Below are 56,149 nucleotides of genomic sequence, written 5' to 3' on the forward strand. Positions count from 1 at the left end.
GTAAAGAACAGGGCGGCGAGCGTTAACCCCATCAGGCTTTTTTTCATTTATCACTCCTTGGTTAATGCGACGATTTCCCGAGCATACGCTTGAGGGTAACGTCTTTATCGATGAAATGGTGCTTCAGCGCGGCGAAAGCGTGGAGCACCGAGAGCAGCACTACGCTCCAGGCGAGCCAGAGATGAATATCGCCTGCCGTATCGGCTTGTTCGCCCGCGCCGCTGAAGATAGCCGGGATTTCAACAAGCCCAAACACGCTGATGGGTTTGCCTTCGGCGGTCGAAATCAGATAACCGCTCAGCAAAATCGCGAACAGCAACAGATAGAGCAGTACATGAACGGCGACGGCGCTCACACGCGTCAGGCGGGAATAAGAGGCGAGCGGGGGAGGCGGCGGCGAAACAAAGCGCCAGATAACCCGCATCAGTAAAAAGAGAAAAATAACGATGCCGATACTTTTGTGCAGTTCCGGGGCCCGGTGATACCAGACATCATAATAGCCAAGCGTCACCATCCACAGCCCAAGCGCAAACATGCCATAAACGGCAAGCGCCATTAGCCAGTGAAGCAGTACTGAGAAATGTCCATATTGCGACGGTGTGTTACGCCACTGCATTGTTACGCATCCGTTAATAAATAAGATGCAGCCACAGTGACCGTTGAAGGTTCCAAAAGCAAACCAAAAAAATCAACAATCTTATTCAGTAAATTTGATTGATAAGTTTGGGCTATTGAAAGACGGAATAACGGTAAAAAAGGTCTGGAATTGAGTTTGATAACAGTAAAATACGGTTATTTAGATATAATAAAAAGAAAATAGCGTCAGAATAATCATGTGTGTTGTCAGTTTTTGTAAGCCATGTGTCAGTTATTTTGAATAGTTAATGGCGCTAACTGGCGTAAATCCAGAACAGATCCAGCAGCGCCAACAGAGCAGAAAGCGCCAGATAAACCAGCAGATGTTCCCGAACATTGTTTACCAGAAAACGAATCAGCCGCTGCATACCTGTCCTTTTAACCAGTAGCACCTTATTTCAGCGTAACAAAAAGCGGCCCGCAGGCCGCTGCGTTTATTTGAAGCGCGACAGACTAAAAGGGGCGAGATCAAACTCAACAGGTTTATCAGCGGCAAACTGGCTCGCTATCTCGCCCAACACCGACGCGAATTTAAAGCCGTGACCGCTGAGGCCGGTCACTATCATCGCCTGCGGCAAATCAGGCAGAGTATCGACGATAAAATCTTCATCCGGGGAATTATCGTAGGTGCAGGACGCGCCATGCAGACAGCCGCCGATGCCAGGCAGATGCTGGCGCAGGAAAGGAAACGCCTCGGCGCCGTCGGTCGCCACTGCGCCGAAAGGTTTGCGCTCTTGCGCGGAATTGATCGGCTGACCGCCGTTGTGCTTGCCGATTTTCAGCGCGTTATCTTCCGCCGGGAAGCCGTAATACTGGTCGCCATTCGCCGTCTCGCCAGTAAAGGCGGGAAAGCGATTATTCACGCTGTAGCGCCCGTCAGCCTGATACCAGGCGAACACCTTGCGCACCGGCGTAATCGGCAGGTGTGGCACCAGACGCTTAACCCACGTACCAGCGCTAATCAGCACCTTGCGCCCTTCATATTCGCCATCCTCGGTAACCACACGCACTCCCTGCGCCTGAGGCTCTATTGCGGTGACCGCGCAGTTAAAGAGCTGGGCGCAGCCCGCTTCTTCAGCGAGGCGAATATAGTTAGCGATAGCGGCTTCGCTGTAGAGCACGCCGGAATTGGGTTCGAACAAGCCGATATAATCATCCGGCACGCGAAATTCCGGCCAGCGCGCCATGAGTTGGTCGGCATTGAAGGTCTCAAGCGGTAACTGCCAGCGCTGAGCGCTTTGCGCTACGTTGCGCAAAAATTCAGAATGGGCGGGGCCCAGGTTAATGACGCCGCTGCGCTGAAAAATACGCGCTTCGGTAAGGGACTGAAGCTCATCCCATAACGCCTGGGCGCGCAGTACCAGCGGGACATAGATTTCACCTTCGCCATAAGCGTGGCGGATAAGCCGTGTTTCGCCATGATGGCTGCCTTGCTGGTGCGGCGGATGACCACTGTCCGTCATCAGGACATTCAGCCCTGCCCGGGTGGCGTAATACCCTGCCGCTGCGCCAACCGAACCGCTGCCAATGATAATCAAGTCGTATTGCATGGAGGTGCTCCGCATAGGTTGTTACTTAGCAGAGTAATTAAGGCGGGAAAGTTGCACAAGACTAAAAATAATAATGGCGCTCCGAAGAGCGCCCGATGGTTATAAGGGAAGCATCAGACTAATGCTTGCGATAATCATTTTCCTGGTATTCGCTGGATTCAATTTTTGCAATGCCAGCTTCTAAAATGGAAATAAATTGTCTGGCTACATCGGTAGTTAGCCACAAGGTCTGGCCTATTTCCGTCTCTTCATGGTCAGACGGATTGGATGTCAAGTAATGCAGCCTTAGCATCATGGCATCGTAGCTGTCTACGGTGCTGATATCCCATCCAACAAGGGGATGTGTCTGAATAACTTCATTAATTTTTTCCATCATAACCCCCTTAATACGTGTTTAAAGACAACGGCTCATGAGGTTTCAATGCGTGTTTTATTGAAGCTGTCTAAGTATATCAATCAATATGCTAAAAAGAGGCAAAAATAAATACCCTGCAACACATTTTTTGAAATAATTGATTTATTTGAACAATAAAACGGCAAATTATTCAATAGCAGACGCGAAAAAGAAGGATCAATAAGGATATGCTGAAAAGCATTTTATTAATAATAGCAGAAATAAAAAAAGCCGGGCGGCGAAGCCCGGAAACGACACCATAAGAGAAATTTAGGTTAAGTCAGGGTTCGCTAAACCAATCCTCAGCGCTTTCCCAGGTTTCCTGAAGAATTTCGCTGACGCGATCTTTCGCTTCTTTGCCTGCGCCCAGTACCGAAAGATTATTGGTGGCGGCATAGCGCACCTGGACGCGGTTAGGAAAGTCGGGGAACTGTTGTTCAATTCGGCGGCTAAGCTCGCAGGCCAGGGCGTCGATAGCGCCAGGCGGCAGCGTTGTGGTTCTGGCGATAGTCACTTCTACACGCATAAACACCCCCTGTTAACGATACTGTATATTTATACAGATAATTGCGGTGGCTTGCAACAGGGGGCAATGTAAATGCTGCAGCTTATGCCTGGCGTTTTACGGACCAGCGCACTTTTTCACCGGCCAGGAACGGCACGATGCTATCGTCGCTAAGGCTGATGCTTTGCGGCATCTCTACCTCTTCACGCACCAGCTCAATAACCTCTTCGTTTACCGGCAGGCCGTAGAAGCGCGGGCCGTTGAGCGAACAGAACGCTTCAAAATGCGCCAGCGCATTCATCTCTTCAAACACCGTGGCGTAAGCGCCCAGGGCGGAAGGGGCGTTAAAACAGCCGGCGCAGCCGCAGCTGGCTTCTTTGCGATGGCGAGCGTGCGGTGCAGAGTCGGTACCCAAGAAAGCGCGCTCAAAGCCGCTCGCCACCAGTTCGCGCAGCGCCTGCTGGTGAACGCTGCGTTTAAGGATGGGCAGGCAATAGAGGTGAGGGCGCACGCCGCCAACCAGCATATGGTTGCGGTTGAACATCAAATGCTGCGGCGTAATGGTGGCGGCAAGAAGCTCATTGCCTTCACGCACATACTGGGCGGCGTCTTTGGTCGTGATATGCTCAAACACCACTTTCAGCCCTGGCAGGCGGCGGCGCAGCGGTTCCATTACCGTTTCGATAAAACGCGCTTCGCGATCGAAAATATCGATATCTGCGTGAGTGACTTCGCCATGCACCAGCAGCGGCATGCCCAGACGCTCCATACGCTCCAGTACGGGCATAATCGCGTCAATGCTGGTGACGCCGTGGCTTGAATTCGTGGTGGCGTTCGCCGGATAGAGCTTGGCGGCCGTAAATACCCCTTCCTCGAAGCCGCGCGCCAGCTCGTCGGCATCCAGCGTGTCGGTCAGGTAGCAGGTCATCAGCGGTTCAAACGTATGGCCTGCGGGGACGGCATCCAGAATACGCTGGCGATAAGCGACAGCCGCCGACACGGTAGTTACCGGAGGAGCCAGGTTCGGCATGACGATGGCGCGCGCATAGGTCTCGCTGGTATAAGGCAGAACGGTTTGCAACATCTCGCCATCGCGCAGATGGAGATGCCAGTCGTCAGGACGGCGGATGGTTAACACCTGGGGTTGTTCAGTCATGAAATGCTCCGGCTAGAAGGACAAAAATGGCTGGATTTGCGCCGGGCACTAAGGATAAGCGGAAACGTTTTCGTTTGCACCCTTTTCATGCTTCACGCCGGGGCCATCACCCCGGCGCGGAAACTCAGTCTATAAAGGGGATCACGATTTCACCCGGCTTCACTTCCAGCCCTTTGGCATAGCGTTTGGCCAGCTTTTCGCCTTCGCTGCCATCTTCGCTCAGCACATAAGCGGGGTGCTGATTGAAATAGCTGCGCAGCGACTGATTAAGGTAAGGAGTCAGGGTTTCCAGCAACGCCTGCATTTTTTGTGGTTGCACCGTCGCGTTAACCACCTCCATTTCCTGGAGATAAATCGCCCCCTTCTCTTTGTTAAAAACCGGCAGCGCTTTCAGCGTCAGCTTCATGTTCGCTTTTTGATTGCCGAAGAGGGAGGTCATATCCAGACTGGCATCGCCGGTCAGGGTGACTTTGTTTGGCTCTTCACGCCCAATCTGGCTTGCCAGGTTGCTCAGCACGATGTGGGCATCCGCCACGCCCGGCACGCCGATATCACGCGAGAAATTATTCCGTTTTTGCAGCGCCTGGTTAATTTCCTGCTCGGTAACCGTGTACTGGGTTAGCTGGTTACACCCTGCCAGCAGACCGCTGACAACCAGCGCGGCGGCGACAATAAAGCTCTTCATCTCATTCCTCGACATGTGCACAAAGTCCGTGTCAGGGGATCCTGACACAAAGCAGCATGTCGCGCCAGAGTAAGTGTCGCCAGCGGAAAAGGCTGAAAAAGCCGGTGGCGGCCACCGGCATAAGGATTAAATAGAGATTGAGGAGAGAAGGTTGACCTGGGTTTGTTTGGCCATATTGTCCCGGTAATCCGCCACGCGGGTCGGGTACTCTACGCCTGCCACCAGCGTCAGGTTACGCAGGAGCGGGAAGAGATGAATATCATCCTCTGAGAGCTCGCCATTGACGGCGTTAGGCTGCTTAATCAGCTTATCGAGATCGCGCAAATCATCGTTGATGTTCTTGATAAGCCCTGCCGAGTGGGCAAGATGCTCGTCGAAAGCGCCAATCGCCGCCTCTTTCTTTTTCACAAAGTAAGCCCGCGCCTGCGGGGTGGCGAATTCATCAAAAGGCGCTTTGGCGATGCGCGGCAGCAGCAGGCGGTTGACGTAGCCGTTTACTTTGCGAAGCCAGGTTTCAATGGCCGGATTACGCTTCCCGGTGAGCAGCGGTTTGCCGTCGAGCTTATCGACGTAGTAGACAATATCGAGGCTTTCCGGCAGATAGCGGCTGTCATCTTTTTGCAGAATCGGGGCCATCTTCTGACCAATCATCCGGGTGGGCGTTTCTTCATCATCGTTGAGCAGCACGTTCAGCTCAACCGGGATATTTTTCAGCCCAAATATCATGCGCGCTTTCACGCAAAACGGGCAGTGATCGTAAATATATAGCTTCACGTTTCTCCTCCTGTTATGGCGTCCGTGCCTTCAGTATGGAAGAGAAGCCAGGGCGGGGCAAATTAGCTGCCCGGTTCAAGCATGCTCGGCTCGAGGCGCTTCTGGCTGAACTGCCACCACAGAGCGAAGCATGTCGCCACGCCGATAACGCCAAGCATCACCCAGGGCAGCTCTGGCTGCTGAAACGTTTTGCCGGCGTCAAACAGCCAGCCGCCGCCCGCATAGCCGAGCGCGCCGCCAAAGGCGAGGCCAAGGCGGCTGAAGCCCATATAGCTGCCGCGGGCGCGGGAATCGGCGAGCGAAGCGCTGAGCGTCTCCCGTGCCGGCTCCGCGATAATCGAGCCGATGTAAAACAGACAAATCAGGGTAAATAGCTGCTGCAACGTGCCCACCAGGCCTATCGGCAGCAGGCTCAGTGTCATCAGCAGCAGGCCCGCCATCAGGCGGTGCTCCAGGCGAAAGCGCTTTTCGCTCCAGCGAGCGACAGGGTAGAGCAGGGTGAGCGACAGCGTCGCTTCGATGGCGTACATCCATTTCACGGCGGCGGGCGTGCCGGCGATGTCATTGACCATAATCGGCAACATAAGCATGACCTGCACCGCCAGCATGTAGTAGCCGGTAAGCGTCAGCACGTAAGTGACAAACCGCTTGTCGCGCAGCACGCGGCTCATCCCTTCGCGCATAGGGGTGCGAATGGTCGAAAGCTTCCAGTCCGGCAACAGCCAGGCGTTGAAACCGGCGCAAATCACAAACAGCAGCGCGCCTGCGCCGCAGACGAGGCGAAAATCATACTGCAGCAGCCAGCTGCCGAGCAGTGCGCCAATCACCGCGCCTGCGCTGTCCTGCATCATCAGCAGAGAAAAAAAGCGCCCGCGCTGGTGCGGACGCACCAGTTTTACCACCAGCGCCGAGCGCGGCGGGTCAAACAGGGTGCCGCCAAGGCCGGAGAGAATACAGGAGAGCCAGAGCATCCAGGGCTCCTGAGCGACCGCCATCGTCGCAAAACCCGCCGCACGCATCAGCATGCCGGTGACGATCATCGGCCGGGCGCCAAGACGGTCGGCTATCGCGCCGCCGAAGATCCCAAGCCCCTGCTGAATAAACTGACGCAGGCCGAGGGCGATACCGACCATCAGCGCGGCCCAGCCCAGTTGATCGACAAAGCGAATAGAAATCAGGGGAAAGACGACAAAAAAGCCCAGCACCACGAGCATGTTGTCAATCAGCAGGAAATATTTACCCAGGCTCCTTGCCTGCGACACGCTGGCCATTTCCCCTCCTGGGAAAACGCAAAGATAAACTTCTATTTTGCGGGCGCGTCTCAGACTTTCCTATATTCAAAACAACAATATTTTTTTATCGATCCAGATGTTTAATTGATGACGTTAATCGAAATAGCGCCGCGGGGTGCGGAAAATGGTATGTTGTTGTTTTCCCTGTTTTGTCTCGCACAGGTATAGTTAACTTACCGCGCATGAGACAGCGGCGTATCGCCGCTCGCGCCGTGTGGCTTATTGTGGACGAAGGAGTGGGTGATAAATGTTTGGCTACCGCAGTAACGTGCCGAAAGTACGATTAACGACCGATCGCCTGGTGGTGCGGCTGGTGCATGACCGTGACGCCTGGCGGCTCGCGGATTATTACGCTGAAAACCGCCAGTTTTTAAAACCCTGGGAGCCGGTGCGTGACGACAGCCACTGCTACCCCTCCGGCTGGCAGGCCCGCCTTGGCATGATCAACGAACTGCACAAGCAAGGCAGCGCTTTTTATTTCGCGCTGCTCGATCCGGATGAAAAAGCGATCCGCGGCGTGGCCAATTTTTCCAATGTGGTACGCGGCTCGTTTCACGCCTGCTATCTCGGGTATTCGCTGGGGGAAAAGTGGCAGGGCCAGGGGCTGATGTTTGAAGCGCTCACTTCCGCCATTCGTTACATGCAGCGCACCCAGCATATGCACCGCATTATGGCTAATTACATGCCGCACAATAAGCGCAGCGGCGATCTGCTCGCCCGCCTCGGCTTTGAAAAAGAGGGCTACGCCAAAGATTATCTGCTGATTGACGGCGTGTGGCGCGACCATGTGTTAACCGCGCTTACCGCCAGAGAATGGACCCCGGGTCGTTAAGGAGCAAAGATGAAACATCAGTTAAGCGCGGTGGAAGCTCGCGTCATCGGCAGCCTGCTGGAAAAGCAGGTCACCACGCCCGAGCAGTATCCGCTTTCGGTTAACGGCGTGGTCACCGCCTGCAACCAAAAAACCAACCGCGAGCCGGTAATGAACCTTTCAGAGCGCGAGGTGCAGGACGCGCTGGATGAGCTGGTCAAGCGTCATTATCTGCGCACTGTCAGCGGTTTTGGCAACCGCGTCACCAAATATGAGCAGCGCTTCTGTAATTCTGAATTCGGCGCGCTGAAGCTTTCGCCGCCGGAGGTGGCGCTGGTCGCCACGCTGATGCTGCGCGGACCACAAACGCCGGGCGAACTGCGCAGCCGGGTAGGGCGCATGTATGAGTTCGCCGACATGGCTGAAGTGGAAAGTGCGCTGGACGGGCTGGCGAACCGCGAAGACGGTCCCTTTGTCGCGCGTCTGCCGCGCGAGCCGGGCAAGCGTGAAAGCCGCTATATGCACCTTTTTAGCGGCGAAACGGAAACGCTGGCCGCGGCTGTAGAGGCGGTCAGCGCGCCTGCGGACGATCTGACGCAGCGCGTCGAGGCGCTGGAAGCGGAAGTGGCGGAGTTGAAATCCCGCCTCGAAGCGCTGCTGGGCCACCTGGGAGACTGATATGAGCAAACTTCGCATCGGCGTGGTAGGGCTTGGCGGCATTGCGCAAAAAGCGTGGCTGCCGGTGCTTTCTCACGCCACAGAGTGGCGGTTAACCGGCGCTTTTTCGCCGAATAAAGCGAAAGCGCTGCCCGTTTGCGAGGCGTATCGCCTGCCTTATGTCGACTCGCTGCAGGCGCTCGCCGCGCAGTGCGACGCCGTGTTCGTGCACAGCGCCACCAGCAGCCACTATCAGGTAGTGAGCGAATTGTTGAATGCGGGCGTGCATGTCTGCGTGGATAAGCCGCTCGCGGAAAATCTGGCGGACGCCGAACGGCTGGTGGCGCTGGCCGCCCGTAAGAAGCTGACGCTGATGGTGGGCTTCAACCGACGCTTCGCCCCACGCTATCAGGCGCTGAAAGCGCGCCTCACAGACGCCGCCTCGCTGCGTATGGATAAACACCGCGCCGACAGCGTCGGCCCGCATGATTTGCGCTTTACCTTGCTTGATGACTATCTGCATGTGGTGGATACCGCGCTGTGGCTGGCAGGCGGCGAGGGGACGCTTCAGAGCGGCGCGCTGATGGCCAATGAGCAGGGCGAAATGCTGTATGCTGAACATCACTTCGCCCGGGATCGTCTGCAAATCACCACCAGCATGCACCGGCGGGCCGGAAGCCAGCGCGAATGGGTGCAGGCGGTGACCGACGGCGGCCTTTATGAAGTCACCGATATGCGTGAATGGCGCGAAGAGCGCGGCGCAGGCGTCGTGACAAGCCCGGTGCCGGGCTGGCAGAGCACCCTGGAGCAGCGCGGGTTTGCCGGCTGCGCGCGTCACTTCATCGACTGCGTGACGAATCAGACTGTTCCGGAAACGGCAGGCGACCAGGCGCTGCTTGCCCAGCGGATCGTCGAGAAACTCTGGCGGGAGGCGATAAGCGAATAATCCCTCGTAACAACTGCCGGTAGTATTTCCCCGGCAGTTGAGTAGACTAAGCGCTTCGCTCAACGCCCCGACGCCTGCTTTGCAGGCGTTAGTGTTTGTGGACCACCAACCCGATGAATTTATTAAAATCGCTGGCCGCCGTCAGCTCAATGACCATGTTTTCCCGCGTGCTTGGCTTTGCGCGCGACGCCATTGTGGCGAGGGTGTTTGGCGCCGGTATGGCCACCGACGCCTTTTTTGTGGCGTTCAAGCTGCCTAACCTGTTGCGCCGTATTTTTGCCGAAGGGGCGTTTTCACAGGCCTTTGTGCCTATTCTCGCCGAGTACAAAAGCAAGCAGGGCGAAGACGCCACGCGGGTGTTTGTCGCTTACGTCAGCGGGTTGCTGACGCTGGCGCTGGCCATCGTGACCGTCGCAGGAATGCTGGCCGCCCCGTGGGTCATTCTGGTCACTGCGCCAGGTTTTGCTGATACGGCGGATAAATTCGCGCTGACTTCGCAGCTGCTGCGCATTACGTTTCCCTATATTTTGCTGATTTCGCTGGCCTCGCTTGCCGGCGCCATCCTTAACACCTGGAACCGCTTCTCGGTACCCGCCTTTGCGCCGACCTTCCTGAACGTCAGCATGATAGGCTTTGCGCTTTTCGCCGCGCCGTATTTTCACCCGCCGGTGCTGGCGCTGGCCTGGGCGGTCACCGTCGGCGGCGTGTTGCAACTGGTCTATCAGCTGCCGCATCTGAAGAAAATCGGCATGCTGGTGCTGCCGCGCATTAACCTGCGCGACGCGGGCGCGCGCCGCGTGCTGCGCCAGATGGGGCCAGCCATCCTCGGCGTCTCCGTCAGCCAGATCTCGCTTATTATCAATACGATTTTCGCTTCGTTTCTGGTTTCCGGCTCCGTCTCCTGGATGTATTACGCCGACCGTCTGATGGAGTTTCCGTCGGGCGTGCTCGGCGTGGCGCTCGGCACTATCCTGTTGCCTTCGCTGTCGAAAAGCTTCGCCAGCGGCAACCATGACGAATATAACCGCCTGATGGACTGGGGCCTGCGGCTTTGCTTTCTGCTGGCGCTGCCAAGCGCCGTGGCGCTGGGCATCCTTGCCAAACCGCTCACCGTTTCGCTGTTTCAGTACGGCAAATTCACCGCTTTTGACGCCGCCATGACCCAGCGGGCGCTGATCGCCTACTCTGTAGGGCTGATTGGGTTGATTGTGGTGAAAGTGCTGGCGCCAGGCTTCTATTCGCGTCAGGACATTAAGACGCCGGTGAAAATCGCCATCGTGACGCTGATTATGACGCAGTTGATGAACCTGGCGTTTATCGGCCCGCTGAAGCACGCCGGGCTTTCACTCTCGATAGGCCTTGCGGCCTGTCTGAACGCGTCGCTGCTTTACTGGCAGCTGCGCAAGCGCAGCATTTTCACGCCGCTGCCTGGCTGGGGCGCATTTTTGACGCGGCTGGTGATTGCCGTGCTCGTCATGTCCGCGGCGCTGCTCGGCATGATGCAGTTCATGCCGGACTGGGCGCTGGGCTCGATGCCCTGGCGCCTGCTGCGGTTGATGGCAGTGGTGGTAGCCGGGGTGGCGGCCTACTTCATCACGCTGGGGCTGCTGGGCTTCCGGGTGAGGGATTTCGCACGGCGCACGGCGTAAGGCGCGCCGACAGCGAATGACGCTTTCTTACCCGCGCTGCGCAGCGCGGGTAAGCGTCGCGGTTTTTTTTCGTCACCCCACAGTTTCGCCCAATAAAAAAGGCGCCTTTCAGGCGCCTTTCGTATTGATAAGCAACGTTAAATCGAAATCTTTTTGCCGCTGCGCTGGGCGCTGGCGGTCTGGCCGTTGGCGCCGTACAGGCCCGGTTCCTGATGTGGCTTCAGGATTGCCAGCGCCTGGCTATTGCGCGCCAGTTGCCCTTCAAGCAACCAGCCGTTGTGCTGATTAAGGTCGCGCAGGTGACGCGTTTTCTGCGTAATCGTCTGCCAGCGTTGAGCGTCAGCGTCAGCGTCATTGGCGGAAGCCTGCTGCAAGCGCCGCTGCTGCTCAAGATAGTCGAGCGTGGCGAGCAGGGAGCTTTTTTCTTCTGTAATACGCTGCAGCGCGCTGCCATTCACATAGCCCGCTGACAATTGCTGCTGTTCCGCGTCCATGACCTCTTTAAGGCTGGTCAGGACAACGGTCATTTGGTCTAACACTTCTGACAGACGACTCATATCGTTACTTACTCTGCAGGTAACTCCGCGCTTCCTGAATCAGCGCGTCAGCGATTTTGCCGGTGTCCATTTTCAGCTCGCCGTTACGGATAGCGGTTTTCAGCGCTTCCACGCGCTCTACGTTGATGTCGCTTGCGCCAGGCTGCGTCAGCGCCGCCTGCGCATCGCTTAAGGTTACGCTGGCGCTGTTAGCGGCAGTCGCTTTTTCGGTACGGGTTTTCTGTGGCGCGGCCTCGTTGGTTTCACGTGCCTGTACGGCGCTGATCGGTTTAGAAGGCGAAGTGCGTTCAATGCTGCTCATTGTTAAGTCCTCATTGAGGTGGCTCGCGGCGCAGAGCCTGTCATTTAGGTGTTGCTTATTTATCGGCAGTGGACAGCGAATCTTTATGAAGATTATAGACTAATCAGAATATTCCCATCAGAGCCGACCGTACCGCTCACCACCTGGCCCGAAGCCATACGCACCCGGGCATTCTGGGCAACCGCCGCATTGTTTAACGCCTGACCTTCACTGTTAATGCTAAAGCCTTCGCCTTGCGCGATAACCTGCACACGCTGGCCCGCTTTGATTCGCCATGCCTGGCGCACCATGGAAAGCAATACCGGTTGTCCTGGCGCGAGGTCGCGAAGCGTAACCGCATCCTGCGCCTGATTCAACTCCAGCATCGCCCGGGGAGGGAGTTGATCAAGGCGACCGCGCATTAAACGCACTGACGTGCTGTCGAGCCGACTGCCGCGCGCCACCGGCTGCGCCGCCACTACATACTCGCCTGTCGCCTGAACCAACACCTGCAAATACCGTTTATCGCCGCCGCAGCGCGCCTGCACGCTCAGGTTTCCCCACAGCCGCGCGTTGCCCGGCAGGCTGAACTGCGGCTGCTCGCAGGCAGGCCATAAATTGGCCGGGGTTTTAACCGTTACGCTGACGTCATCGCTTATCCCGGCAAGCCTTGCGGCGAAAAAGGGAATCAGCTGGGCTTCAAGCGTCCCGGCGAACAGGGGCGAGCTTAGCAACATTAGCGCTGCGCAGCAGAGTTTCAGGCGTTTCATGGCGCGTCTCCGTTAGCGGAATGGCGATGATTTTACCCGCACTCGTTTTCCTTCAAGGCAACAAATAGCGACGCATTTTGCGCTTATTCCAACGATAAGGGAGGGCGCTCACCCAGTAAGCTGTGCATCATCACCATGCTATGCGGAGGAATCATGCTCGACAAACTCGACGCCGCGCTGCGCTTTCAGCAAGAAGCGCTTAATTTGCGCGCCCAGCGTCAGGAGATTCTGGCCTCCAATATCGCCAACGCCGACACCCCAGGTTATCAGGCGCGGGATATTGATTTCGCCAGTGAACTCAAAAAAGTGATGGAGCGGGGCCGCACGGAAGGAAGTTCCATTGCACTGTCGATGACCTCCGCCCGTCATATCCCTGCCCAGACGAATACCGCGCCGAATGTTGATTTGCTCTACCGTATCCCCGATCAGCCCGCAATGGACGGCAACACCGTGGATATGGACCGCGAGCGCACGCAGTTTGCGGACAACAGCCTGAAATACCAGTCCGACCTGCAGGTGCTGGGCGGTCAAATCAAAAGCATGATGTCAGTGCTGCAATCGGGAGGATAACGGATGGCTTTGCTGAATATTTTTGATATCGCCGGCTCTGCGATGACCGCGCAGTCCAAGCGTCTGAACGTGGCGGCCAGTAACCTGGCAAACGCCGACAGCGTTACCGGACCGGATGGTCAACCGTATCGCGCGAAACAGGTCGTGTTTCAGGTTGATGCCCAGCCAGGCTCGCCGACAGGCGGCGTGAAGGTGACTAATGTCCTGGAAAGCCAGGCGCCGGACAAACTGGTCTATGAGCCAGGCAATCCGCTGGCGGACGCCAAGGGTTACGTGCGCATGCCCAATGTGGATGTGGTTGGCGAGATGGTGAACACCATGTCCGCCTCCCGCAGCTATCAGGCTAACGTGGAAGTGCTTAACGCCACGAAATCCCTGATGCTCAAAACGCTCACCCTCGGTCAATAAAGGAGAAGGGCATGTCGATTTCCGTAAACGTTAACGACCCGACTAACAGCGGCGTCAGCAGCGCGACCGGCACCAGCACCAGCAGCGCCAACGGTCTCTCCGGCAGCAGCGCCTCGGACCTGCAGAGCAGCTTCCTGACGCTGCTGGTCGCCCAGTTGAAAAACCAGGACCCGACCAACCCGCTGCAGAACAACGAGCTGACCACTCAGCTTGCGCAAATCAGCACCGTGAGCGGTATTGAAAAACTCAACACCACGCTCGGCGCCGTTTCCGGTCAGCTTAACAACAACCAGTCGCTGCAGGCGAGCACCCTTATCGGCCATGGCGTCATGGTTCCGGGCACTACCATTCTTGCCGGTAACCAAACCACTACGCCGTTTGGCGTAGAGCTGGCGCAGGCTGCCGATAAAGTGACCGCCACCATTACGGATAAGAGCGGCGTAGTCGTACGCACGATTGAACTCGGCGGGCTGAGCGCGGGCGTCCATACCTTTAGCTGGGACGGCAAGCTAAACGACGGCACTACCGCGCCGGATAACGCTTATAACGTCTCCATTTCCGCCAGCAGCAACGGCACGCAGCTGGTCGCCCAGCCGCTCAACTTTGCGCTGGTCAACGGCGTAACGAAGAGCGCCAACGGCAGCCTGCTGGATTTAGGTACTTACGGCACCACCACCCTCGACGAAGTCAGACAAATCATCTGATTCAACCATTATCAGGAGTAAGACATGGCGTTTTCTCAAGCGGTCAGCGGCCTGAATGCCGCGGCCACCAACCTGGACGTAATTGGCAACAACATTGCCAACTCCGCGACCTACGGTTTTAAATCGGGTTCTGTCTCCTTCGCCGACATGTTCGCAGGCTCAAAAGCGGGTCTCGGCGTGAAAGTGGCGGGCATTACCCAGGATTTCAGCGACGGTACGACCACCAATACCGGTCGCGCCCTGGACGTGGCTATCAGCCAGAACGGCTTCTTCCGTCTGGTAGACAGCAACGGTTCGGTCTATTACAGCCGTAACGGCCAGTTCAAGATGGACGAAAACCGTAACCTGGTGAACATGCAGGGCCTGCAGTTAACCGGCTACCCGGCAACCGGCACGCCGCCGACCATTCAGCAGGGCGCAAACCCGGTAGGACTGACCGTTCCGAACACCCTGATGGCGGCGAAAACCACCACCACGGCGGAAATGGTCGTTAACCTGAACTCCACCGACAAACTGCCGACCAAAACCCCGTTCGATCCGACTGATTCGGATACCTATAACAAAAAAGGTTCCGTTACCGTATTCGACAGCCAGGGTAACGCGCATGACATGAACGTCTTCTACGTGAAAACTGACGCCAACACCTGGGCCGTTTACACGCAGGACTCCAGCGTTAACACCCCGTGGGTTGCCAACACGCCGGCAAACACCTACATGAAGTTTGATGAGAACGGCACCCTGACCGGTCTTGCCGCGACTGCCGCTGACGCCGCCGCAGGCACCGTCACCAATCCGCCGTCTTTCAACGTCACCACTGGCCCCATCAACGGTGCGACGCCTGCGACTTTCGCGCTGAACTTCTTTGGTTCCATGCAGCAGAACACCGGCACCAGCAGCATCGTTTCCACCACCCAGAACGGCTATAAGCCGGGCGACCTGGTGAGCTACCAGATTAACGACGACGGCACCCTCGTCGGCACTTACTCTAACGAACAGCAGCAGCTGCTGGGTCAGATCGTGCTGGCGAACTTCGCGAACCCGGAAGGGCTGTCCTCGCAGGGCGATAACGTCTGGGCTTCTTCCAACGCCTCTGGCGTGGCGCTGCTCGGCACGGCGGGCACCGGCAACTTCGGCTCTCTGACCAACGGCGCGCTGGAAGCTTCCAACGTCGATCTGAGTAAAGAACTGGTCAATATGATCGTTGCGCAGCGTAACTACCAGTCCAACGCGCAGACAATCAAAACGCAGGATCAGATCCTCAACACGCTGGTTAACCTGCGCTAAGTGAGTGAAGGAAGGGCTTAATGGATCACGCAATCTATACCGCGATGGGCGCGGCAAGCCAGACGCTGAACCAACAGGCGGTAACGGCGAGCAACCTCGCCAACGCCTCTACGCCAGGCTTTCGCGCTCAGCTTAACGCGCTGCGCGCCGTGCCGGTGGAAGGGCTTTCGCTCAATACCCGAACGCTTGTGACGGCCTCGACGCCCGGCGCGAATATGAGCCAGGGCGAATTCAACTATACCTCGCGTCCGCTGGACGTGGCGGTGCAGCAGGATGGCTGGCTTGCCGTGCAGGCCGCTGACGGCAGCGAAGCCTATACCCGCAATGGCAACATCCAGGTTGGGCCGACGGGGCAGTTGACCATTCAGGGCAACCCGGTCATGGGCGAGGGCGGTCCGATTGCCGTGCCGGAAGGCTCGCAAATCACTATCGCGGCGGACGGCACGATTTCCGCGCTTAACCCCGGCGATCCGGCGAATACCGTGGCGCCCGTCGGCCGCCTGAAGCTGGTGAAAGCCGAAGCGCGTGACGTGGTGCGCGGCGATGACGGCCTGTTTCGCGTCAGCCCGCAGGCGCAGGCCCAGCGCGGCGCGGCGCTGCAGGCCGACGCTACGGTACGCGTGATGCCAGGCGTGCTGGAAGGCAGCAACGTCAAGCCGGTTGAAGCGATGACCGACATGATAGCCAACGCCCGCCGCTTCGAGATGCAGATGAAAGTCATCTCCAGCGTCAATGATAACGAACAGCGCGCTAACCAGCTGCTGTCAAACAGTTAAGAAACAGGACGCCACTATGATCAGTTCATTATGGATCGCCAAAACCGGTCTGGACGCCCAGCAAACCAATATGGACGTTATCGCCAACAACCTGGCGAACGTCAGCACCAATGGTTTTAAGCGCCAGCGCGCGGTTTTTGAAGATTTGCTCTACCAGACGATTCGCCAGCCCGGCGCGCAGTCTTCCGAGCAGACTACGCTGCCTTCCGGCCTGCAGATAGGCACCGGCGTACGCCCGGTGGCTACCGAGCGTCTGCACAGCCAGGGCAACCTTTCCCAGACTAACAACAGCAAAGATGTTGCAATTAAAGGCCAGGGCTTTTTCCAGGTGCTGTTACCGGACGGAACGTCGGCTTACACCCGCGATGGTTCTTTCCAGGTTGACCAGAACGGCCAGCTGGTGACGGCGGGGGGGTTCCAGGTTCAGCCTGCCATTACCATTCCGGCGAATACGCTGAGCATTACCATTGGTCGTGATGGCGTGGTGAGCGCCACTCAGCAGGGCCAGGCCAACCCGGTGCAGGTAGGCCAGCTCAACCTGACCACTTTTATGAACGACAGCGGTCTCGAGAGTATCGGTGAAAACCTTTATACCGAAACTCAGGCTTCCGGCGCGCCGAACGAGAGCACCCCGGGCCTTAACGGCGCCGGTCTGCTGTATCAGGGTTATGTTGAAACCTCTAACGTGAACGTGGCGGAAGAGCTGGTAAACATGATCCAGGTGCAGCGCGCTTACGAGATCAACAGTAAAGCGGTCTCCACGACCGACCAGATGCTGCAAAAACTGACGCAACTCTAAGGTCCCTTCGGCGCGGCGTAAGCCGCGCCGGATACCCGAACTCAAGATGAATGCCATGCAAAAAACCGGTGCGCCACTTTATCCTTACGCGATTGCGCTCGCGCTGACCCTTTCAGGCTGCGCCTGGGTGCCTTCCACCCCGTTGGTTCAGGGGGCTACCACCGCGCAGCCCGCGCCCGCGCCCGCGCCGGTGGTTAACGGGTCGATTTTCCAGTCCGTTCAGCCGATTAACTACGGCTACCAGCCGCTGTTTGAAGACCGTCGTCCGCGCAATATCGGCGACACGCTGACTATCCAGTTGCAGGAAAACGTCAGCGCCAGCAAAAGCTCGTCGGCGAATGCCAGCCGCGACGGCAAAACCAGCTTTGGTTTAGATACCGTTCCGCGCTACCTGCAAGGCCTGTTCGGCAATGCGCGCGCCGACGTCGACTCCTCAGGCTCTAACGCTTTTAACGGCAAAGGCGGCGCCAACGCCAGCAACACCTTCAGCGGCACGCTGACGGTCACGGTCGATCAGGTGCTGGCCAACGGCAACCTGCACGTGGTGGGCGAGAAACAGATAGCCATCAACCAGGGCACAGAATTTATCCGCTTCTCCGGTGTGGTCAACCCCCGCACCATTAGCGGCAACAACACCGTACCGTCCACGCAGGTGGCGGACGCAAGAATCGAATATGTCGGCAACGGCTATATCAACGAAGCGCAGAATATGGGCTGGCTGCAGCGCTTCTTCCTCAACTTATCGCCGATGTAACGAGGTGACACATGGTTAAATCCCTATTCGGGGTCATGCTTCTGCTGGTCGCGACGCTTGCGCAGGCAGACCGCATTCGTGACCTGACAAGCGTGCAGGGCGTGCGTGAAAACTCCCTGATTGGCTACGGCCTTGTAGTCGGCCTTGACGGGACGGGCGACCAGACGACCCAGACGCCGTTCACCACCCAGAGCTTAAACAACATGCTCTCCCAGCTCGGCATCACCGTGCCGGCGGGCACCAACATGCAGTTGAAAAACGTGGCGGCGGTAATGGTCACCGCAAGCTTCCCGGCTTTTGCGCGCCAGGGGCAGACCATCGATGTGGTGGTTTCCTCGATGGGCAACGCCAAAAGCCTGCGCGGCGGTACGCTGCTGATGACCCCGTTAAAAGGGGTTGATAACCAGGTTTATGCGCTGGCGCAGGGCAACATTCTGATCGGCGGCGCGAGCGCCTCCGCAGGCGGCAGCAGCGTGCAGGTCAACCAGGTCAACGGCGGGCGCATCACCAACGGCGCTATCATTGAGCGCGAGCTGCCAAGTCAGTTCGGTAATGGCAACACCATTAACCTGCAGCTTAATAATGAAGACTTCACCCTGGCGCAGCAGATCTCCGACACCATCAACCGCGCCCGCGGCTACGGCAGCGCCACTGCGCTGGATGCCCGTACCGTGCAGGTTCGCGTGCCGACGGGCGGCAGCTCGCAGGTCCGCATGCTGGCGGATATCCAGAACCTGGAAGTGAACGTGGCGGTGCAGGATGCGAAAGTCATTATCAACTCCCGCACCGGCTCGGTGGTGATGAATCGCGAAGTGATGCTCGATTCCTGCGCCGTAGCGCAGGGCAATCTTTCCGTCACGGTTAACCGTCAGGCGAACGTCAGCCAGCCGGATACGCCGTTTGGCGGCGGGCAGACCGTCGTGACGCCGCAGACGCAAATCGATATGCGCCAGAGCGGCGGGTCGCTGCAGACGGTGCGCGAGAGCGCGAGCCTCAACAATGTTGTACGGGCGCTTAATGCGCTGGGCGCGACGCCTATCGACCTGATGTCGATTCTCCAGTCGATGCAAAGCGCTGGCTGTCTGCGCGCCAAACTGGAAATCATCTAAGCGATATAACGGCCTTCGCCTCTGGGGTGAAGGCCGCAGTTTTATGTTCTTCCCGCCTGAGCGGCAGTAAAAGCGCGAGAGCGGGTTAACTTTTAAAGGACAGTCTCATGCTGAACGACACCCGACTGATGACCAGCGCGGCCTGGGACGCGCAGTCATTAAACGAACTAAAAGCCAAAGCGGGCCAGGATCCAAAAGCCAATATCAAAGATGTGGCCCGCCAGATGGAAGGGATGTTCGTGCAGATGATGCTAAAAAGCATGCGTGAAGCACTGCCGAAAGATGGGTTGTTCAGCAGCGACCAGACGCGGCTTTATACCAGCCTGTATGACCAACAGATTGCTCAACAGATGACGTCAGGCAAAGGACTTGGGCTTGCGGACATGATGGTGAAACAGATGGGCGGCGAGCAGCAGGCAAGCGCGCCGGACGAGGCCTCTGTGCAGACGGCGCCGATGAAGTTTGATATCGACACCGTAAATACGTACCGCAACCAGACGCTGACGCAAATCGTGCGCAGCGCCGTGCCGAAAGCGCCATCTAATGACGAGCCGCTCTCCGGCGACAGCAAAGACTTCCTCGCCCAGCTCGCGCTGCCTGCGCGTCTCGCCGCCGAGAAAAGCGGCATTCCCCATCACCTTATCCTCGCCCAGGCGGCGCTGGAGTCGGGCTGGGGCCAGCGTCAAATTCGCACCGAAAGCGGCGAGCCAAGCTTTAACCTTTTTGGCGTGAAAGCCACGTCGAGCTGGAAAGGGCCGGTGACGGAAATTACAACCACCGAGTATGAAAACGGCGAAGCGAAAAAGGTCAAAGCGAAGTTTCGCGTTTACAGCTCTTATCTCGAAGCGCTTTCCGATTATGTCGGGCTGCTGACCCGCAACCCGCGCTACGAAGCGGTGACCAATGCCGCGACGGCGGAGCAGGGCGCGCAGGCGTTGCAGAACGCCGGCTACGCGACCGATCCGAACTACGCGCGCAAGCTGACGTCGATGATTCAGCAGCTTAAATCGATGTCCGAGAAAGTGAGCAAAGCTTACAACAACGATTTGTCGACGCTTTTCTGAAAACGCTCAAGTTATGTCGCAGGCTGCCGATACTTCTCGACAGGACCCTGAGTCAGAATGTTCATAAGGAACCCCCATGTCCAGTAGCTTAATTAATAGCGCCATGAGTGGCCTTGGCGCAGCCCAGGCTGCGCTGAATACTGTCAGCAACAACATTTCCAGCTATAACGTGGCGGGATACACCCGTCAGAACACCATTTTAGCGTCGGCCAACAGTACGCTGGGTGCAGGGGGATATACTGGCAATGGCGTTTATGTCTCCGGTGTTCAGCGTGAGTACGATGCGTTTATTACTAATCAGTTGCGCAGTGCTGAAAACCAGGGAAGCGGATTAACGTCACGTTATGAGCAGATGTCAAAAATTGACAATATGTTCTCTGGCAGCACCAATACGGTTTCAACCTCTTTGCAGGGCTTTTTCACCAGCTTACAAACGCTGGTAAGCAACGCTGAGGACCCGGCTGCACGTCAAACTTTGCTGGGTAAAGCGGAAGGCCTCGTTAACCAGTTTAAAGTGGCAGATCAATATCTGCGCGATCAGAATAGCCAGGTTAATACAGCCGTTTCCTCAAGTGTAAGTCAGGTGAATAGCTACGCTAAACAGATAGCGAATCTGAACGATCAGATTTCTAAGCTGACCGCAGCGGGAGCAGGCGCTTCGCCAAATGCTTTACTTGACCAGCGCGATCAACTGGTTAGCGAACTCAATAAAGTCGTGGGCGTAGAAGTTAGCGTGCAGGATAGCGGCACTTATAACATTTCTATCGGTAACGGCTACTCACTGGTGCAGGGCAGCACTGCGAATCAACTTGCCGCCGTCTCTTCCAGCAACGATCCGTCTCGCGTTACGGTTGCTTATGTCGACAAAACCGCAGGCAACATTGAGATTCCAGAGAAATTACTTACCACAGGTACGCTGGGCGGCATGCTGACATTCCGTTCTCAGGATCTCGATCAGACGCGTAACTCTCTCAACCAACTGGCGCTCTCTTTTGCTGATGCGTTTAACAATCAGCATAAGAAAGGTGTTGATCCCAGCGGTGCAGATGGCGGTGATTTCTTTGAAATTGGTAGCCCTGCGGTACTGAGCAACAGTAAAAACAGCAAGACGCCAGGCGCTACGCTGACGGCTTCCATCACTGACGGCTCCCAGGTTCAGGCGACCGACTACAAGGTTGTATTTGATGGTAACGACTGGCAGGTAACGCGTCTGTCCGACAATACCACCGTAACCGCAACCCAGACGCCGGCTGGCGGTCCTTTTACGGGCCTTGAGTTTGATGGCCTGAAGGTTGATATCAGCGGCAGCGCGGCGACGAATGATACCTTTACGGTGAAACCGGTTGTTAACGCCATTGTGAATATGAGCGTCGCTATTAAAGATGAGTCAAAAATTGCTCTTGCAGGCGAGGCGGGCACGGGCGAAAGCGATAATCGTAACGGCCAGGCATTACTCAATCTGCAAAGCAGCAAAGCGGTGGGTGGCAATAAAACGTTTAACGACGCCTATGCCGCACTGGTCAGTGACGTGGGAAACAAGACCAACACACTGAAAATCACCAGCACAACGCAAAGCAATGTCGTCACGCAGCTTAGCAACCAGCAGCAATCTATTTCGGGGGTTAACCTCGATGAAGAATACGGTAACCTGCAGCGTTTCCAGCAATACTACCTGGCTAATGCGCAAGTGTTACAAACCGCTTCCACCCTGTTCGACGCTCTGCTGTCGATTCGCTAACGGAGTATAACGCGATGCGTATCAGCACCCAGATGATGTATCAGCAAAACATGCGCGGCATTACCGATAGCCAAAGCGCATGGCTTGGCTATGGCGAGCAGATGTCCACAGGCAAGCGTGTGAACAGGCCTTCCGACGATCCTATCGCCGCATCTCAGGCGGTAGTTGTCTCACAGGCGCAGGCGCAAAACAGTCAGTATGAGCTTTCGCGTACTTTCGCTACACAGAAAGTCTCGTTAGAAGAGAATATTCTGGGGCAGGTAACTACAGCAGTTCAGGGCGTACAGGAAAAGCTGGTTAATGCAGGTAACGGTACGCTAAGCAATGACGACCGCGCTTCACTGGCGACTGACCTGCAAGGGTTGCGGGATCAACTGCTAAATCTGGCAAACAGTACGGATGGCAATGGTCGCTATATTTTTGCAGGCTATAAAACCGAATCAGCGCCTTTTGTCGAGGGTGCAAGCGGTGTGACTTATGCTGGTGGGGAAGAGGCAATCACGCAAACTGTCGATACAGCGCGGAGCATGATCATCGGCCATACCGGGAAGCAAGTATTTCAAACCGTGACCAGCAACGCAGTAAAAGAGCCAGATGGTTCTGTACAGAGCGATATGTTTGCAACGCTTGATAAAGCAATTGCTGCGCTCAAAACACCTATTGAAGATGGTGACGATACGGCGCGTGAAGCCTTCACAGCGGCAATTGATAGCGCTAACCGCGGAATGCGAAATTCCTACAATAATGTGTTGACTGTGCGCGCTGAACTGGGAACGCAACTTACTGAACTGACGGCGCTTGATGCTTCAGGCGATGACCGAACACTGACGCTGACTCAACAAATGAGCGATCTGGTAAACGTTGACTATAACGCGGTTATCTCTTCGTACACCATGCAGCAGGCGGCGCTTCAGGCTTCCTATAAAACGTTCAGCGACATGCAGGGCATGTCGCTGTTCCAGTTGAATAAATAAAAATAAAAGTTTGGAGCATGTCATGAAACTGGGCATGCTTTATATGCCCGCTTCCGCACCCCGGAGCGGGCCTTTTTTTATCTTCAGCGCGTGGCCGCAGCGCTAAGCGGCGTGCGTTTTCCCGCAAGGCGAATCGCAAGGCTTATCAGGCTTACCACCGTGGCGAGCGCGACCACCGCAGGCCAGCCTGCAAGCGTATAGGCTTTACTGCCAAGTATTGAACCCAGCGCCATACCGATAAACACCACCGTAAAGAGCAGGGCGTTAAGGCGACCGCGTGCGGCGGGCTCCAGGCTATAAACCAGCGTCTGGTGCGCGACCAGCGTTGACTGCAATCCTAAATCAAAACCGATGGCGGCAATCGCAATAATGGCGAGCTGCATGCCAGGGCCAAAGAACGGCAGTGTAAACATCAGGGCGAAAGAGAGGCTTACCAGCGCGGCGCCAAGCTGCGTGACTCTTTGCGGACCGAAGCGGTCTGAAAGCGTGCCGGAGAGCGGAGCCGCCAGCGCGCCCGCCGCGCCCGCCAGACCAAAGGCGCCCGCAGCGGCGCTGCCGACGTGGTAACTGTTATGCAGCATGACCGCCAGCATTGACCAGAACGCGCTAAAACCAATCGACAGAAAGCCCTGGGCAAACGCCGCCTGACGCAGCGCCGGGTAGCGGCGCCACAGTGTTACCAGCGATTTCATCAGTGCCGGATAGCCAAGTTCAGAATGCGCGGCGAAGCGCGGCAGTACGCGCCAGAGCAGCAGGCCGATGAAGGCGATGCTAACGGCCGCCAGCTGATACATGACACGCCAGCCAAACGCCGCGCCCACCAGACCGCTGACCGAGCGGGAGAGCAGAATGCCAAGCAGCAAGCCGGTCATGACCGTGCCGACCATTTTGCCCTGTTTGCCGGCAGGAGCGAGGATAGCGGCGGCGGGGACAATATCCTGCGCCACCGTGGCGGCCATACCGACCAGCAAGCTTAAGCCGAGCAGCCCTGTAAGGCTTGCTGAAAAGCTATAGAGCGCCAGCAACACGGCAAGCAAGGCGCATTTCAGCAAAATAAGATGGCGGCGGTCGTAGCGGTCGCCAAGCGGCAGCAAGAAGAAAATGCCCAGCGCGTAACCCAGTTGCGTAAGCGTTGGGATAAGCCCCATCCCGTTAACGTCAAGCTTAAGCGCGGCGCCCATCAGCGGCAGAATCGGCTGAGCGTAATAAATAGAGGCCACGCTTAACCCTGTGGCGAACGCCAGCACCAGGATAAGCCCGGCGGGCAGAGAAGCGGCGGCCGTTTGCGGCGCGGTGTGTGCAGGTTTCACAATGAGTTCCTTAACATGGGGTATGTATGCTTATTGTCGGCCCGTATCGGGTAGCGTGGTAGAGCAGGGCATGATAAAACAGTTATACGTCAGCCGTATGACCAGGAGAGAAAATGTGCCTTCAGAACGTATAGATCGGCTGGAATTGATGCATACTTTTGTGCGTATTATTGAGAGCGGATCGCTTTCCGCTGCGGCTTTGCAGCTTGGCACAACACAGGCGACCGTGAGCCGCAGGCTGAAAACGCTGGAGGATCTGCTGGGGGCCAGGCTGCTGCTGCGTACCACCCACGCTATGAAGCTGACCGACGACGGCGAGCGCTGCTATCAGCATGCGAGGGGCATTATCGGCAACTGGGCGGCGCTGGAGGATGAGCTGAAAAATGCGGAGGACGATCCTGTCGGCATTTTACGCGTGCGAGCGCCTCATGCCTTCGGCCAGGATCAGCTTATCGCGCCGTTGACTACTTTTCTTAACCATCACCCGAAGCTGGCGATAGAGTGGACGCTCAATGATAAATCGCCCGACTTTATTGGTGAAAATATTGACTGCGCCATTCATGTGGGGCCAGACATCGATCCGACCTGCATCGCCGTGCCGCTTGCTGAGGTGCCGCGCATTGTCGTGGCCACGCCGGAATTGCTGAACCACCATCCGGACATGACGCACCCGAGCCAGCTTGCTTCGCTGCCGTGGGTTGCGCTAAGCACTTTTTATCGGCGGGAAGTGACGCTGACCCATGGACAAACCCGTGAGCCCGTCTCCTTTACTATCAGTCCGCGCTTGAGTTCGGACAGCCTTTATGCGGTACGCCGGACGGTGCTGAACGGGATTGGCGCGGGGATTGTGTCGGCCTGGGTTGTACTGGAGGATCTGGCGCAGGGCCGGCTGGTGCATTTACTGCCTGAATGGCAGGTTTCGCCGCTGCCGATGTATCTGGTTTATCCCTACGCCCGCTATTACCCGGCGAGGCTGCGAAAGTTTCTGTCGCTGATGCGCGAAGCGATGCCGGAACTGGCAGGCATGCGGCGGATTGAAGGCAATAAAAAAGCCGGTCAGTGACCGGCTTTTTCAGGTTTACGGCTTATTCCGCTGCCTGCGGACGACCCGCTGGCGCAGAGGCGTGATGGGTGGCGCTATGGCCGCCCGCAGCGCCTTTGCCGCTGAAGTCGAAGGCCGGGCGAACCCAGTCGCTATGACGCGGCGGCTCCGGGATGTATTCCGGCGCCGGAGCGCGAGTCATCGGCGCAGCGGCGTGGTTGCGTTCAACCGCTACGCTCGGTTTCGCCGCGACAGGCGCTGCTTCAACCGGCTTCGCCTGCTCTTGCGGCTTCGCTTCGCGCGGCTGCACCTCTGCTTGCGGCTCCGCCTGCGGCTCGGCGACTGGCGCGGTTTCCGCCATTTCCGCCGCCTGGGCTTCGCGAACGTGTTCTGCTTCGCTTGCCGGCTGCGCTTCTTCAATCACGCGCTCTGCAACGGCTTCTTCCCGCGGCTCGATAAGCTGCGGTTGAGCATCAACCGGGCTTTCGATAACTTCCGGGTGAGACGTTTCAATTGCAGGTTCCTGCGGCGCCTCGGCTTGCGCGTCGGCAACCGGTTCAACCACCACCGGCTCGCTCGTCGGCGCTGGCTGTGCGGCGGCGGCAGGGGCAGCGACGTCAGCCGGGGTCTCAACAACGTCCGGCGCAGCCTGTTCGAACTGCTCCTCCATCACTTCATCCTGCGGACGAGCGACTGGATAGCGGATCCAGACTTTGCCGGAGGCCATTTCTGGCGAGGCGCAGGCGACGGTCAGCGGCATTGGTGACTGCGTCGGGTAACGCTCGTCACGATAACGGCGACGGCGCTGGCCGCTCACGCGCAGATGGCGCGGAGAACGACGGGAGCGACGCGGCATACCGGCGTTATCTGCACGGCCTTCGCCCGCTTCTTCCTGCTCGGCTGCGTTTTCAACGACCGCTGGCAGAGGAATGGTGGCGACTTCGGTGCTGGCGGACGGTGCCGCTTCAACCGCTTCTTCTTCAACAACCGTTGCGGATTCGGCGGACTCAATGCGGATCTTCTGCGTAAGCTGGCGCGGTTTACGACGCGGCATCACCTGTACGCGCTCTTCCTGCTCGGCGGCTTCCTGCTCCGGCGCTTCTTCGCGGGTCAGCGCTTTCACTTCCTGCTGCGCCTGACGTTTCTCTTCCGCACGGCGACGGTTACGTTCGCGACGCGGCTGCTGCTCCTCACGCGGTTTGGCTTTCTCCGTCTCTTCCACAACCGGCTGCCGGGCTTCACGCGCTTCGGCATTCTGTTGCTGAGCCTGACGGCGGTTGCGGCGGTTCTCTTCGCGAGCCGCTTCACGCACTTCGCCATTTTCAGCGCGGGTTTCACGGTTGGGGCGCTCGTTGCGATCGCGACGCGGTCCCTGACGGCGGTTGTTGCGACGCTCCTGCGGTTTCTCCTGCGCAGGCGCTTTCTGCTCTTGCGGCTGAACAGGCGTTTCGCTGGCGGTCTCACCGGCGAACAGATTTTTAAACGCGCCAATCAGACGGCTCATAAAACCAGGCTGCGCGGGTTGCGCCGGCGGCTGGGCTACGGCGACGCCCGGCGCGACAGGTTTCTCGGCAGCGGCGCTTTCCTGTGGCATCGGCGGCACATCCGGCATCACAAAGGTAGCAAGCGCTGGCTGTTCAGGACGTTTACGCTCGGCGTACTCTTCATCAGAAGGCAACGCCATGGCTTCTTCATGCAGCTTCGGCAGCAGATAGCTCAGGGTGGGCGTCTCTTCGCCTTTACGTACGCGCAAAACAGAGTAGTGCGGAGTTTCCATCTGATCGTTAGGCACAATCACGCAGCGTACGCCGCCCTGGCGTTTTTCAATCGCGTTTACCGCTTCGCGTTTTTCGTTCAGCAGGTAAGAGGCGATAGGCACAGGCACAATGGCATGCACCTCTTTGGTGTTCTCTTTCAGCGCTTCTTCTTCAATCAGGCGCAGAATGGAGAGCGAGAGTGATTCATTGTCGCGAATGGTGCCGGTGCCGCTACAGCGCGGGCAAACGTGATGGCTGGATTCGCCAAGCGACGGGCTCAGGCGCTGACGGGACATCTCCAGCAGGCCGAAGCGCGAGATGTGGCTAATCTGGATGCGCGCACGGTCCTGGCGCACCGCTTCACGCAGGCGATTTTCCACCGCGCGCTGATGGCGCACCGGGGTCATATCGATAAAGTCGATAACGATAAGGCCGCCGAGGTCGCGCAGGCGCAGCTGGCGCGCAATCTCATCTGCCGCTTCAAGGTTGGTGTTAAACGCGGTCTCTTCGATATCGCCGCCGCGGGTGGCGCGGGCGGAGTTGATATCGATGGCGGTCAGCGCTTCGGTGGTGTCGATAACGATCGAACCGCCGGAAGGCAGACGCACTTCGCGCTGGAAGGCGGACTCAATCTGCGACTCAATCTGGTAATGGCTGAACAGCGGAATTTCACCGGTGTAGAGCTTAATTTTGCTACTGAAATCCGGACGACCCAGCGCGGCGATATGCTGGCGCGCAAGCTCAAGCACTTTCGGGTTGTCGATAAGGATTTCGCCGATGTCCTGGCGCAGGTAGTCGCGGAAAGCGCGAACGATAACATTGCTTTCCTGATGGATAAGGAAAGGCGCCGGGCGGCTCTCTGCGGCTTTCTGAATCGCTTCCCAGTGCTTCAGGCGGAAGCTTAAATCCCACTGCAGCGCTTCGGCGGATTTACCGACGCCTGCGGTGCGCACGATAAGACCCATGCCGTCAGGCAGTTCAAGGCTTGAGAGCGCTTCTTTCAGCTCGGTGCGATCGTCGCCTTCAATCCGGCGTGAAATACCGCCCGCGCGCGGGTTGTTCGGCATCAGCACCAGATAACTTCCCGCCAGGCTGATAAAGGTGGTCAGCGCCGCGCCTTTGTTGCCGCGCTCTTCTTTATCGATCTGAACAATAACTTCCTGACCTTCACGCAGTACATCTTTGATGTTAGGGCGGCCATGGGCGGAGTAGTTGGCGGGGAAATATTCGCGGGCGATTTCTTTTAACGGGAGGAAACCGTGTCTTTCAGCGCCGTAATCAACAAATGCGGCTTCCAGACTGGGTTCAATGCGGGTGATTTTGCCTTTGTAGATGTTCGCTTTTTTCTGTTCGTGTCCTGGGCTTTCGATATCCAGGTCGTACAGGCGTTGCCCATCAACAAGGGCGACACGCAACTCTTCCTGCTGAGTTGCGTTAATTAGCATTCTTTTCATCGTAACTTACTCGTTATTCTTACATTGACGATAAAGCTGCGGGCATGGTGACGTTGACCGGGAGTGAACCGATGGCCTCGTGACTGTTCACGCCGTCAACCTCACGGCTGTCGTACGCTTAGGAGGCGCAGAGTGTCGGTAGCCTGTATTTCAACTGGAAATACAGCGCAATTATCAAAAAGGAACAGCCTGGGAGTAACTCTCCAGAGAAGCTTCCATTTACCGGCCAGGCTGCAACCCGCAGCCCGCTAACTGCCTGAAAGTTCAATACGTCTTACGCCATTGCTGCGTGGATGGACATTCAGGCAAAACTGGTAATTCCGCAAAATTCCTTGTCTTAACAAGTCTCAACACGGAAAACGGCAACATTATTCCATTGGCAGGCTTGTTATAGCAAGCTGACTTTTGCCATTTATCACCGGGTTACTCACAGTTTTTTAACTTTCTGATTTCCTGCTGACGTTTTAACCGCCAGTGCGGAAAACATAAGCTGTGAGAATCGGTTTGCCAGTAAGTATAAGCACATAAAAATGTGTGGCGCTATCAGCGTGCTCTATTTAGAATCGCCACCCATGAAAACAGAGACTCCATCCGTAAAAATTGTTGCGGTTTCGGCTGACGAAGCCGGGCAACGTATCGATAACTTTTTGCGCACTCAGCTGAAAGGCGTGCCAAAAAGCATGATTTATCGCATTTTGCGAAAAGGCGAAGTGCGTGTGAATAAAAAGCGCATTAAGCCGGAATATAAGCTGGAAGCGGGCGACGAGGTGCGTATTCCGCCTGTGCGCGTGGCCGAGCGCGAAGAAGAAGCGGTGTCGCCGCATTTGCAAAAAGTGGCGGCGTTAAGCGACGTCATTATTTATGAAGATGATTATATTCTGGTGCTGAATAAGCCTTCCGGCACGGCCGTGCATGGCGGCAGCGGGTTGAGCTTCGGCGTTATCGAAGGGCTGCGCGCGTTGCGCCCGGAAGCCCGTTTTCTTGAACTGGTGCATCGCCTCGATCGTGATACTTCCGGCGTGTTGCTGGTAGCCAAAAAACGTTCTGCGCTGCGCTCATTGCATGAGCAACTGCGTGAAAAAGGGATGCAGAAAGATTATCTCGCGCTGGTGCGTGGGCAATGGCAGTCTCATGTCAAAGTGGTGCAAGCGCCATTGCTGAAAAATATTTTGCAGAGCGGCGAACGTATCGTGCGCGTCAGTCAGGAGGGTAAGCCCTCCGAAACGCGCTTTAAAGTTGAAGAACGCTACGCCAATGCTACGCTTGTGCGCTGCAGTCCGGTGACAGGGCGCACGCATCAAATTCGCGTGCACACACAGCATGCCGGGCATCCTATCGCTTTCGACGATCGGTATGGCGATCGCGAATTTGACCGTCAACTGGCGGGCACCGGACTGAACCGCCTGTTCCTTCATGCGGCGGCGCTGCGCTTTGAACATCCGCATACCGGCGAAACGATGCGGGTCGAGGCGCCGCTGGATGCTCAACTGCGCCACTGCCTGAAGGTGTTACGCGAAGCCATGTAATCCAACTGGGCAACGGCGGAGTTGTTTACAGCAAAGGGTTGCAACCTTCGTGACGCAGCATAGCGCAGAGCGCAATAAGCGGCAGCCCTACCAGCGTATTAGGATCGCGCCCTTCAAGCCGGTCGAACAGCGCAATGCCCAGCCCCTCGCTTTTAAAACTTCCGGCGCACTGGAAAGGGCGCTCAATGCGAACATAACCGGCAATCTCCGCATCGCTGAGATGGCGAAAATGCACATCGAATGGTTCGCACTCGCGCTGCAGATGGCCGTTAGCAGAGTTGTATAAGGCAAGCCCTGTATAGAAAGAAATGATATTGCCGCGCGCTTTGCGAAGCTGGGCAATCGCGTTGTCTTCATTGTGCGGTTTACCCGTTATCTGCCCGTCCAGCACGCAAACTTGATCGGAGCCGATAATCAAATGTGCAGGAAATTGTTTCGCCAAAGCTTGCGCTTTTGCGCTGGCAAGTCTTAATACTAATTGACGGGCATTTTCTCCCGGCAATGGTGTTTCATCCACTTCAGGGGCGGCGGTGACAAACGGCAGGCCCAACTTTTCGAGCAACTGGCGGCGAAAAGGGGAGGTGGATGCAAGTACGACAGGGAGCATAGTTTTACGGCCAAAATAGCGGTTCGTGATTCGCTATTTTAAACTGAGGACCGCCCTGTGTGCGAATAAATGGCAAAAGGATAGTGAAAGCTGCCTTTTTCTTTGACTCTATGACGTTACAAAGTTAATATGCGCGCCCTATGCAAAAGGTAAAATTACCCCTGACTCTTGATCCGGTTCGTACGGCTCAAAAACGCCTTGATTACCAGGGTATCTATACTCCTGAACAGGTTGAGCGTGTCGCCGAATCTGTGGTCAGTGTGGACAGCGATGTGGAATGCGTCATGTCGTTTGCTATCGATAACCAACGTCTCGCTGTTTTAAAAGGCGATGCGAAGGTGACGGTAACGCTCGAATGTCAGCGTTGCGGTAAACCGTTTAGCCACGATGTCCATACAACGTATTGTTTCAGCCCGGTCGCTACAAACGAACAGGCTGAAGCACTCCCGGAAGCGTATGAGCCGATTGAGGTTAACGAATTCGGTGAAATCGACCTGCTGGCAATGGTGGAAGATGAAATCATCCTCGCCCTGCCGGTAGTTCCGGTGCATGATTCTGAACACTGTGAAGTGTCCGAGGCGGACATGGTCTTTGGCGAACTGCCTGAAGAGGCACAAAAACCAAATCCATTTGCCGTATTAGCCAGTTTAAAGCGTAAGTAATTGAGGAGTAAGGTCCATGGCCGTACAACAGAATAAACCAACCCGTTCCAAACGTGGCATGCGTCGTTCCCATGACGCGCTGACCGCTGTTACCAGCCTGTCTGTAGATAAGACTTCTGGTGAAACCCATCTGCGTCACCACGTCACCGCCGATGGTTACTACCGCGGCCGCAAGGTTATCGCTAAGTAATCACGCGCAAGCGTGATTCTGCTTAGTGTCAGTTCCCCGTGCAAACGGGGGATTAACGTCACCAGGCGATACCTTGACACGTCTAACCCTTGCGTTAGATGCCATGGGTGGGGACTTCGGTCCCTCCGTGACAGTGCCTGCAGCATTGCAGGCACTGGACGCGAATTCGCAATTGCACCTCCTTCTTGTCGGTCATCCCGACGCCATCACGCCATTACTCGCCAAAGCTGATTTCGAGCAGCGTTCAAGGTTGCAGATTATCCCTGCGGAATCGGTTATTGCCAGTGATGTCCGTCCTTCGCAAGCCGTGCGCAATAGTCGCGGCACTTCCATGCGCGTTGCGCTGGAACTGGTTAAAGAGGGCCGCGCCCAGGCCTGTATAAGCGCAGGGAATACTGGCGCGTTGATGGGGCTTGCAAAACTGTTGCTCAAACCGCTTGAAGGTATTGAGCGGCCCGCGCTCATGACCGTTCTGCCGCATCAGCAGCAAGGTAAAACGGTGGTGCTGGATCTGGGCGCCAATGTGGATTGTGACAGTACGATGCTGGCGCAATTCGCTATCATGGGGTCGGTAATGGCGGAAGAAGTGCTCGACATTAAACGGCCCCGCGTCGCGCTGCTTAATATCGGCGAAGAAGAGAGCAAAGGGCTCGACAGCATCCGTGATGCGGCAACGTTGCTGAAATCAGTGCCGGAAATTAATTACATAGGCTATCTTGAGGCCAATGAATTACTGACCGGCAAAACCGATGTGCTGGTGTGCGACGGTTTTGTCGGCAACGTCACCCTTAAAACGATGGAAGGGGTGGTAAGAATGTTCCTTTCGCTGCTGAAATCGCAGGGCGAAGGGAAAAAACGGTCGTGGTGGTGGCTTTTATTAAAGCATTGGTTACAAAAAAGCCTTTCCAGGCGATTCAGTCACCTCAACCCCGACCAGTATAATGGCGCCTGTCTGTTAGGATTGCGCGGCACCGTAATTAAGAGCCACGGAGCCGCCAATCAGCGAGCGTTTGCTGTCGCTATTGAACAGGCAGTGCAGGCGGTGCAGCGACAAGTCCCTCAGCGGATTGCCGCTCGCCTGGAATCTTTATACCCTGCCGGTTTTGCGCTGCGGGAAGCCGAGAAGCCTGAAATTACGCCGGAAAAGAAATAATTATCTATACCGGCAGGCGCCGCTTTTTGTAAACGGCCTTAACAAGGCGGGTATATTACCCAAGAGTGACTGAGCGTACATGTATACAAAGATTATTGGTACAGGCAGCTATCTGCCCCAACAAGTGCGGACTAACGCCGATCTGGAAAAAATGGTGGATACCTCTGACGAATGGATCGTCACACGTACGGGTATCCGTGAACGTCGCATTGCGGCGCCAGGCGAAACGGTTGCTACCATGGGTGCCCAGGCGGCACTGAAAGCGCTGGAAATGGCGGAAATCGATAAAGATCAGATCGATCTGATTATTGTCGCCACCACTTCCGCGACTCACGCTTTTCCAAGCGCGGCCTGTCAGGTCCAGGCGCTGCTCGGCATTAAAGGCTGCCCGGCGTTTGACGTCGCTGCGGCCTGTGCAGGTTTTACTTACGGCTTAAGTATTGCCGATCAGTACGTGAAATCAGGCGCTGCGAAAAACGCGCTGGTGATTGGTTCTGACGTGCTGGCGCGTACGCTCGATCCTAACGATCGCGGTACGATTATTCTTTTTGGCGACGGCGCGGGCGCGGTGGTTCTCGGCGCCTCCGAAGAGCCGGGCATTCTGTCCACGCATCTTCATGCAGATGGCAGCTACGGTGAGCTGCTTACGCTGCCAAACCAGGATCGTCTGAACCCGGACAGCGCTACCTATCTGACAATGGCGGGCAACGAGGTGTTTAAAGTTGCGGTGACTGAGCTTGCCCACATTGTGGATGAGACGCTCGAAGCCAACCAACTCGACCGCGCTGCGCTGGACTGGCTGGTGCCGCACCAGGCGAACCTGCGCATTATCAGCGCTACCGCCAGAAAACTTGGCATGTCGATGGATAACGTTGTGGTTACGCTCGACAGACACGGCAACACTTCTGCCGCCTCTGTGCCAAGCGCGCTGGACGAAGCGGTCCGCGACGGGCGCATCAAACCAGGCCACCTGGTGCTGCTTGAGGCCTTCGGCGGCGGCTTTACGTGGGGTTCCGCGCTGGTTCGTTTTTGATTAATAAGGATTAAAAACATGACGCAATTTGCATTTGTGTTTCCAGGCCAGGGGTCGCAGGCCGTTGGCATGCTCTCTGAACTGGCGGCTGAGTTTCCGGTCATAGAAGAGACTTTTCGTGAAGCCTCTGCCGCGCTGGGATACGATTTATGGGCGTTGACCCAAAACGGTCCGGCTGAAGAGTTGAACAAAACCTGGCAGACCCAGCCGGCGTTGCTTACTGCATCCGTAGCGCTCTGGCGCGTATGGCAGCAGCAGGGCGGTAAAACGCCAGCCATGATGGCGGGACACAGCCTTGGCGAATATTCAGCCCTGGTATGCGCTGGCGTGCTGGGTTTTGCCGATGCGGTTCGCCTGGTAGAGCTGCGCGGTAAATTCATGCAGGAAGCGGTGCCGGAAGGCACCGGCGCCATGTCTGCGATTATCGGTCTGGATGACGAATCCATCGCTAAAGCGTGCGAAGAAGCGGCGCAAGGGCAGGTAGTTTCTCCGGTTAACTTCAACTCGCCAGGCCAGGTGGTTATCGCTGGTCAAAAAGAGGCGGTTGAACGTGCAGGCGCCGCCTGCAAAGCCGCAGGCGCCAAGCGCGCGCTGCCGTTGCCGGTAAGCGTGCCTTCCCACTGCGCGCTGATGAAGCCTGCGGCTGAGAAACTTGCCGCTGAACTAGAAAAAATGACGTTTAACGCGCCGCAGATTCCGGTTGTGAATAATGTGGACGTGAAATGTGAAACGGCGCCGGAAGCGATTCGCGATGCGCTGATTCGCCAGCTTTACAGCCCTGTCCAGTGGACAAAGAGCGTTGAATTTATGGCGTCTCAGGGCGTAACGCAGCTTTATGAAGTTGGTCCGGGTAAAGTATTAACCGGTCTGACGAAACGTATTGTTGACACCCTGACGGCGGCGGCGATTAACGAGCCTGCAAGCCTGTCAGCGGCACTTGCGCAATAAAACGAGGAAAACCATGAGTTTTGAAGGAAAAGTCGCGCTGGTCACTGGTGCAAGCCGCGGTATCGGCCGCGCTATTGCTGAAACACTCGTCGCTCGCGGCGCGAAAGTTATCGGCACCGCAACCAGCGAGAGCGGAGCCAAAGCCATTAGCGAATATCTGGGCGCACAGGGTAAAGGTCTGATGTTGAATGTGACCGATCCGGCATCTATTGAATCCGTTCTGGAAAATATTCGCGCAGAATTTGGCGAAGTGGACATCCTGGTTAATAATGCCGGGATCACTCGCGATAACCTGCTGATGCGCATGAAAGATGACGAGTGGAACGATATTCTGGAAACTAACTTGTCATCGGTTTTCCGTCTGTCAAAAGCGGTAATGCGAGCTATGATGAAGAAGCGTCACGGTCGCATTATCACTATCGGTTCTGTGGTCGGTACCATGGGAAATGCCGGTCAGGCCAACTACGCTGCGGCGAAAGCGGGTCTTATCGGTTTCAGTAAATCGCTGGCGCGCGAAGTCGCGTCCCGCGGTATTACTGTAAACGTTGTTGCTCCGGGCTTTATTGAAACGGACATGACGCGTGCGCTGTCTGACGATCAGCGTGCGGGTATTCTGGCGCAGGTTCCTGCGGGTCGTTTAGGCGACGCAAAAGAAATCGCCAGCGCGGTTGCATTTTTAGCCTCTGACGAAGCAGGTTACATCACTGGTGAGACCCTGCACGTCAACGGCGGAATGTACATGGTTTAACCACGATTAAAATTATTTGCGTTATCAGGGCAAAAACCCTCAAAATAGCGTAAAATCGTGGTAAGACCTGCCGGGATTTAGTTGCATCTTTTTCAACATTTTATACACTACGAAAACCATCGCGAAAGCGAGTTTTGATAGGAAATTTAAGAGTATGAGCACTATCGAAGAACGCGTTAAGAAAATTATCGGCGAACAGCTGGGCGTTAAGCAGGAAGAAGTTACCAACAATGCTTCCTTCGTTGAAGACCTGGGCGCTGATTCTCTTGACACCGTTGAGCTGGTAATGGCTCTGGAAGAAGAGTTTGATACTGAGATTCCGGACGAAGAAGCTGAGAAAATCACCACCGTTCAGGCTGCCATTGATTACATCAACGGTCACCAGGCGTAAGTGAACATCTCCAGGCGGTCACTCGACCGCCTGAGTTTTATCTATTTGTCCCACAAGTATCTTATTTTTTCCCTCCCTGGAGGACAAACGTGTCTAAGCGTCGTGTAGTTGTGACCGGACTGGGCATGTTGTCTCCTGTCGGCAATACCGTAGAGTCTACCTGGAAAGCTCTCCTTGCCGGTCAGAGTGGCATCAGCCTGATCGACCATTTCGATACTAGCGCCTATGCAACGAAATTTGCTGGCTTAGTAAAGGATTTTAACTGCGAAGACATTATCTCGCGCAAAGAACAGCGCAAGATGGATGCCTTCATTCAATATGGAATTGTTGCCGGCGTACAGGCCATGCAGGATTCTGGTCTGGTGGTGACGGAAGAAAATGCTACCCGTATGGGTGCAGCGATTGGTTCCGGTATCGGTGGCCTTGGCCTTATCGAAGAGAACCACAGCTCGATGGTGCAAGGCGGTCCGCGCAAAATCAGTCCGTTCTTTGTACCGTCAACCATTGTTAACATGGTGGCCGGACATTTGACCATCATGTATGGCCTGCGCGGCCCGAGCATCTCTATCGCCACGGCCTGTACTTCTGGCGTGCACAACATCGGTCACGCGGCGCGTATCATCGCTTATGGCGATGCGGACGTGATGCTGGCAGGTGGCGCGGAAAAAGCCAGCACTCCGCTTGGCGTGGGTGGTTTTGGCGCGGCGCGCGCGCTGTCTACGCGCAACGACAATCCGCAGGCTGCAAGTCGTCCATGGGATAAAGACCGCGACGGTTTTGTGCTGGGCGACGGCGCTGGCATTATCGTGCTCGAAGAGTACGAACACGCGAAAAAACGCGGCGCGAAAATTTACTGCGAAATCGTCGGCTTTGGTATGAGCAGCGATGCTTACCATATGACCTCACCGCCAGAAAATGGCGCAGGGGCGGCGCTGGCGATGACCAACGCACTGCGCGACGCGGCCATCGAACCAGGCCAGATTGGCTACGTGAATGCTCACGGCACCTCCACTCCGGCAGGCGACGTAGCGGAAGCGCAGGCGGTGAAATCGGTCTTCGGCGATGCGGCGAAAAGCGTTATGGTTAGCTCCACGAAATCGATGACGGGCCACCTGTTAGGTGCGGCAGGGGCGGTAGAATCCATCTACTCCATCCTTGCACTGCGCGACCAGGCTATTCCGCCGACCATCAACCTGGACAATCCTGACGAGGGTTGCGACCTTGACTTCGTTCCTCATGAAGCGCGTCAGGTTTCCGGCATGGAATACACGTTGTGTAACTCCTTCGGCTTCGGCGGTACTAACGGTTCTTTGATCTTCAAAAAGATTTAATCCCGCTTTTAAGGCCCGGTTATCCGGGCCTTTTTCCTGAGAGTTCTCCGCTTGCCCCGCCCTGGTCATCCTGCCACACTACCCGGCGACCCGATAAAGGAGCCGATATGTTCTTAATTAACGGAACCTGGCAGGATTCATTGCCTGCAAACGATCGTGCTATTCAATTTGGTGACGGTTGTTTCACTACCGCTCGCGTTGTTAATGGCCAGGTTCAGATGCTCGACGCGCACCTGCAACGATTGCGTCAGGGCTGTGAAAGGCTGGTGCTCACTCAGCCCGACTGGTCTTGTCTCGCCGGGGAAATGAAGAGGCTGGCTCAGACGAGTCCGCTGGGCGTGCTGAAGGTTATCCTTACCCGTGGCGCTGGCGGGCGCGGCTATAGCGCGGCCGGTTGTCAGCAACCTGCTCGCATACTTTCCCTTTCCGCTTTTCCCGGTTTTTATTCGCAGTGGCGAGAGGAAGGAGTCGACCTTACGCTTAGCCCCGTCAGGCTTGGGCGAAACCCTGCTCTCGCTGGCATTAAACACTTAAATCGTCTGGAGCAGGTACTTATCCGCGCGCATCTTGAACAGACGCCTGCCCATGAGGCGCTGGTGCTTGACAGCGAAGGGTGGCTTACGGAATGCTGTGCGGCTAATTTATTCTGGCGTAAAGGAAATTGGGTATTTACGCCTTATGTCGATCAGGCTGGCGTTAATGGCATTATGCGCCAGCATATCCTGACGCTGTTGCATGCTTCCCGCTGGGAGGTAAAGGAAGCGCGCGAAACACCCGAAGCGCTGAAAGAGGCCGATGAGCTTCTTATCTGCAACGCGTTGTTGCCTGTTGCGCCCGTGCGTCGAGCAGAGGGCGTTGAATATGCTTCACGCGAGTTATATGAATTTTTGGCTCCCCACTGTGAGTAATTTGATCCAATGAAAAAATTGTTGCGCTTAGTGATCCTGCTACTGGTTATTCTGGGGATAGCCGCTGGCGTAGGGTACTGGAAAGTGCGCCAGCTGGCGCGAAGCCCGCTTACTCTCAAAGAAGAAAAAATTTTCACGCTTAAAGCCGGCACCGGCAGGCTGGCGCTGGGGCAGCAGCTTTATAATGAGCGCATTATCAATCGTCCACGTGTCTTTCAGTGGCTTCTGCGCGTAGAGCCCGAGCTTTCCCATTTTAAAGCAGGAACGTACCGCTTTACGCCGGGCATGACCGTGCGGGAGATGCTGGCCTTACTGGCAAGCGGCAAAGAGGCGCAGTTTCCGCTGCGGTTTGTCGAGGGCATGCGTTTAAGCGACTGGCTCAAACAGCTGCGCGACGCGCCTTACGTTAAACACACGCTGAAAGATGATGACTACGCTACGGTTGCTAAGGCTGTCGCGCTTGAAAATCCACAGTGGGTGGAGGGGTGGTTCTGGCCTGATACCTGGCTTTATACGGCTAATACCTCTGACGTGGCGATATTAAAACGCGCCCATCAGAAAATGGTCAAAGCGGTAGACGCCATTTGGCAGGGCAGGGTAGAGAACTTGCCTTATAAAGACCCTAATCAGCTCGTTACGATGGCTTCTATTATTGAAAAAGAGACGGCGGTCGCCAGCGAACGCGACCAGGTGGCCTCGGTTTTCATCAACCGCCTGCGCGTTGGCATGCGTTTGCAAACCGACCCAACGGTTATTTACGGTATGGGCGCGAGCTATAACGGCAAACTGACGCGTAACGACCTGGAAACCCCGACGCCCTATAACACGTATGTCATCAGTGGATTACCGCCAGGGCCTATCGCTATTCCTGGCGAGGCTTCCCTGAAAGCGGCGGCTCATCCAGCTAAAACGCCTTACCTTTACTTTGTCGCTGACGGGAAAGGCGGCCACACCTTCACGACTAATCTCGCGAGCCACAACAAGGCCGTGCAGGATTACCTGAAAGTACTTAAGGATAAAAATGCGCAGTAAATATATCGTCATCGAAGGGCTGGAAGGGGCCGGCAAAACCACGGCCCGCAATACCGTTGTGGAGGCCCTTGGCGAATCAGGCGTAACAGATATTGTCTTTACACGCGAGCCCGGCGGCACCCTGCTTGCTGAAAAACTGCGCAGCCTGATTCTGGATATTAAATCGGTCGGCGATGAAGTGATTACAGATAAAGCAGAACTGCTGATGTTTTATGCCGCGCGCGTACAGCTGGTGGAGACGGTTATCAAACCCGCGCTTGCTCGTGGCGCATGGGTGATTGGCGACCGCCACGATCTCTCCACCCAGGCCTACCAGGGAGGCGGGCGCGGCATCGATCGCCACCTGCTGACAACCTTGCGTGATGCGGTTTTGGGTGATTTTGCCCCCGATTTAACGCTTTATCTGGATGTTGATCCGCGAATCGGGCTTGAGCGAGCCAGAGCGCGTGGCGAACTGGATCGCATCGAACAGGAATCTGTCGATTTCTTTAACCGCACGCGCGCCCGTTATCTTGAACTGGCGGCGGCGGACAGCCGTATTAAAACCATCAACGCCAGCCAGCCGCTGGAACAGGTGACGGCCGCCGTACGTGAAACCGTAACCCGGTGGGTGAAGGGGCAGGCGTAATGAAATGGTATCCCTGGTTACGTCCCTCTTTTGAGCAATTAATTTCCGCTTATCAGGCCGGACGGGGACACCATGCGCTGCTGATTCATGCGCTTCCCGGTATGGGCGAAGATGCGCTGATCTATGCGCTTAACCGCTGGCTGCTGTGCCAGCAACCGCAGGGACAAAAAAGCTGCGGACACTGCCGCGGTTGCCAACTGATGCAGGCGGGTACCCATCCCGATTATTACGTGGCTGAGCCGGAAAAGGGCAAAACCACGCTCGGTATTGACGCCGTGCGCGCCATCACCGAAAAGCTTTATGAGCGGGCGCGGCAGGGCGGGGCAAAAGTGGTCTGGCTGAAAGACGCGGCGCAACTTACCGAGGCGGCGGCTAACGCGCTGCTCAAGACGCTGGAAGAGCCGCCAGAAAATACCTGGTTCTTTCTCGGTTGCCGTGAGCCTGAACGGCTTCTCGCCACGCTGCGAAGCCGCTGCTTCTACTATTATCTCGCACCGCCTGAAACGCGTTATGCCCTTGCCTGGCTTGCGCGTGAAATTCCGGCCGCGGTTGAAGAGCAAAATGCCGCGCTGCGCTTAAGCAGCGGCGCGCCCGCCGCCGCGCTGGCATTGTTACAGCCTGAACAGTGGCAACAGCGCCATGCGTTGATTGAGAAACTGGCTCAGACGCTGAACAGTCGCGACTGGCTCGCCTTGCTGACGGTGCTGAACCATGAGCAAGCAAACCAGCGTTTGTTCTGGCTGGCGGCGCTCCTGTTGGATGCGCGCAAAATTCAGCAGGGAGCAGGTCAATGGTTAACGAATACCGACTGTCAGCCGCTCATTTCCCAACTTTCCAGCCAACTTTCTGCCGCCGTGCTACAGGCGATGCTGAGCGATATATTCCACTGTCGGGAGCAACTGACAACCGTAGCGGGGCTTAACCGCGAACTGGTGCTGAGTGAAATGTTATTAACCTGGGAGCGGTACTTGCGCCCCGGCGCGCTTCTCCCTTCATCTGCTATCTGAGAGACGTTATGTTTTTAGTCGACTCCCATTGCCATCTTGATGGCCTGAATTATGAAAGCCTGCATAAAGACGTTGATGATGTTCTGGCGAAAGCCGCAGCGCGGGACGTAAAGTTTTTCCTTGCGGTCGCCACTACGCTGCCGGGCTACCAGTCAATGCGGGAATTAGTGGGAGAGCGTGACAACGTCGTGTTCTCCTGCGGCGTTCACCCTTTAAATCAGGATGAAGAGTACGATGTAGAAACGCTGCGGACGCTGGCCGCTGAGCCGGGTGTCGTGGCGATGGGGGAAACTGGTCTCGATTACTACTACACCCCGGAAACTAAAGCACGCCAGCAGGAATCATTTCGCAACCATATCCGCATTGGTCGCGAGCTCAACAAGCCGGTCATCGTGCACACTCGCGATGCGCGCGAAGATACATTAGCTATCTTGCGTGAAGAAACAGCGATGGACTGCGCAGGCGTACTACACTGTTTTACAGAGGATCGTGAAACGGCGGGTAAGCTACTCGATCTTGGCTTCTATATTTCGTTTTCCGGCATTGTGACTTTCCGTAATGCGGAGCAGTTGCGCGAAGCCGCACGTTACGTACCGTTGGATCGCTTATTGATTGAAACGGATTCGCCTTATCTTGCGCCTGTACCGCATCGTGGTAAGGAGAATCAACCCGCACTCGTCAGGGACGTCGCTGAATATATGGCTGTTTTGAAAGGCGTTTCCGTCGATGAGTTGGCGAAAGCCACCACGCAGAATTTTTCTCAACTGTTCCATATCGACGCTGCCCGCCTGCAATCTGCCTGAAAATTAGCAGTTATTTTAAAGCTCGTAATTAATAAGCAAAACGAGTAAAGTTCACCGCCTCGAAAAAGGCGGTGAGCGCTCGTCTGGAAACATTCAGATACCCTTATTGTAAAGATATGCAAGTTTTCGCTTCGTCATTTTCTGAAACGTGATAACCGTCAAACAACCACAGAGGGATTTATTTTACTCTGTGTAATAAATAAAAGGGCACTCAGATGCCCTGTTTATGGCCTGTTTCTCCCCACAGGCTGATGCGTGAATCGCGTATAAAAGCACAAATACTCAGGAGCACTCTCAATTATGTTTAAGAATGCATTTGCTAACCTGCAAAAGGTAGGTAAATCGCTGATGCTGCCGGTATCCGTACTGCCTATCGCAGGTATCCTGCTGGGCGTCGGTTCCGCAAACTTCAGCTGGCTGCCGGCAGTGGTTTCTCATGTGATGGCTGAAGCGGGCGGTTCCGTTTTCGCTAACATGCCGCTTATTTTTGCTATCGGTGTGGCGCTGGGCTTCACTAATAATGATGGCGTATCGGGTCTGGCTGCGGTGGTCGCGTATGGCATCATGGTTAAAACCATGGCTGTGGTCGCGCCGCTGGTGCTGCACTTGCCTGCTGAACAAATTGCGGCGCAACACCTCGCGGATACCGGCGTTCTTGGCGGTATCATCGCAGGTGCGATTGCAGCTTATATGTTCAACCGCTTCTATCGTATCAAGCTTCCTGAGTATCTGGGCTTCTTCGCCGGCAAGCGTTTTGTTCCGATTATCTCCGGTCTGACCGCGATTATCTTCGGCGTGATCCTTTCCTTTATTTGGCCGCCGATTGGCTCTGCTATTCAGACCTTCTCTCAATGGGCTGCTTACCAGAACCCGGTTGTCGCATTCGGCATCTACGGTTTCGTTGAACGCTGCCTGGTGCCGTTTGGTCTGCATCACATCTGGAACGTTCCTTTCCAGATGCAGATTGGCGAATTCACCAACGCTGCTGGTCAGGTATTCCACGGCGATATTCCGCGTTATATGGCGGGCGACCCGACGGCGGGCAAACTCTCCGGTGGCTTCCTGTTCAAGATGTATGGTCTGCCGGCTGCTGCTATCGCTATCTGGCATTCCGCTAAGCCGGAAAACCGCGCGAAAGTGGGCGGCATCATGATCTCCGCTGCGCTGACCTCGTTCCTGACGGGCATTACCGAGCCGATCGAGTTCTCCTTCATGTTCGTTGCGCCGATTCTGTACGCTATTCACGCGGTGCTGGCGGGTCTGGCATTCCCGATCTGTATCCTTCTGGGTATGCGTGACGGCACCAGCTTCTCGCACGGTCTGATCGACTTTATCGTACTGAGCGGCAACGGTAGTAAGCTGTGGCTGTTCCCGATTGTTGGCCTGTGTTATGCCGCGGTTTACTACACCGTGTTCCGCGTGTTGATCAAAGCACTTGACCTGAAAACCCCGGGTCGTGAAGACGCAACTGAAGAAACTAAAGCTGGCGCATCCAGCGAAATGGCGCCAGCGCTGGTGGCGGCTTTCGGTGGTAAAGAGAACATCACTAACCTGGACGCTTGTATTACCCGTCTGCGTGTTAGCGTGGCCGACGTAGCGAAAGTCGACCAGGCTGGCCTGAAGAAATTGGGCGCGGCAGGCGTAGTTGTTGCAGGTTCCGGCGTTCAGGCTATTTTCGGCACCAAGTCCGATAACCTGAAAACCGAAATGGATGATTACATCCGCAACAGCTAACAAAATCCGGGGAGACAAAAGGAGGCGAAAGCCTCCTTTTTTGTTTTAAAGGGCAGCAGTTAAAAAAGAAAACGTCCGTTGAGGTTGAAAGATAAGGAATATCTCGCTCATACTCCCTTCACAGGTTAATGTAGAAGGATAGTGTCATGGCCGAAGAAACCATTTTCAGCAAAATTATTCGCCGGGAAATTCCCTCCGATATCGTCTGGCAGGATGAGCTGGTTACCGCTTTCAGGGATATTTCACCGCAAGCTCCTACCCACATTCTTATTATCCCTAATATCCTGATTCCTACTGTAAATGATGTAACGGAAGCGCACGAGCAGGCGCTCGGACGCATGGTAACCGTAGCGGCGAAAATCGCCCGTCAGGAAGGCATTGCCGAGGATGGCTATCGCCTGATCATGAATTGTAATCGTCATGGCGGGCAAGAGGTATACCACATTCATATGCACCTGCTCGGGGGCCGTCCGCTGGGGCCGATGCTTACGCGCCGGGATGCATAAAATGCGGTTTTCTCGCCTTGCCTGGATGCTTGCAGCAACCTTAGTGGTGACGGGGTGCAACTCGCGTCCTGCCATTCCGGTCAATGAAAAACAGGCGCTGGTAATGGAATCCAGCATGTTGGCTGCCGGTATAACCGCCGAAAAACCAGACTTTTCTTTGCCAGAAGGGCGGCCCACGGCTTCGTCAACGATTTACAATGAAAGAGACAGCGCTGTCGCCGTTCATTATCGTTATTACTGGTATGACGAAAAGGGGCTGGAAGTGCAGCCGCTGGAAGTACCTAAAACCATTATTGTGCCTGCGAAAGGGCAAGTGACCGTCACTGCCATTTCGTCGTTCTACGGCGCGCGTAAGGTGCGTCTGTATCTTTATTTGTAAGGGGTGAACCTTGATCAGATTTTATCGCTATGTGCTGCCTGGCATCATAGCCATGCTGCTTTCTGGATGTATTATGCGCGGCGAGCAGCAGCCCGCGCCGGTGGAAGAGGCTCAGCCGACGCCCCAGCAGCCGACTCAACCGCTGCCGCCAACGCAGCCGGTACCGACGGTGCCTTCCGTCCCGAGCGTTCCCACGCAGCCGGGCCCGATTGAACATCCGGCGGAAACTGCACCGGCAGAGCCGAAAGTGCGCACTTACGACTGGAGCGGTGCGATGCAGCCGATGGTCGGCAAAATGCTGCAGGCCCAGGGCGTGAATGCCGGTAGCGTGCTGCTGGTGGACAGCGTTAACAACCGCACCAACGGTTCGCTGCAGACTTCAGCGGCAACCGAAGCGCTGCGCGGGGCGCTGGCCAACAACAATAAATTTACTCTCGTTTCCGCCCAACAACTGGCGATGGCGAAGCAGCAACTGGGGCTTTCCCCGCAGGACAGCCTTGGCTCGCGCAGCAAAGCGATTGGCATCGCCCGTAACGTCGGCGCACAGTATGTGCTTTACAGCAATGCCAGCGGCAGCGTCGGCGCGCCGACATTGCAAATGCAGTTGATGCTGGTGCAAACCGGCGAAATTATCTGGTCAGGCAAAGGTGCGGTACAGCAAACCCAGTAAAGCGACGCTGCAGTCGCTTCTTTCCCGACATTTCCCGGCGGCTTCGGCCGCCGGTGTTTTATCTGAGCTTGACGGACTGAGCGGCGGCGCCTGGCGCGTTACGCTTGGCGAACGCGAGTTCATTGCGCGTGCGCGACCCGACGCTCAGCAAAACGGCGTAACGTTTTCCCGCCTGTACAGAGTGCTGCGCCAGATGCCGGCAAGCCTTGCGCCGCAACCCCATTTTTTAGCCGAAGGATGGCTGGTCGCCGATTATCTGCCTGGCGCGATAAACCCTGTTATGCCGCCAGTCCCACAACTGGCTTCTCTGCTGTATCATTTGCATCAACAGCCTCGTTTCGGCTGGCGCGTCCAACTCCTTCCCTTGCTGGAACATGACTGGCAGGCGTGCGATCCCGCGAGGAGAACCGCAGGCTGGCTGCGCTTGCTAAAAAGGTTGCGTCGCCAGGGGGAGCCACGGCCGCTGCGGCTTGCGCCGTTGCATATGGATGTTCACCCGGGCAACCTGGTGCATCAGGCCGGGGGAATAAAACTGATCGACTGGGAATATGCAGGCGACGGCGATATTGCCCTTGAGCTGGCTTCGGTCTGGCTTGAGGTGCGAGAACGAGAGGCGCTGGTTGCCAGCTATGCACAACTGGCTGCCCTCAGCGTGACAGCCCTGCAACGTCAGGTAAAGCGCTGGCGGCCCTGGGTCTCTCTGCTGATGGCGGGTTGGTATGAACGGCGCTGGCGGGAAACGAACAATCGACAATTTATCGCACTGGCGGACGACACATGGCGTCAGTGCGGTGTATCAGGAAGAAAGAGAGGTTAATGTGGGTCCGGTAATGTTGGATGTGGCAGGTTTTGAGCTGGATGGCGAGGAGCGTGAGATTCTTCAGCATCCGCTGGTAGGAGGGCTCATTCTCTTTACGCGCAACTACCACGATCCGGAGCAATTGCGCGAGCTGGTCAGGCAAATTCGCGCCGCTTCGCGCAATCATCTGGTTGTGGCGGTCGATCAGGAAGGCGGCCGCGTGCAGCGTTTTCGCGAAGGGTTTACCGCGCTTCCTGCTGCGCAAGCTTACGGCGCGCTGCTTGGGCAGGAAGAGGGCGGCGCTCTGGCGCGTGAGGCTGGATGGCTGATGGCGTGCGAAATGATAGCAATGGATATTGATATCAGCTTCGCTCCGGTGCTGGATATCGGCCATATCAGCGCGGCTATCGGCGAGCGCTCGTTTCATGCCGAGCCGCAAAAAGCGCGTGCGCTTGCCGCCCGCTTTATTGAAGGGATGCGGGAAGCGGGAATGAAGAGCACAGGCAAGCATTTCCCGGGGCATGGCGCGGTGACGGCGGATTCACACAAAGAGACGCCGCGCGACACGCGTCCGGCGGAAGTCATCCGCCAGCATGACATGACTATCTTCCGTGAACTAATTAGTTACAACATGCTTGACGCAATTATGCCGGCTCACGTTATCTACAGCGAAATCGACCCAAGGCCTGCCAGCGGTTCGCCTTACTGGCTGAAAAAGATTTTGCGGCAGGAACTGGGCTTTGACGGCGTGATTTTCTCTGACGATTTGTCAATGGAAGGCGCAGCGATTATGGGCAGCTATGCCGAACGTGGGCAAGCCTCGCTGGATGCGGGTTGCGATATGATCCTCGTCTGTAATAATCGTAAAGGCGCAGTGAGCGTGCTGGAGAACCTGTCGCCGATCAAAGCAGAGCGTGTTACGAATTTGTATCATAAAGGTTCATTTACGCGTCAGGAATTGACGTCGTCAACGCGCTGGAAAACGGTACACAATCAGCTTGAAGCGCTGAACGCACGCTGGCAGGCGCATAAAGCGGGGCAATAACGCGCCGCTGGCCGCTTACGCTTACTGTGGTGAGGATGCGATGATTATCTACTTACACGGTTTTGATTCGAATAGCCCGGGCAATCATGAAAAAGTGCTGCAACTGCAGTTTATCGATTCGGACGTACGCTTGATTAGCTACAGCACGCGTCATCCGAAACACGATATGCAGCATCTACTCAAAGAAGTCGATAAAATGCTGCAGCTGAACGTCGACGACCGCCCGCTCATTTGTGGCGTAGGGCTTGGTGGCTACTGGGCCGAGCGGATTGGTTTTCTGTGCGACATGCGGCAGGTTATTTTCAACCCGAACCTGTTTCCTTATGAAAATATGGAAGGCAAGATAGATCGTCCGGAAGAGTATGTGGATATCGCCACCAAATGCGTAGAGAACTTCCGGGAGAAAAACCGCGACCGCTGCCTGGTTATCCTCTCACGTCAGGATGAGGCGCTGGACAGTCAGCGCTCGGCGGATTTGCTGCACCACTATTACGAAATCGTCTGGGACGAAGAGCAAACCCACAAGTTTAAAAACATTTCTCCGCACTTACAGCGCATCAAGGCGTTTAAAACCTTAGGCTAAGGCGTCATTATCATCCCATACTGAAAGGGTCAGCTTCGGCTGACCCTTTTGTTTATCATTTCGGCAGAAAAAATTGATGCATATCAATTTTGGTATGACCAATGCACCGTTCATGATATTCTCAGACGTGTTGTAACGTTTCAGTCGGCTAACCTGTTGTTAATTAAAAGTTATTTTCATAACTTTAACTTAACAATTGGTTAATGTTTTAAGGGGGTCATGTTGACTACGCCATTAAGAAAGATTGTGATTGTAGGCGGGGGTGCTGGTGGGCTTGAGCTGGCGACGCAGCTCGGTCACAAACTGGGCCGCAGTAAAAAAGCCAAAATCACCCTGGTCGATCGCAACCACAGCCACCTGTGGAAACCGCTGCTGCACGAAGTGGCTACCGGTTCACTGGATGAAGGCGTCGATGCGTTGAGCTATCTGGCGCACGCGCGCAATCACCATTTCCAGTTCCAGCTGGGCTCGGTTATGGATATCAACCGCGAGCAGAAAACCATTACGCTTGCTGAAGTTCGCGATGAGAAGGGCGAACTTCTGGTACCAGAGCGCAAGCTGGCTTATGACACGCTGGTGATGGCGCTGGGCAGTACTTCAAACGACTTCAACACGCCGGGCGTAAAAGAGAACTGCATATTCCTTGATAATCCGCATCAGGCGCGCCGTTTCCATCAGGAAATGCTCAACCTGTTCCTGAAGCACTCTGCCAATCTGGGCGTCAGCGGCAAAGTTAACATCGCTATCGTGGGCGGCGGCGCGACGGGCGTAGAACTTTCCGCAGAACTGCATAATGCAGTAAAACAGCTGCACAGCTACGGCTATAAGGGTCTGACCAACGAAGCACTGAACGTGACGCTGGTGGAAGCGGGCGAACGCATCCTGCCTGCGCTGCCGCCGCGTATTTCTGGTGCGGCGCATAACGAACTGACGAAAATGGGCGTACGCGTGCTGACCAATACCATGGTGACCAGCGCGCAAGCGAATGGTCTTCATACCAAAAGCGGCGAGTTCATTGAGGCGGATCTGATGGTCTGGGCGGCAGGTATTAAAGCCCCTGACTTCATGAAAGAGATTGGCGGCCTGGAAACAAACCGTATCAATCAGCTGGTGGTGGAGCCTACCCTGCAGACTACGCGCGATGCGGATATTTTCGCTATTGGCGACTGCGCTTCTTGCCCGCGTCCGGAAGGCGGGTTTGTACCGCCGCGCGCTCAGGCTGCCCACCAGATGGCTGACTGCGCGCTGGATAACATTCTGGCGCAGATCAAAGGCAAACCGCTCAAGGCCTACGTTTATAAAGATCACGGCTCGCTGGTTTCGCTTTCCAACTACTCGACCGTAGGCAGCCTGATGGGCAACCTGATGCGCGGTTCAATGATGGTGGAAGGACGTATTGCGCGCTTTGTTTATATTTCGCTTTATCGTATGCATCAGATAGCGCTGCACGGCTACTTTAGAACAGGGCTCATGATGCTGGTAGGCAGTATTAACCGCGTGATTCGACCTCGCCTCAAGCTGCATTAATAACCGAAAGCTCCCCCTTCGCTCAGGTGAAGGGGGACGTGTCAAAAATTTTACCTTAATCACAATTTTCCCTTCAGACTTCTCTCAATCCCTTGAAAGTACCCAATAAACTGGCGGTTTTTAGCCTTTTTCCTGGTGGCTTTCGTCACATCCGGTTGCAAAATAGATAGCAGTAACAAAGCCGGGAGGATATTCCTGTGAATAAATCAATGTTAGCGGGTATAGGGATTGGCATGGCCGCAGCACTGGGCGTCGCGGCGGTTGCCAGTATGAATGTCTTTAATCGCGGGCCGGAATACGCGCAGGTGGTCTCCGCCACGCCTATTAAAGAAACCGTTAAAACGCCGCGCCAGGAATGCCGCAATGTCACCGTCACCCATCGTCGTCCCGTGCAGGATGAGAACCGTATAGCCGGTTCAGTATTGGGCGCGGTAGCAGGCGGCGTCATCGGCCATCAGTTTGGCGGCGGGCGCGGTAAAGATGTCGCCACGGTAGTCGGTGCGCTGGGCGGTGGTTATGCTGGCAATCAGGTGCAGGGCGCCATGCAGGAGCGAGACACCTACACCACTACGCAGCAACGTTGCAAAACGGTTTATGAAAAATCAGAAAAAATGCTCGGCTACGATGTGACCTACAAGATAGGCGACCAGCAAGGCAAAGTCCGTATGGATAACGACCCGGGAACGCGTATCCCGCTCGACAGTAACGGGCAACTGGTACTGAACAATAAAGCGTAAGAAGCAGATCTCTGCGTTTAACCCCTCTTGTACTCAGGCAGAGGGGTTCTTTTTTTGCAGCAGGAAAGCATGAAAGCAGCGATATTGCTCGCTTACCCGTAACGAGTAAGCGAGCAATCCTTGGCGTTAAATGGTGTTATGTTCCTTGATCACCATAAAACCTGTGATCAATATCGAAACAAAAGCAAAGAGAATAGAGCCACCACACAACAACCAAAGGCTAAATAACACTGTGATTACTATTAACACCTTAAGTAATGGTAATAGCAAAATCATGTTCATTTTCCTTCTGAATGTGCATAGCCAAATTGCGTCTCTTGTTATCCTTGTAGGAACTCTCGCAAAAACTTAATTTCCATCCCTGACCTCGTCTTGATGACGATGTGTAATACCGCCCAGAACAAAGTCTGAATGGTGCTAATCATTAGCGTACGAACAATCATTCGTGTGCTTAAAATTTTAGTCAATCTCACACTTTTGGCTGATAAGTGCGGCCGATTGTTGAGATAGGCTAAGCCTATCGTATGAGAGGAGATGATGCGGGAAGGGACAAAGAGCGGCGCTGACGCCGCTCCGTTCAGGCTTTGACCAGGTGCGGCCATAGCCGCATTAGCGTCTGAATAATCTCTTTCAGTTCATTGCACTTAGCGCCTTCGCGCGCGCTTACGGACATTCCATGTAGCATGCAGGAAACAAAACGCACCAGCATGGAAATATTACACGACGCAGGGATTTCGCCCCGAGCCTGCCGTTGCTCAAAAAAGCGCAAAAGCGTTTCTTCACGTTGCGCGTGCCGGGCTTTGATAGCGCTGGCAATCTCTTCCGAAGAGGCGGCTAGTGCGGCGGAGGTGGTAACGATAAAGCAGCCCGCTGGCGTGTCTGCGCTGGTAAAACAGGCGGCGACTTCCGCGCAATAAGATTCTAACGCCTCTTCAACGCGCTTACTGTCGTCAAAAAGGAGGGCTTCCTGTTTTTCCGCAAAACGCGAGATGTAACGGTCCAGCACCGCCCTAAATAGCCCCTCTTTATTTGTAAATTCTGCATACAGCGTAGGTGCTTTCGCTCCGGTCGCTTCCACGAGGTGGGCGAGGGAGGTCGCTTCATAACCATGCTGCCAGAACAGCGCCATGGCCTTATCCAGCGCCGCTTCCCTGTCGAACACTTTTGGTCGGCCACGGCTTTTTTTTGCGCAACCCGATGCATCAGTTGTCATGGTGCCGTTTACCTCTGTCTGTTTTCTGAATACCCATTATAAAAATAAAACTTCTCAGGTGCCATAAGAGGTTGGGATTAAATTTTATTTATCTATCTATATGAAAATAATAGCGTTTAATTATTAATTAATGATCATTATAAAATCTTGTTGACTGTGATGAGGATCACGCCTAACATTTACCTATCGATCGTTAACTTAATCAGTTTAACGACCTCTTATTCCTCTATTTCAGGACAACAACCATGAAAAATATGAAAAACCTGCTCGCTATCGCCGTACTGAGTTCACTTTCTTTCGCAAGCGTCGCTGCGGTTCAGGTGCAGTCTGCCCCGGCCGATCAGCATAAAGCGGGTTCAATCTCCGCCATGGGCGGCAGCAACCTGGGCTCGGTTGAACAGGCGTTATCGCAAAAAGCAGAAGCCATGGGCGCAAAATCCTGGCGCATTACTTCTGTAACCGGTGATAACACGCTGCACGGCACCGCAGTAATTTATAAATAATCTGTACCCTCTAATGAAAAAGGCCCTGCTTTCTGGCAGGGCCTTTTTTTATGTCTTGTCGATAGCACCATTTTCTGGCGGCGAGCTCACCTCGACAGGGACGCCCGCGCGCAGTGTAAGCGCCTTATTGACGAATTCGTTGTGCGTTTGCGCCGCCGCTTCGAAAGCCTTGAGCTTGTCATTCAGCACAATAGGCTGCGTTTTCGGATCGTCATCAATGCGCTTAGAAAGCGGCTGATGCACCTCAATCCAGCGACGGCCATCCGGCTCTATCGAGGCTTTCACCGGTTCGTTAATAATGGTGACTTTTGTCCCCACCGGCACGGTGCTGAAGAGGTGTTTGATGTCGTCATCCCGCAGGCGGATACAGCCGGAGCTTACGCGCATGCCGATGCCGAAATCCGCGTTTGTGCCATGCAGCAGGTATACCCCGCCATACGCTGCGAGGCGAATGGCATGATGCCCCATCGGGTTTTCCGGCCCGGCAGGGACGACAGGCGGCAGTTCAACGCCCTGAGCGAGATAACGGGCGCGAATAGCCGCAGTCGGAGTCCATGTCGGATTTTCACGTTTTTGAGAGATGCGCGTCACCATGGTAGGCGTCAGCGTATCGCCGCCCAGTTGGCCTATTCCTACCGGATAAACGGTGACGCTGTTTTCCCCGGGCGCGTAATAATAAAGCCGCAGCTCGGCAAGATTGATAATGATGCCTTCACGCGGCGCATCCGGCAGCAGCATTTGCCGCGGGATGGTCAGCACGCTGCCTGCGCGCGGCACGTAAGGGTCGACGCCCGGGTTCGCCTGCAACAGCGCCAGGAAACCGACGTTATAGCGTTTGGCGATAGCCTCCAGCGAGCCGCCGTCATCGGCAACGGTATGATAAAGCGTCTCCCCCACCAGGCGGCTGCCCGGCGCAGGTAAAGGGTAGGTATTGGCGCTGGCTTCGCTTGCATAAAGCGCGAGTGCAGCAAAGGGTATAAGCGTTATCCAGCGGTAAAGCGAGGCGGTAAAGTGTGTCATCGCAGCTATCCTGTGCGTTAAATCCAGCATTATTAAGTTGTTAACCGGAAGTATGGCGGGTATAGCGCGTAGGAAATCCTGGCGAGTGCAAAAGAGTGTAAAGTTACGCGGCGCGTCAGGAGAAAACGCGCCGCGTAAGGTTTGGCGATCAGACGAGGGCGTTTTCCGCCAGCTGCTGCATAAACTTCTGTACCCATTCCAGGCGAATCTTGCGCTCCGCCAGCTCGCGGGTGAATTTCAGCCGGGTCGGACCATCAAGCCGGTAGTGCTGTGGTTCCTTTTGCAGCAGACCTATCAGCCAGCCCGGATCGACATGGTTTTTCTCGGCAAATTCCAGCATGCCGCCTTTGTCGTTGGCTTCAATCTTACGGATGCCGAGCTTCTGCGCCTGCTGGCGCAGCCTTGCGATATCCAGCAAATTGCGCGCCGGGTCCGGCAGCAGGCCGAAGCGGTCTATCAATTCAACCTTCAGCTCTTCCAGCTCTCTCTCTTTCTTCGCGCTGGCGATGCGCTTATAGAACGAAAGGCGAGTGTTCACATCCGGAATGAAGTCCTCCGGCAACAGCGATGGCATGCGAAGCTCCACTTCCGTCTGCTGGCTGGTTAAATCCTCAAGCGAAGGCTCGCGGCCCGCCTTGAGCGCATCCACGGCATTTTCCAGCAGTTCCATATAAAGCGAGAAGCCAATGCTTTCCATCTGTCCGCTCTGATCTTCGCCAAGCAGTTCGCCCGCGCCGCGAATTTCAAGGTCATGGGTAGCGAGTGCGAAACCGGCGCCGAGATCTTCCAGCGAAGCGATAGCTTCCAGACGCTTCTGCGCGTCGGTGGTCATCGCTTTCGGATGCGGCGTCAGCAGCCAGGCGTAAGCCTGATGATGAGAACGACCAACGCGGCCGCGAAGCTGATGCAGCTGCGCCAGGCCGAAATGGTCGGCGCGCTCAATAATAATGGTGTTCGCCGTTGGAATATCGATGCCGGTTTCGATAATGGTGGTGCAGACCAGCACGTTAAAGCGCTGATGATGGAAATCATTCATCACCCGCTCAAGCTCGCGCTCGCGCATCTGGCCGTGACCTACCGCAATGCGCGCTTCCGGCACCAGGTTCGCCAGCCGCTCCGCCGCCTTCTGGATGTTTTCCACATCGTTGTAGAGATAGTAAACCTGGCCGCCGCGCAGGATTTCACGCAGGATGGCTTCGCGCACCACCAGGTTGTCGTACTCACGAACGAACGTTTTCACCGCCAGGCGCCGGGCAGGGGGGGTGGCGATGATTGAGAGATCGCGCATGCCGCTCATCGCCATATTTAGCGTTCGCGGAATCGGCGTGGCGGTGAGCGTCAGGATATCGACATCCGCACGCATCGCTTTAATGCGCTCTTTGTGACGAACGCCGAAGCGGTGCTCTTCATCGACAATCAGCAGGCCGAGATCCTTCATCTTCACATCGCTTTGTAGCAGTTTATGAGTGCCGATGAGGATATCAACTTTGCCTTCGGCGGCCTGTTCCAGCACCTGCGCTTGCTCTTTGGCGCTGCGAAAGCGAGAAAGCATTTCAATGCGCACCGGCCAGTTGGCGAAGCGGTCGCGGAAATTATCATAATGTTGCTGGGCAAGCAGGGTAGTGGGCACCAGCACTGCCACCTGCTTGTTGTTTTCCACCGCCAGAAACGCTGCGCGCATCGCCACTTCGGTTTTGCCGAAGCCTACGTCGCCGCACACCAGACGGTCCATCGCCAGCGGCTGGCACATGTCGCTCAGTACGGCGTTGATCGCCTGCGCCTGGTCTGGGGTAGTTTCAAACGGGAAGCCTTCGCAGAAAAGCTGATACTGCTCGCGGTCGTGTTTAAACGCAAAACCTTGCTTCGCCGCGCGCTGGGCGTAAATATCGAGCAGCTCCGCCGCCACGTCGCGCACTTTTTCCGCCGCTTTTTGCCGCGCTTTAGACCAGGCGTCGCCGCCAAGCTTATGCAGCGGCGCGTTCTCTTCCGCGCCGCCAGCGTAGCGGCTAATCAGGTGCAGGGATGAAACCGGCACGTAAAGCTTCGCGTCGTTAGCGTAGGTGAGCATCAGGTATTCGCCCTTAATGCCGCCCGCTTCAAGGGTGGTCATGCCCGCATAGCGGCCAACGCCATGTTCGAAATGCACCACCGGCTGGCCCGGATGCAGCTCCGCCAGGTTGCGGATAAGGGTATCGGGGTTGATGGTGCGGCGGTTATCCTGGCGCCGACGGGTAACGCGCTCGCCCAGCAGGTCGCCTTCGCAAATCAGCGCGCGGTTACGCAATGTGTCGATAAAACCGCGTTCCGCCGCGCCAATCATCAGATAACGTCCGGCATTCGCGGCTTCATCAAGCCGGTAGATGCGCTTCGGCGCCACTTTAATGCGGGCGAGCAGTTCGCCCAGCGCCTCGCGGCGGCCTTCGCTCTCGACCGAAAACACCACCGGGCCGCCGAAACTTTCCAGAAACTGGCGAAGGCTATCGAGCGGCGCTTTCTGCTGCGCCTGGACTGCGATATCCGGCAGCCCCTGATAGCCGAGATTCGTATGCGCGGCTTTGTCAGCGAGCTTATCGCTTTTCAACTGCACCCGCGGCCACTGTTTCAGCTCGCCAAACAGTTCGTCAGTTTTTAGCCATAGCGTTTCCGGCGGCAGCAGCGGGCGCATCGGATCGACGCCGCGGTTCTCAAAACGCGCAACCGTATCGGCCCAGAAGCGGTCGGCGCTGCTTTCCAGCTCGCCGGTGTTAATCACCAGCGTATTTTTCGGGAAATAACTAAACAGCGGCGGCAGCGGCTCGTTGAAAAAGAGCGGTTGCCAGTATTCAATCCCTGCCGGCAGGGTGCCTTTGCTCACCTGCTGATAGATATGCTCGGCGTCGCGTTTTACCTCAAAGCGGTCGCGCCACTGGCTGCGGAACAGTTCAATGGCCGCTTTATCCGTGGGGAATTCATGCGCGGGCAGTAGATTAATCGCTTCCACCTCTTCCAGCGTGCGCTGGGTATCGACGTCAAACAGGCGCAGGCTGTCGATTTCGTCATCAAAAAAATCGATACGGTAAGGCTGAGTGCTGCCCATTGGGTAAAGATCAAGCAGTGCGCCGCGGGTGGCGTATTCGCCATGTTCCATCACCTGGTCAACGTTGCGGTAGCCCGCCTGATCAAGCTGGCTGCGCAGCGTATCGCGCGAAAGCGCCTGGCCTTTGCGCATCACCAGCGCATGGCCGTGCAGGAAACTGTGCGGGCAGACCCGCTGCATTAGCGTATTCACCGGCATAATCAGCACGCCGCGCTGCATGGCGGGAAGCTGATAGAGCGTGGAGAGCCGGGAGGAGATGATGTCCTGATGGGGCGAGAAGCTGTCGTAAGGCAGGGTTTCCCAGTCGGCGAGATTCATCACCAGACTGTCGGTAAACTGCTGAATTTCATCGTGCAGACGCAGGGCGCTTTGCATATCCGGCGCCACAAGCACGACCGGCCCGGTATGACGCTCGGCGATTTCCGCCACTTCGCAGGCGGCGGCTGACCCGGTCAGCTCACCCAGTTGACGCTGTTCGCCCGCTTTGGCGGGCAGAGAATAACGATATTGTTCAGGCATAGAAGACGAAACGCGCTCCGGTTGTGCCGTAAGGCCGGGATAAAAACCCGGCGACAGAGTGGGTTAGTGGTTCCATAAATCGGATCTGGGCTTTATTATCGTTGATCACTTTGCATTAGCAACCGTACAAGACGGATTTCATGTATCAACCTGTCGCGTTATTTATAGGCCTGCGGTATATGCGCGGGCGTGCAGTGGACCGTTTCGGTCGTTTTGTCTCCTGGCTGTCCACCATCGGCATTACGCTTGGCGTGCTGGCGCTGGTCACGGTGCTTTCCGTGATGAACGGCTTTGAGCGCGAGCTGCAAAACAACATCCTGGGGCTGATGCCGCAGGCGCTTATCACCTCTCAAAAAGGCTCCATCAAGCCTGACGAGCTTCCGGCGAACGGTCTGAAGCTGCAGGGCGTCAATCGCGTTGCGCCGTTAACCACCGGCGACGTGGTGCTGCAAAGCGCCCGCAGCGT

60 protein-coding genes (2 of these 60 only partly in view) are annotated in these 56,149 nt (G+C 55.9%); 41 read left to right on the plus strand and 19 right to left on the minus strand.

What is annotated here, in order from left to right; all coding sequences use genetic code 11:
• The 10 genes from MT962_RS04125 to mdtH all read right to left on the minus strand — a co-directional run.
• Positions 1-47, minus strand: the 5' portion of a protein-coding gene (locus MT962_RS04125; protein WP_024556671.1) for a YceI family protein. The gene continues 529 nt to the left of window position 1, outside the view; only the first 47 of its 576 coding nucleotides appear in the window; the start codon lies at positions 45-47; the stop codon falls past the left edge of the window.
• A 14-nt stretch (positions 48-61) separates the two neighbouring features.
• Entirely contained in the window at positions 62-616 is a 555-nt protein-coding gene (locus MT962_RS04130; RefSeq protein WP_024556672.1) for a cytochrome b, read from the minus strand.
• A 274-nt stretch (positions 617-890) separates the two neighbouring features.
• Positions 891-1,004, minus strand: a complete 114-nt coding sequence (locus MT962_RS04135) for a DUF2770 family protein (RefSeq protein ID WP_071788452.1) — start codon at positions 1,002-1,004, stop codon at positions 891-893.
• A 66-nt stretch (positions 1,005-1,070) separates the two neighbouring features.
• Entirely contained in the window at positions 1,071-2,186 is a 1,116-nt protein-coding gene (gene solA, locus MT962_RS04140; protein ID WP_024556673.1) for an N-methyl-L-tryptophan oxidase, read from the minus strand.
• Positions 2,187-2,304: 118 nt separating this feature from the next.
• Positions 2,305-2,559 (minus strand): biofilm formation regulator BssS, encoded by a 255-nt coding sequence (gene bssS, locus MT962_RS04145; RefSeq protein ID WP_034882020.1) that lies wholly within the window; start codon positions 2,557-2,559, stop codon positions 2,305-2,307.
• Between the two features lie 301 nt (positions 2,560-2,860).
• Positions 2,861-3,106, minus strand: a complete 246-nt coding sequence (gene dinI, locus MT962_RS04150; RefSeq protein WP_024560177.1) for a DNA damage-inducible protein I — start codon at positions 3,104-3,106, stop codon at positions 2,861-2,863.
• Positions 3,107-3,188: 82 nt separating this feature from the next.
• Entirely contained in the window at positions 3,189-4,241 is a 1,053-nt protein-coding gene (gene pyrC, locus MT962_RS04155) for a dihydroorotase (protein WP_247364674.1), read from the minus strand.
• 124 nt (positions 4,242-4,365) lie between these two features.
• Positions 4,366-4,926 carry a lipoprotein gene (locus MT962_RS04160; RefSeq protein ID WP_024556676.1) on the minus strand — a complete coding sequence of 187 codons (561 nt, stop codon included), beginning with the start codon at positions 4,924-4,926 and terminating at the stop codon, positions 4,366-4,368.
• A 126-nt stretch (positions 4,927-5,052) separates the two neighbouring features.
• Positions 5,053-5,700 carry a glutaredoxin 2 gene (gene grxB / locus MT962_RS04165; protein WP_048888318.1) on the minus strand — a complete coding sequence of 216 codons (648 nt, stop codon included), beginning with the start codon at positions 5,698-5,700 and terminating at the stop codon, positions 5,053-5,055.
• Between the two features lie 62 nt (positions 5,701-5,762).
• Positions 5,763-6,971, minus strand: coding sequence for a multidrug efflux MFS transporter MdtH (gene mdtH / locus MT962_RS04170; RefSeq protein ID WP_247364676.1), 1,209 nt, complete (start codon positions 6,969-6,971; stop codon positions 5,763-5,765).
• A gap of 268 nt (positions 6,972-7,239) precedes the next feature.
• Here mdtH and rimJ point away from each other — a divergent pair, with 268 nt between their 5' ends.
• From rimJ to murJ, 4 genes are all read left to right on the plus strand, one after another.
• Positions 7,240-7,824 (plus strand): ribosomal protein S5-alanine N-acetyltransferase, encoded by a 585-nt coding sequence (gene rimJ / locus MT962_RS04175; RefSeq protein ID WP_024556679.1) that lies wholly within the window; start codon positions 7,240-7,242, stop codon positions 7,822-7,824.
• Between the two features lie 9 nt (positions 7,825-7,833).
• Positions 7,834-8,481 carry a YceH family protein gene (locus MT962_RS04180; protein ID WP_024556680.1) on the plus strand — a complete coding sequence of 216 codons (648 nt, stop codon included), beginning with the start codon at positions 7,834-7,836 and terminating at the stop codon, positions 8,479-8,481.
• Between the two features lies 1 nt (position 8,482).
• Positions 8,483-9,406 carry a Gfo/Idh/MocA family oxidoreductase gene (locus MT962_RS04185; protein WP_247364678.1) on the plus strand — a complete coding sequence of 308 codons (924 nt, stop codon included), beginning with the start codon at positions 8,483-8,485 and terminating at the stop codon, positions 9,404-9,406.
• A gap of 113 nt (positions 9,407-9,519) precedes the next feature.
• Complete coding sequence (murJ, locus tag MT962_RS04190; protein WP_024556682.1) at positions 9,520-11,055, plus strand: murein biosynthesis integral membrane protein MurJ; 1,536 nt, start codon at positions 9,520-9,522, stop codon at positions 11,053-11,055.
• A 137-nt stretch (positions 11,056-11,192) separates the two neighbouring features.
• Here murJ and flgN read toward each other — a convergent pair whose 3' ends face one another.
• From flgN to flgA, 3 genes are all read right to left on the minus strand, one after another.
• A complete protein-coding gene (flgN, locus tag MT962_RS04195) occupies positions 11,193-11,612 on the minus strand; it encodes a flagella biosynthesis chaperone FlgN (protein WP_024556683.1) in 420 nt (139 codons plus the stop codon).
• 4 nt (positions 11,613-11,616) lie between these two features.
• Complete coding sequence (gene flgM, locus MT962_RS04200; RefSeq protein WP_024556684.1) at positions 11,617-11,913, minus strand: flagellar biosynthesis anti-sigma factor FlgM; 297 nt, start codon at positions 11,911-11,913, stop codon at positions 11,617-11,619.
• Positions 11,914-12,005: 92 nt separating this feature from the next.
• The gene (flgA, locus tag MT962_RS04205; protein WP_024556685.1) at positions 12,006-12,662 is read right to left on the minus strand and encodes a flagellar basal body P-ring formation chaperone FlgA; all 657 of its coding nucleotides are present in this window, start codon (positions 12,660-12,662) and stop codon (positions 12,006-12,008) included.
• A gap of 153 nt (positions 12,663-12,815) precedes the next feature.
• Here flgA and flgB point away from each other — a divergent pair, with 153 nt between their 5' ends.
• The 11 genes from flgB (at position 12,816) to flgL (ending at position 22,842) form a co-directional block, all read left to right on the plus strand.
• Positions 12,816-13,232 (plus strand): flagellar basal body rod protein FlgB, encoded by a 417-nt coding sequence (flgB, locus tag MT962_RS04210; RefSeq protein WP_024556686.1) that lies wholly within the window; start codon positions 12,816-12,818, stop codon positions 13,230-13,232.
• Between the two features lie 3 nt (positions 13,233-13,235).
• On the plus strand, positions 13,236-13,640 hold the full coding sequence (flgC, locus tag MT962_RS04215) for a flagellar basal body rod protein FlgC (RefSeq protein ID WP_024556687.1): 405 nt from the start codon (positions 13,236-13,238) through the stop codon (positions 13,638-13,640).
• A gap of 11 nt (positions 13,641-13,651) precedes the next feature.
• Positions 13,652-14,344 (plus strand): flagellar hook assembly protein FlgD, encoded by a 693-nt coding sequence (gene flgD, locus MT962_RS04220; protein WP_024556688.1) that lies wholly within the window; start codon positions 13,652-13,654, stop codon positions 14,342-14,344.
• A 24-nt stretch (positions 14,345-14,368) separates the two neighbouring features.
• Positions 14,369-15,628, plus strand: a complete 1,260-nt coding sequence (gene flgE, locus MT962_RS04225; protein ID WP_247364684.1) for a flagellar hook protein FlgE — start codon at positions 14,369-14,371, stop codon at positions 15,626-15,628.
• Between the two features lie 20 nt (positions 15,629-15,648).
• The gene (locus MT962_RS04230; protein WP_024556690.1) at positions 15,649-16,404 is read left to right on the plus strand and encodes a flagellar basal body rod protein FlgF; all 756 of its coding nucleotides are present in this window, start codon (positions 15,649-15,651) and stop codon (positions 16,402-16,404) included.
• 16 nt (positions 16,405-16,420) lie between these two features.
• Positions 16,421-17,203: a flagellar basal-body rod protein FlgG gene (flgG, locus tag MT962_RS04235; RefSeq protein WP_024556691.1), complete on the plus strand. Its 783-nt coding sequence runs from the start codon at positions 16,421-16,423 to the stop codon at positions 17,201-17,203.
• A gap of 55 nt (positions 17,204-17,258) precedes the next feature.
• Positions 17,259-17,957, plus strand: a complete 699-nt coding sequence (gene flgH / locus MT962_RS04240) for a flagellar basal body L-ring protein FlgH (RefSeq protein ID WP_024556692.1) — start codon at positions 17,259-17,261, stop codon at positions 17,955-17,957.
• Positions 17,958-17,968: 11 nt separating this feature from the next.
• Positions 17,969-19,066: a flagellar basal body P-ring protein FlgI gene (locus MT962_RS04245; protein ID WP_024556693.1), complete on the plus strand. Its 1,098-nt coding sequence runs from the start codon at positions 17,969-17,971 to the stop codon at positions 19,064-19,066.
• Positions 19,067-19,173: 107 nt separating this feature from the next.
• Positions 19,174-20,130: a flagellar assembly peptidoglycan hydrolase FlgJ gene (flgJ, locus tag MT962_RS04250; protein WP_024556694.1), complete on the plus strand. Its 957-nt coding sequence runs from the start codon at positions 19,174-19,176 to the stop codon at positions 20,128-20,130.
• Positions 20,131-20,206: 76 nt separating this feature from the next.
• Positions 20,207-21,868, plus strand: a complete 1,662-nt coding sequence (gene flgK, locus MT962_RS04255) for a flagellar hook-associated protein FlgK (protein ID WP_024556695.1) — start codon at positions 20,207-20,209, stop codon at positions 21,866-21,868.
• 14 nt (positions 21,869-21,882) lie between these two features.
• Positions 21,883-22,842: a flagellar hook-associated protein FlgL gene (gene flgL, locus MT962_RS04260; protein ID WP_024556696.1), complete on the plus strand. Its 960-nt coding sequence runs from the start codon at positions 21,883-21,885 to the stop codon at positions 22,840-22,842.
• A gap of 83 nt (positions 22,843-22,925) precedes the next feature.
• On the opposite strand, the gene MT962_RS04265 is transcribed toward flgL, so the two are convergent.
• Positions 22,926-24,152: an MFS transporter gene (locus tag MT962_RS04265; protein WP_048888316.1), complete on the minus strand. Its 1,227-nt coding sequence runs from the start codon at positions 24,150-24,152 to the stop codon at positions 22,926-22,928.
• A 115-nt stretch (positions 24,153-24,267) separates the two neighbouring features.
• On the opposite strand from MT962_RS04265, the gene MT962_RS04270 reads away from it, so the two are divergent.
• Positions 24,268-25,215: a LysR family transcriptional regulator gene (locus tag MT962_RS04270; RefSeq protein WP_247364686.1), complete on the plus strand. Its 948-nt coding sequence runs from the start codon at positions 24,268-24,270 to the stop codon at positions 25,213-25,215.
• A 22-nt stretch (positions 25,216-25,237) separates the two neighbouring features.
• Here MT962_RS04270 and rne read toward each other — a convergent pair whose 3' ends face one another.
• Positions 25,238-28,405, minus strand: a complete 3,168-nt coding sequence (gene rne / locus MT962_RS04275; protein WP_247364689.1) for a ribonuclease E — start codon at positions 28,403-28,405, stop codon at positions 25,238-25,240.
• A 572-nt stretch (positions 28,406-28,977) separates the two neighbouring features.
• Between rne and rluC the strand changes: the two genes are divergently transcribed.
• Complete coding sequence (rluC, locus tag MT962_RS04280; RefSeq protein WP_034882058.1) at positions 28,978-29,931, plus strand: 23S rRNA pseudouridine(955/2504/2580) synthase RluC; 954 nt, start codon at positions 28,978-28,980, stop codon at positions 29,929-29,931.
• 25 nt (positions 29,932-29,956) lie between these two features.
• Here rluC and MT962_RS04285 read toward each other — a convergent pair whose 3' ends face one another.
• Positions 29,957-30,538 (minus strand): nucleoside triphosphate pyrophosphatase, encoded by a 582-nt coding sequence (locus MT962_RS04285; RefSeq protein ID WP_024561237.1) that lies wholly within the window; start codon positions 30,536-30,538, stop codon positions 29,957-29,959.
• A 140-nt stretch (positions 30,539-30,678) separates the two neighbouring features.
• Between MT962_RS04285 and yceD the strand changes: the two genes are divergently transcribed.
• The 22 genes from yceD to MT962_RS04395 all read left to right on the plus strand — a co-directional run bounded on the left by yceD (position 30,679) and on the right by MT962_RS04395 (position 49,352).
• Entirely contained in the window at positions 30,679-31,200 is a 522-nt protein-coding gene (gene yceD, locus MT962_RS04290; protein WP_024556701.1) for a 23S rRNA accumulation protein YceD, read from the plus strand.
• A gap of 16 nt (positions 31,201-31,216) precedes the next feature.
• Entirely contained in the window at positions 31,217-31,390 is a 174-nt protein-coding gene (rpmF, locus tag MT962_RS04295) for a 50S ribosomal protein L32 (protein WP_024551727.1), read from the plus strand.
• A gap of 73 nt (positions 31,391-31,463) precedes the next feature.
• Positions 31,464-32,543, plus strand: a complete 1,080-nt coding sequence (gene plsX, locus MT962_RS04300) for a phosphate acyltransferase PlsX (RefSeq protein ID WP_071788455.1) — start codon at positions 31,464-31,466, stop codon at positions 32,541-32,543.
• A gap of 79 nt (positions 32,544-32,622) precedes the next feature.
• Positions 32,623-33,576: a beta-ketoacyl-ACP synthase III gene (locus MT962_RS04305; RefSeq protein ID WP_029592515.1), complete on the plus strand. Its 954-nt coding sequence runs from the start codon at positions 32,623-32,625 to the stop codon at positions 33,574-33,576.
• 18 nt (positions 33,577-33,594) lie between these two features.
• Entirely contained in the window at positions 33,595-34,524 is a 930-nt protein-coding gene (fabD, locus tag MT962_RS04310) for an ACP S-malonyltransferase (protein WP_024561236.1), read from the plus strand.
• Positions 34,525-34,537: 13 nt separating this feature from the next.
• The gene (gene fabG / locus MT962_RS04315; protein WP_024556705.1) at positions 34,538-35,272 is read left to right on the plus strand and encodes a 3-oxoacyl-ACP reductase FabG; all 735 of its coding nucleotides are present in this window, start codon (positions 34,538-34,540) and stop codon (positions 35,270-35,272) included.
• 154 nt (positions 35,273-35,426) lie between these two features.
• Positions 35,427-35,663 carry an acyl carrier protein gene (acpP, locus tag MT962_RS04320; RefSeq protein ID WP_000103754.1) on the plus strand — a complete coding sequence of 79 codons (237 nt, stop codon included), beginning with the start codon at positions 35,427-35,429 and terminating at the stop codon, positions 35,661-35,663.
• Positions 35,664-35,752: 89 nt separating this feature from the next.
• Positions 35,753-36,994, plus strand: a complete 1,242-nt coding sequence (fabF, locus tag MT962_RS04325; protein WP_024556706.1) for a beta-ketoacyl-ACP synthase II — start codon at positions 35,753-35,755, stop codon at positions 36,992-36,994.
• Between the two features lie 107 nt (positions 36,995-37,101).
• Entirely contained in the window at positions 37,102-37,902 is an 801-nt protein-coding gene (gene pabC, locus MT962_RS04330) for an aminodeoxychorismate lyase (RefSeq protein ID WP_247364697.1), read from the plus strand.
• Between the two features lie 9 nt (positions 37,903-37,911).
• Positions 37,912-38,934 (plus strand): cell division protein YceG, encoded by a 1,023-nt coding sequence (gene yceG, locus MT962_RS04335; RefSeq protein ID WP_247364699.1) that lies wholly within the window; start codon positions 37,912-37,914, stop codon positions 38,932-38,934.
• Positions 38,924-39,562: a dTMP kinase gene (gene tmk, locus MT962_RS04340; protein ID WP_024561235.1), complete on the plus strand. Its 639-nt coding sequence runs from the start codon at positions 38,924-38,926 to the stop codon at positions 39,560-39,562. Before yceG ends, tmk begins: the two co-directional genes overlap by 11 nt.
• A complete protein-coding gene (gene holB / locus MT962_RS04345; RefSeq protein ID WP_048888312.1) occupies positions 39,562-40,569 on the plus strand; it encodes a DNA polymerase III subunit delta' in 1,008 nt (335 codons plus the stop codon). Before tmk ends, holB begins: the two co-directional genes overlap by 1 nt.
• Before the next feature lie 8 nt (positions 40,570-40,577).
• Positions 40,578-41,372: a metal-dependent hydrolase gene (locus tag MT962_RS04350; RefSeq protein ID WP_247364702.1), complete on the plus strand. Its 795-nt coding sequence runs from the start codon at positions 40,578-40,580 to the stop codon at positions 41,370-41,372.
• A 300-nt stretch (positions 41,373-41,672) separates the two neighbouring features.
• Entirely contained in the window at positions 41,673-43,106 is a 1,434-nt protein-coding gene (gene ptsG / locus MT962_RS04355; protein ID WP_024556712.1) for a PTS glucose transporter subunit IIBC, read from the plus strand.
• A 146-nt stretch (positions 43,107-43,252) separates the two neighbouring features.
• Complete coding sequence (hinT, locus tag MT962_RS04360) at positions 43,253-43,612, plus strand: purine nucleoside phosphoramidase (protein ID WP_024556713.1); 360 nt, start codon at positions 43,253-43,255, stop codon at positions 43,610-43,612.
• A gap of 1 nt (position 43,613) precedes the next feature.
• Positions 43,614-43,991 (plus strand): YcfL family protein, encoded by a 378-nt coding sequence (locus MT962_RS04365; protein ID WP_247364704.1) that lies wholly within the window; start codon positions 43,614-43,616, stop codon positions 43,989-43,991.
• Between the two features lie 52 nt (positions 43,992-44,043).
• A complete protein-coding gene (gene lpoB, locus MT962_RS04370; RefSeq protein WP_200863341.1) occupies positions 44,044-44,661 on the plus strand; it encodes a penicillin-binding protein activator LpoB in 618 nt (205 codons plus the stop codon).
• Positions 44,639-45,478 (plus strand): thiamine kinase, encoded by an 840-nt coding sequence (gene thiK, locus MT962_RS04375; protein WP_247364706.1) that lies wholly within the window; start codon positions 44,639-44,641, stop codon positions 45,476-45,478. The genes lpoB and thiK overlap by 23 nt, the downstream gene beginning before the upstream one ends.
• A 1-nt stretch (position 45,479) precedes the next feature.
• Positions 45,480-46,505, plus strand: coding sequence for a beta-N-acetylhexosaminidase (nagZ, locus tag MT962_RS04380; RefSeq protein ID WP_024556717.1), 1,026 nt, complete (start codon positions 45,480-45,482; stop codon positions 46,503-46,505).
• Positions 46,506-46,545: 40 nt separating this feature from the next.
• Positions 46,546-47,088, plus strand: coding sequence for an alpha/beta hydrolase YcfP (ycfP, locus tag MT962_RS04385; protein ID WP_024556718.1), 543 nt, complete (start codon positions 46,546-46,548; stop codon positions 47,086-47,088).
• Between the two features lie 222 nt (positions 47,089-47,310).
• Positions 47,311-48,615: an NAD(P)/FAD-dependent oxidoreductase gene (locus MT962_RS04390; RefSeq protein ID WP_247365100.1), complete on the plus strand. Its 1,305-nt coding sequence runs from the start codon at positions 47,311-47,313 to the stop codon at positions 48,613-48,615.
• 197 nt (positions 48,616-48,812) lie between these two features.
• Positions 48,813-49,352: a glycine zipper 2TM domain-containing protein gene (locus tag MT962_RS04395; protein ID WP_024556720.1), complete on the plus strand. Its 540-nt coding sequence runs from the start codon at positions 48,813-48,815 to the stop codon at positions 49,350-49,352.
• Between the two features lie 577 nt (positions 49,353-49,929).
• On the opposite strand, the gene MT962_RS04400 is transcribed toward MT962_RS04395, so the two are convergent.
• Entirely contained in the window at positions 49,930-50,565 is a 636-nt protein-coding gene (locus MT962_RS04400) for a TetR/AcrR family transcriptional regulator (RefSeq protein ID WP_034882016.1), read from the minus strand.
• 245 nt (positions 50,566-50,810) lie between these two features.
• On the opposite strand from MT962_RS04400, the gene MT962_RS04405 reads away from it, so the two are divergent.
• Complete coding sequence (locus tag MT962_RS04405; RefSeq protein WP_024556722.1) at positions 50,811-51,068, plus strand: DUF1471 domain-containing protein; 258 nt, start codon at positions 50,811-50,813, stop codon at positions 51,066-51,068.
• Positions 51,069-51,116: 48 nt separating this feature from the next.
• Here the strand turns inward: MT962_RS04405 and MT962_RS04410 are convergent, their stop codons facing one another.
• Positions 51,117-52,088, minus strand: a complete 972-nt coding sequence (locus tag MT962_RS04410) for a L,D-transpeptidase family protein (protein ID WP_247364708.1) — start codon at positions 52,086-52,088, stop codon at positions 51,117-51,119.
• A 148-nt stretch (positions 52,089-52,236) separates the two neighbouring features.
• A complete protein-coding gene (mfd, locus tag MT962_RS04415) occupies positions 52,237-55,683 on the minus strand; it encodes a transcription-repair coupling factor (protein WP_188723304.1) in 3,447 nt (1,148 codons plus the stop codon).
• 140 nt (positions 55,684-55,823) lie between these two features.
• On the opposite strand from mfd, the gene lolC reads away from it, so the two are divergent.
• Positions 55,824-56,149 carry the 5' end (the start) of a lipoprotein-releasing ABC transporter permease subunit LolC gene (gene lolC / locus MT962_RS04420; protein WP_024556725.1) on the plus strand. 874 nt of this gene lie beyond the right edge of the window, so only the first 326 of its 1,200 coding nucleotides appear in the window; its start codon is at positions 55,824-55,826; the stop codon falls past the right edge of the window.

This window comes from Franconibacter sp. IITDAS19 (assembly GCF_023079515.1).
In the GTDB taxonomy this organism is placed as follows: Bacteria; Pseudomonadota; Gammaproteobacteria; order Enterobacterales; family Enterobacteriaceae; genus Franconibacter; species Franconibacter pulveris.

Excerpts from the sequence above, each read along its gene's own strand:
- MT962_RS04130 (WP_024556672.1), bottom strand. The coding sequence starts at position 616 with ATGCAGTGGCGTAACACACCGTCGCAATATGGACATTTCTCAGTACTG.
- MT962_RS04135 (WP_071788452.1), bottom strand. The coding sequence starts at position 1,004 with ATGCAGCGGCTGATTCGTTTTCTGGTAAACAATGTTCGGGAACATCTG.
- solA (WP_024556673.1), bottom strand. The coding sequence starts at position 2,186 with ATGCAATACGACTTGATTATCATTGGCAGCGGTTCGGTTGGCGCAGCG.
- bssS (WP_034882020.1), bottom strand. The coding sequence starts at position 2,559 with ATGGAAAAAATTAATGAAGTTATTCAGACACATCCCCTTGTTGGATGG.
- dinI (WP_024560177.1), bottom strand. The coding sequence starts at position 3,106 with ATGCGTGTAGAAGTGACTATCGCCAGAACCACAACGCTGCCGCCTGGC.
- pyrC (WP_247364674.1), bottom strand. The coding sequence starts at position 4,241 with ATGACTGAACAACCCCAGGTGTTAACCATCCGCCGTCCTGACGACTGG.
- MT962_RS04160 (WP_024556676.1), bottom strand. The coding sequence starts at position 4,926 with ATGAAGAGCTTTATTGTCGCCGCCGCGCTGGTTGTCAGCGGTCTGCTG.
- mdtH (WP_247364676.1), bottom strand. The coding sequence starts at position 6,971 with ATGGCCAGCGTGTCGCAGGCAAGGAGCCTGGGTAAATATTTCCTGCTG.
- rimJ (WP_024556679.1), top strand. The coding sequence starts at position 7,240 with ATGTTTGGCTACCGCAGTAACGTGCCGAAAGTACGATTAACGACCGAT.
- MT962_RS04180 (WP_024556680.1), top strand. The coding sequence starts at position 7,834 with ATGAAACATCAGTTAAGCGCGGTGGAAGCTCGCGTCATCGGCAGCCTG.
- MT962_RS04185 (WP_247364678.1), top strand. The coding sequence starts at position 8,483 with ATGAGCAAACTTCGCATCGGCGTGGTAGGGCTTGGCGGCATTGCGCAA.
- murJ (WP_024556682.1), top strand. The coding sequence starts at position 9,520 with ATGAATTTATTAAAATCGCTGGCCGCCGTCAGCTCAATGACCATGTTT.
- flgN (WP_024556683.1), bottom strand. The coding sequence starts at position 11,612 with ATGAGTCGTCTGTCAGAAGTGTTAGACCAAATGACCGTTGTCCTGACC.
- flgM (WP_024556684.1), bottom strand. The coding sequence starts at position 11,913 with ATGAGCAGCATTGAACGCACTTCGCCTTCTAAACCGATCAGCGCCGTA.
- flgA (WP_024556685.1), bottom strand. The coding sequence starts at position 12,662 with ATGAAACGCCTGAAACTCTGCTGCGCAGCGCTAATGTTGCTAAGCTCG.
- flgB (WP_024556686.1), top strand. The coding sequence starts at position 12,816 with ATGCTCGACAAACTCGACGCCGCGCTGCGCTTTCAGCAAGAAGCGCTT.
- flgC (WP_024556687.1), top strand. The coding sequence starts at position 13,236 with ATGGCTTTGCTGAATATTTTTGATATCGCCGGCTCTGCGATGACCGCG.
- flgD (WP_024556688.1), top strand. The coding sequence starts at position 13,652 with ATGTCGATTTCCGTAAACGTTAACGACCCGACTAACAGCGGCGTCAGC.
- flgE (WP_247364684.1), top strand. The coding sequence starts at position 14,369 with ATGGCGTTTTCTCAAGCGGTCAGCGGCCTGAATGCCGCGGCCACCAAC.
- MT962_RS04230 (WP_024556690.1), top strand. The coding sequence starts at position 15,649 with ATGGATCACGCAATCTATACCGCGATGGGCGCGGCAAGCCAGACGCTG.
- flgG (WP_024556691.1), top strand. The coding sequence starts at position 16,421 with ATGATCAGTTCATTATGGATCGCCAAAACCGGTCTGGACGCCCAGCAA.
- flgH (WP_024556692.1), top strand. The coding sequence starts at position 17,259 with ATGCAAAAAACCGGTGCGCCACTTTATCCTTACGCGATTGCGCTCGCG.
- MT962_RS04245 (WP_024556693.1), top strand. The coding sequence starts at position 17,969 with ATGGTTAAATCCCTATTCGGGGTCATGCTTCTGCTGGTCGCGACGCTT.
- flgJ (WP_024556694.1), top strand. The coding sequence starts at position 19,174 with ATGCTGAACGACACCCGACTGATGACCAGCGCGGCCTGGGACGCGCAG.
- flgK (WP_024556695.1), top strand. The coding sequence starts at position 20,207 with ATGTCCAGTAGCTTAATTAATAGCGCCATGAGTGGCCTTGGCGCAGCC.
- flgL (WP_024556696.1), top strand. The coding sequence starts at position 21,883 with ATGCGTATCAGCACCCAGATGATGTATCAGCAAAACATGCGCGGCATT.
- rne (WP_247364689.1), bottom strand. The coding sequence starts at position 28,405 with ATGAAAAGAATGCTAATTAACGCAACTCAGCAGGAAGAGTTGCGTGTC.
- rluC (WP_034882058.1), top strand. The coding sequence starts at position 28,978 with ATGAAAACAGAGACTCCATCCGTAAAAATTGTTGCGGTTTCGGCTGAC.
- MT962_RS04285 (WP_024561237.1), bottom strand. The coding sequence starts at position 30,538 with ATGCTCCCTGTCGTACTTGCATCCACCTCCCCTTTTCGCCGCCAGTTG.
- yceD (WP_024556701.1), top strand. The coding sequence starts at position 30,679 with ATGCAAAAGGTAAAATTACCCCTGACTCTTGATCCGGTTCGTACGGCT.
- rpmF (WP_024551727.1), top strand. The coding sequence starts at position 31,217 with ATGGCCGTACAACAGAATAAACCAACCCGTTCCAAACGTGGCATGCGT.
- MT962_RS04305 (WP_029592515.1), top strand. The coding sequence starts at position 32,623 with ATGTATACAAAGATTATTGGTACAGGCAGCTATCTGCCCCAACAAGTG.
- fabD (WP_024561236.1), top strand. The coding sequence starts at position 33,595 with ATGACGCAATTTGCATTTGTGTTTCCAGGCCAGGGGTCGCAGGCCGTT.
- fabG (WP_024556705.1), top strand. The coding sequence starts at position 34,538 with ATGAGTTTTGAAGGAAAAGTCGCGCTGGTCACTGGTGCAAGCCGCGGT.
- acpP (WP_000103754.1), top strand. The coding sequence starts at position 35,427 with ATGAGCACTATCGAAGAACGCGTTAAGAAAATTATCGGCGAACAGCTG.
- pabC (WP_247364697.1), top strand. The coding sequence starts at position 37,102 with ATGTTCTTAATTAACGGAACCTGGCAGGATTCATTGCCTGCAAACGAT.
- yceG (WP_247364699.1), top strand. The coding sequence starts at position 37,912 with ATGAAAAAATTGTTGCGCTTAGTGATCCTGCTACTGGTTATTCTGGGG.
- tmk (WP_024561235.1), top strand. The coding sequence starts at position 38,924 with ATGCGCAGTAAATATATCGTCATCGAAGGGCTGGAAGGGGCCGGCAAA.
- holB (WP_048888312.1), top strand. The coding sequence starts at position 39,562 with ATGAAATGGTATCCCTGGTTACGTCCCTCTTTTGAGCAATTAATTTCC.
- MT962_RS04350 (WP_247364702.1), top strand. The coding sequence starts at position 40,578 with ATGTTTTTAGTCGACTCCCATTGCCATCTTGATGGCCTGAATTATGAA.
- ptsG (WP_024556712.1), top strand. The coding sequence starts at position 41,673 with ATGTTTAAGAATGCATTTGCTAACCTGCAAAAGGTAGGTAAATCGCTG.
- hinT (WP_024556713.1), top strand. The coding sequence starts at position 43,253 with ATGGCCGAAGAAACCATTTTCAGCAAAATTATTCGCCGGGAAATTCCC.
- MT962_RS04365 (WP_247364704.1), top strand. The coding sequence starts at position 43,614 with ATGCGGTTTTCTCGCCTTGCCTGGATGCTTGCAGCAACCTTAGTGGTG.
- lpoB (WP_200863341.1), top strand. The coding sequence starts at position 44,044 with ATGCTGCTTTCTGGATGTATTATGCGCGGCGAGCAGCAGCCCGCGCCG.
- ycfP (WP_024556718.1), top strand. The coding sequence starts at position 46,546 with ATGATTATCTACTTACACGGTTTTGATTCGAATAGCCCGGGCAATCAT.
- MT962_RS04400 (WP_034882016.1), bottom strand. The coding sequence starts at position 50,565 with ATGACAACTGATGCATCGGGTTGCGCAAAAAAAAGCCGTGGCCGACCA.
- MT962_RS04405 (WP_024556722.1), top strand. The coding sequence starts at position 50,811 with ATGAAAAATATGAAAAACCTGCTCGCTATCGCCGTACTGAGTTCACTT.
- MT962_RS04410 (WP_247364708.1), bottom strand. The coding sequence starts at position 52,088 with ATGACACACTTTACCGCCTCGCTTTACCGCTGGATAACGCTTATACCC.
- mfd (WP_188723304.1), bottom strand. The coding sequence starts at position 55,683 with ATGCCTGAACAATATCGTTATTCTCTGCCCGCCAAAGCGGGCGAACAG.